This is a genomic window from Verrucomicrobium sp. BvORR034 (assembly GCF_000739635.1).
In the GTDB taxonomy this organism is placed as follows: Bacteria; Verrucomicrobiota; Verrucomicrobiia; order Verrucomicrobiales; family Verrucomicrobiaceae; genus Verrucomicrobium.
The window spans coordinates 1-56,482 of the sequence record NZ_BATQ01000041.1; the positions used below are offsets into that span (position 1 = coordinate 1).

Sequence of the window (56,482 nt, forward strand, 5' to 3'; positions counted from 1 at the left end):
TGGGTGCGGCAACCCACGCAGCACTGGGCGAAATCAAACTGGACAGGCGAGCTGCAGCCAACTCTGCCGCTCATGGTATGGGGCCAATGAAGCAGCAGGCGTTTTACCTCGTCCCTGAGAACCTGTTTGGATAAAAACATCCGGGGGTGGCAGGTTCAGTGAATGGGATGCGCGAAGAGCGGCTTCGCCGAGCCTGAGAACTGCCCCCTCCGGGTTGCGGTCCTTTTGAGCCTGGACTGCGTTGCTCATCGGTTGTGAATCTCGATTCACGCCCTCTTCGCGCCTTGTCCAGACTCAAAATGCCTCGCAACACACCCAGCGTTTTTATCCAAACAGGTTCTAAGTGAACGATGTGACCGCAGGCCAGGCTCGCTGGTTTCACAGGGGAGAAGGTGGCTTCACGCCGAACGAGCTCTGCCGGGGCGGGCTCCTAACGTCCGAAACGACTTCCAGCGGAAGCCGCGTAGAAGCTACGCGGGCCTCGCGAGGACTTCAAGTGTGGAAGCCCCTCCTCTGCGCGATCGGAGCAGGGAGGGGCTGCAGGAGCGACGACCACATCTCCGAGCCAGTCGAACGTCGCCCCCGGCATGCCAGGTGAAGCCGGGCCCGTGGGGGAGGTTCACGTCTCCATGGGCTTGGTCAAGGTGTTCGTGTCTAGAGAAAAGTTCTTGCTGTCGAAAAAACAATCTTTGCCGGGTGCGTCTCCGGATTGACGAATGGGCGATAGAGTGGACGATGGGGCATGGATTCCGTGCTCATCGAGAAACTGCCGACACGCAGGCAGACCTGGGAGGAAAGCATGGGGGAGCAGGGGCGGATTGGGGCGGCATTCCCCCGCGATGATGGCGAGAATTTTTACCAGTACGCGGAGTCGGATCAACGGATGATGCAGGGACTGCCGGTGCTGTGGCCGCCGTGCCGGGATGATGAGCTGTGAGATGAGAGGCGGGAATTTGGAATCTGGAATACGGGGTCTGCTGCGCAGGAGACAAAGACTTCAAGACAAGGTGCAAAACTTGATGCCTGGAGTGAGATGGTGTCGTGACGCAGGCTGGCAATCTGCTGTGCCGCCGATTGGCAGTCGGCAGTCCGTTCGAAGGCTCGGCATCGAGGTCAATTCCCCCTTGCTTGGAAATGGAGCTTAGCGCATCTTTTGCGCTATGGCAGTCCAATCTGGCACGAGCGCCGCCATCTACACCGGCAACAACTCCACGGTCACGCCTTACCCGGTGCCGTTTCCCTACCTGCTACCGTCGGACATCTACGTGGCGGTGCAGGTCGGGGAGGGGGATCCGGCGATCCTGGCTCAAGGCGCGGACTACACGCTGACGCCGACCAAAGACAGCAGCGGGAACATCGTGGGTGGCCAGGTGGTGACGAAGGTGGCGTACAACAACACCCGGACGCTCACGATCTTCCGCCAGGTGTCGCTCACCCAGCTCACGGAGCTGCCGGAGGCGGGGCCGATCTCCTCCCGCACGCTGGAAAAGGCGTACGACAAGGCGACGATGGCGCTGCAACAGATCCACCGTCGGGTGCTGGCGCTGGAGGGCATCGATGACGGCGGCAGCGTGATCGTCATTCCCGAGGGCTCTACGGGCGATGTGCTGCAGGATGTGCAGACCTTTGCGGATGCCACGACGCGTGGCAACGCCATTCCCAAGCGAGTGGGGCAGCTGGGCGTGCAGATCGACAACGGCAGCCTGTGGCGGTCCACCAGCACGGGGGCCGGCTCCTGGGCCCGGCAGACGGCGGAGGCGGTGGAGCAGGCGACGGCGATCGCGACGAGCACAGTTGCCTCCTATCTCCCGCCTGGGTGCATTGTGCCCTATGGGGGCACTGCCGCGCCTGCGGGGTGGCTCTTCTGCTACGGGCAGGCGGTGAGCCGCAGCACCTACGCGGCGCTGTATGCTGCCCTGGGGACGACGTACGGTGTGGGGGATGGGACGAGTACGTTCAATCTGCCGGACATGCGCGGTCGCGTGGCTGCAGGCCGGGATGACATGGGGGGCAGCGCCGCCAGCCGCCTGACCAACGCCGGTACCGGGAATCCCGGAGTGAATGGCACCGTGCTCGGTGCCGCTGGCGGGGTCGACCGGCACGTGCTGACGGTGGGGCAGATGCCGAGCCATACGCACAATATTACGAATGGCTTTAGCGTCTATCGGAACGTGGCGCCTCTGGCATTCGCCCCAGGCAGTTCCTTGTGGGGGCAGACAGCGAACTTGGCGATTGAGGCCACCGGGGGAGGTGAATCCCACCCGAACGTCCAGCCGATGATGGTGCTCAACTATATTGTGAGATGCTGATGTGCGGGTGGAAGCGAGCCCTAGCGAGGTTGCAGTGAGCAAAATGAACGCCTCCAAAGTGGAAGAGAGGGTAGCTTGCGGTAGGGTGGACAATGACTTTTGGGAAAAGGAAGGTGTTCGATGTTCTCTCACTTCTGGCGGCGGTTTGTGCGCTGGCGCTTATGGCGGCGGGTGTTTTTGCCAAGAGAGTGGGGGAAATTGCCCTTCGAACGGATCATTTTAAAGCCAGCAAGACTGAATCTGTGAGATTTGCACGGCTTCCGAAAGACCTTCGGGAAGCCTCTGCAAGAGGGCTTCCGGTCAGGCTGTGGCTTGATGGCGTGTTGGTCAAGGAAGCGGCATCGGTGGATGTTTTGACCTCGGTGGAGGATCCCCAGTATCGCGTCAAAGCCGGAACGATGATCTACGTTAACGGGCTGCTCTACGAAAAGGTGGCAACTGAGCGAGTCGTATTGGCGGCGGATCTACCGGGGAAACTTTCGGACTGGAGCAAATTGGCGGTCGCCCTGGCGTCGCTGTTCGTCATGTTCAGAATATTGGTGCCATTTCGCCCCCCGGTTGCGGTTTCCTCAGGTGCGGAAAGAAAAGGACGCTTGGTGGTGCTGGACTCCTTACGCGGTATTGCCGCAATGATCGTGGTGCTGATGCATGCTGCAGGGACATTTTTGCCGGGGCATTGGCTAACGGATGTGGAGGTCACCAAAGCGTGGGCGGAAGTGCCCGGTTGGGCGAAACTCGTTCGCAACTCGCCGCTGGCCATCTTGCTGAATGGCTCTCTCATGGTGCATTTGTTCTGGGTGATGAGCGGGCTGGTTCTGGCTGCACCGCTCTTGAAGAACCAGTCTCATCAGCAGATAGCACGGTCGGCAGTCAAAAGGTACTTCCGGCTTATGCCTTTGGCGTTCGTGACGACCATGGCATCCTACTTTCTTCACGTGGCCTCCTGGTATTCCGTGGAGGAGTTTAATTCGGTGACGAGGTTTGGAGTACCAATGTTGGTGTTTTCAGGCGGCTCTGAATTGAGCCTGGTTACGGCGGTAAGAGACGCATTTTTTTTGGGCAGCAGTTTCAACATGCCGCTGTGGACTATCAATTTTGAGTTTCTGGGATCCCTTTTCCTTTTTGGCGTTGTGGCGTGTACTCTTACTTTGGAGCGTCGTCGACTGGTGTGGTGTGTGGTTTTCGTCGTGCTAATGTTTGTGCCTGGGTGCCTCTATCTGGCAGATTTCATTGCCGGTCTGATCTTGGCAGATTCGTTGGTCGTAGGGATCCGGGCGGGAGCGTGTCCTCTGCGCAGAGTGCAGAGTGTCGCGATTGGCGTCGTCGCGGTGGCTCTTGGGGCTGTCAGTCCTGCGTGGGTGGCGTCACTGTTGGGCCCGGTTTCTGAACTGGAAAGTGTCCTGACAAAGTTTGTGCCAGCAGTGTTGTTCGTGTTTTTAGCCCTCAGATCCCAAGGCTTCGGAGCGGTCTTGAAAAGGGGTCCTTTGGTGTGGTTGGGAGAGAGATCGTTCGCTCTCTACGTGGTGCACTCGCTGACGGTCCACTTGTTTGGTCAGTGGGTGGCCGTGGCCTGTGTAAGGCAGGGATTGGGAGCGTTGACCAGCACCTTGCTCGGCTTCGTAGTATTTATCATCACAACTCTGGTGCTGTCTGACTGGCTGACGAAGTGGGTGGACATTCCAAGTACGAACTTTGCCAACTTCGTGGGACGTTGGCTTGCGGGCGTGTCACCGGGCGAGCCTGCAAAAGTTTCCGTGATTGAGCCAATACCTGACACGCCTGAGACATCTGAAGAAGTCGCGATGCCAAGGGAAACCGCTTAAACGTATGAAATGTGAAGCGGGCACATGCAAGTGGGGGATCCGGCGAATCTGGATCAAGTAGGGCAGTCTATACGCTGACGAAGTCGAAAGAAAACAGCAGGAACATCGTGGGTGGGCGGGTGACGAAGGTGATGTGCAAAATCATCACCTAGATGCTGACGATCTTCCGCCAGGTATCTGTCACGCAGCTCACAGAAATGCCAAGGGAGGGAAGTAGTTCCTCCAGAGTTCTAGAGAAGGCGACGATGGTGTATTTTGACGGATTGTCGGGGGGATCGCCTCGCACTTTGCAGAATGCAGGTGGGTGTGGTAGCGGATGTTCCTCGCCAATGACTTTTCGTCGAATTTCCCCCCTGCTTTCGTTTCCTCTAGTTGCGGTACTGGGCTTTGCTGGCGGGGCTGTCTGGAAGGTCGGCTCGAATGGTGCCTCTTCAGCATCGCCAAATACCCCGGTCGAGACCCGAGACAAGGAAGCTGATGCAGCGCAAAAGCGGGCGATGAAGGATAAAAAGCGCGTGATGCTGGCCTTTCCCACGGTGGTGCAAGTGGTTTCGAACCCGCGCAATATCCTGACCTCGCCCTACCAGGAGGGGCTCATGAAGGTGCGGTGCAAAGGCATGGAAGGGGATTTCTCGCGAGAGTTCATCGCAGTGTTCCGGTGCAAGGAAAAAGGGGCGCCCACGACTGCGGCCCAGTTGCAGAGGGGAATGCGCCTCAACATGAAGATGACAGAGTCGGACACGGTCCCTCCCGAACTGAAAGGGATGGCGACTGTCGATGAGGTGGATGATTTTACACTGCCCGTGTATTGGGTGCATTCTTACACGCACGACGAGGACCGGCTGCGGATTGCTGACAATCCTGGCAGGCTGAAGTTTGCGGACCAGTTGTCAGATTCAGTGGTGAAGGCACCCGTCCCCGTCGTGGCGGGTGATCAGGAGGTTCCGTTCTATTTTTTTGGGGGGGATTGGGCGATCTACTCGCCTGGTGTCGAAGCAAAGTTCGCCGCCAGCCAGGAGGGCGGCGTGAGATCGTCGGTGCTGAAGATCGACAAGCTTGTTCGCAAGAACGGAGGAAGGCTCATCTTTGTGCCTGTGCCCCAGTCGGCCAGTCTCTACCCAGATCTGGCGTTGGGAAGAAACGATGGCCGGGTGCTCAATGGGCCTCCGGGAAATACCGCGGTGCGGGAGTTGCTGCGTTTGCTTAAAGAGGATGGGGTGTCTGTGGTGGATCTGACAGAACACTTCAGGTCCAACCGGACGTACGACTGCGAGGGGAAGGGGTATCCTGCCTGGCTGCCCAATGACACCCACTGGAGCTCATGGGCCGCGGCTGAATCTGCCAGGCTTGTGAAAGCGGAAGTGACCCGGGTCCTGAAGGAACCGGCAAGCTTCCTGGGATCGGACGGCAATCTTGCTGCTTCCGTGAAAGAGGTGCCGATAGGGCATCAGGGAGATGTGGGAAATCTTACGGTGGTGGAATCACTCGGAGTGCAAGTGGCTCCGGTGCCCACGGTTCTTTACCAATGCAATGCAATTGCTGGAGGCCGGACGGAGGCTGACGTTTCAGCGCCTGTGCACGTGATCGGAGATTCATACGCAATCATCTGGGAGAATAAGGGAGCTGGCTTCAGTTCGCACCTGGGCAACTTGCTCAACCAGCCCGTGTACACGATGGCAGTGAGCGGTAGTGGCAACAGAGGGGCTCCGCATCAATGGCTGAAGCATGCCAGTAGCAACTCTCCACAAGTCTTGATCTGGCTCGTGGCGGAGCGAACCCTGGCGCAGTCAGACTGGTTTGAGCTGCCTTAGATTTGCAGTACGGGACTCTTGCCAGAGGGCCGGCCTCAAGGCTTGGCTTCTGGTCCTGGCGTAGGTGTCCAGCTGAACCCGCCCCAGATGGCGCGGTCCTGGTAGTCGGTCGGGCCGGTCTCGGTGCGAAGGATGAGCCAGGGGGCCTCATTGGGAGGAAGGGTGACGGAGAAGGTCTTCTTCTCGCGGTCGGACTCCAGTTTCCCGGGATCGAGGAAATGATCGAGCAGCTTCTTTTCCTCGCCCTGGTGGCCTGCGGTGGCGATGACGAAGCGGACGCCATCGGTGGGCTTCTTCCGCTTCCAGCTGGCGCTCGGTACCCTGTAGGAGATCTGCAGGGTGCCGCCCCGCGGGTCATTGCGCAGGATGATGGTGCTGGGCGCATCCAGGCGCAGGGCGGGGCGCCCGTTGATCTCTGTGTTGATCAGGGACTTGAGCGAGACCTGCATCATGTCGCCGGTCAGAGGCCCGCCCAGGAGTTCCTGCGCCCGACCGGGAAAGGGGATGCGGGATTGCAGGAGGAGGTCGCGGGACTTCTGCAGGGTGGGCTGGTCCCGTGCTGGCACTTCGGCAGTCTCCCACGTGTAGCTGTAGGTGGAGGCGAACTCCTTGTGACGCCCGTGCTCCGCGCGCAGGGTGATGCTGGAGGGTGTGCGCTGGAGGGTCTTGTCGTCCGCGTAGTAGGCGAGCAGGTCCACATTGGTGTGCAGGAAGGGTGCGAGGAGAATACCGGCCTCGATGGCACCCGGTACGATGCGGGTCGTCTCGGTGGTTCCGTCTGACATCCTGGTCACCATTTGCAATGCGTCTGGTTGGAAACCGGCTTTGGCCAGCTTGCCAAGGAACGATCTATGGAGCGTGGTGCGAAGTCGCAGGAACTTGCCGGGCGGTTGTGTGGGAAGGGGCAACGCTGCGCCGAACTCTGCCTGGCCTGTGCCCAGGGTGGACCACCGGGGCGTGTGTGTCTGTCGTCCGGAAGGGCTCAGGAGAATGAAATCCTTCTCGAGGGCTGCGGGCTTCAGGTTCGTCAGCCAGTGAGGCCAGCAGGCTGAATCATCGCTGGAGCTCAGCCGCCAGTCCACGGACTCCATTCTGCAAATGAGATGCTGGGTGGCGGTACGTGTCTGCCAGTAGGTCTCATTCAGACGCATGAGTTCCTCGTTGCAGGCCTGATAGCTCTGGTAGACTGGGCGGGGCTGGTAGTTCAGGCCATTGGCGAAGGCCACAGACTGGAGGAAATTGAAGACGTCCACAGGCTGTTCCTTCACGAGGGCCTTGATGGCAGGAAGGCGGGACTGATCCAATTCGGGGGCTGTGGCCAGATTGAGAGGCAGGGCGCTGCCCGTTGGGGTCAGGATATGCAATGCAGGTTGTTTCCTGGAAGACATTCCGAGGGTGTGAGAGAGAACGGATTCCGTGACGGTGGATCCCGAAATGGCAAATCGATCAGCCATGGCTCCGACCATGAGGGTAACCACGGTGATGAGGCCAGCAATACGAGCCCACCGCGACAGATCGCCGATACGCAGAGGCGAGAGGGCGAGGCAGCAGAGGAGAGGGGCCAGACTGCCGATCATGGTGAGGTGACCATCTGCGCGAGTGACGCTGTGCTTCCAGACAATGGCCAACAAACCCAAGCAGACCAGTGCAAGGAAGAGGTCCGAAGTGCGGCGCCTTTGTGTCTGCCACAGGGCCAGGGTGATCAGCAGCAGCAGGGCAAGGATGACGGTGCCGCCCGCGAGCCAGAGCGCGGCGGGACTGACAACGATCAGCTGCATCGCATCCGCATAGGCTGAGGAAACGATCAATCCCCGGTGCAGCCACTGGGGGACCGCCGCCAGCGGTTGGCCGGCCGCAGTCCACAGGAAAGCAAACGTCGCGGTGGCGGCCAGCAGCGGGATGAGCGCCTGTTTCCAGGAGCGCTGGAAGACGACTGCGTGCCCCACCCATGCGGCCATGACGGCCATGGCGGCCACGGTGTAGGTGAACTTGACGGTGCCCAGCACTGCCAGCCCGGCGGGGGCGACCAGAAGACTGAGGATGGTCCCGGTCAGTGGTGCCTTCTCCTGCCCGTGCTCGCGTTCCGGGGGCTTCATCGCCCACGCCAGCAGGGCAAGGGCTGCGTAGGGCGCGGCGTCGCCAGGCAGGAGGGCAAGCCAGAGCCAGCTGAGCACGGCCAGCAGACGGGGGAGATGCTGTGAGAGCCTCCACCACAGGACGATGAAGACGGAGGCCAGCCAGAGGACATAAGCCAGCCGCTCACTGTGGAAGTAGCCCGCGCCATTGTGCAAGTCTGTGCTCACCGGGGCCAGCGGGCCGAAGGTGAAGACGATGTCCTGCCCGTACACCAGCTTGTGGAGGGTGGCGTGCTCCAGGACCATCTGCCAGGATGGGTCCAGCCCATCGTTGACCGCCGCAGGCTGCGCCGCCCCGGCCATGAAAAGGCCCAGAAGCAATGCACCAAGGGCGCGGAAGATCTCCGCCGTGCGGGAGAGCGTGCGCGGCCCCGCGGGGTCGAGATCTGCCGCACTGCGGGGGGCAAATCGCTGCCGCAAGAGCAGCAGCCATAGGGCGAGATTGAGGGCGAAGAGCGCGAGCAGACCGTAGTGGAGTGCGGGAATCATTGGAGAAATGTCGGGGGTCGGACGGACGAAAATGGCAGGCTGGATTTCGCCCGAATCAGTGAAGTTGCAAGAACCAAGGGGAACTGCAGAAGCGCAGGCAGGAACTGTTCCGTCCCTTTTCGTAATCGACGGCAGGCCGAAGCGAAAAAACACCCCAGGACGGATTCCCCCTTGTCAGGAAATGGAGCTTAGCGCACATTTCCACATGGCTGTCCAATCTGGCACGAGCGCTGCCATCTACACGGGTAACAACTCCACGGTCACACCCTACCCGGTGCCGTTCCCGTACCTTCTGGCCTCAGACATCTATGTCGCGGTGCAGCAGGGTGAGGGGGATGTGGCGATCCTGGCTCAAGGCGTGGATTACACGCTGACTCCGGTCACCGACAGCAATGACAACGTCACGGGCGGCGAGGTATTGACGGTGGAGGAGTACGACAACACCTGGACAGTGACGATCTTCCGCCAGGTCTCGCTCACCCAGCTCACGGAACTGCCCGAGGCTGGCCCCATCTCTTCGCGTTCGCTGGAAAAGGCGTATGACAAGACGACGATGGCCCTCCAGCAGATTCACCGCCGCGTGCTGGCGCTGGAGGGCATCGATGATGGCGGGAGTGTGGTGGTCATACCGGAAGGGTCCACCGGTGAAGCACTGCAGGACGTGCAGACCTTTGCCGATGCCACGGTGCGAGGCAACGCCATCCCCAAGCGCGTGGGGCAGCTCGGTGTGCAGCTCGACAGCGGCAGCCTGTGGCGGTCGAACGGTTCAGGGTCTGGGGCGTGGGCCCGGGCGATCACGCTGGCCCAACTGCAGGCTTCCGCCTCCCCGCGGCTCTTTGGGCGGAAGACGGGTGGTGCGGGAGAGGGTGAGGAAATTACGGTGGCGGAGCTGGTGGCCCTCTTCGGGCGGCCCATGAGCAAGACCGTGGCGCTGTTCCGCCCTGCGAACAACGAGCCGCCGACGACCAACTACGCGACGCTGGACACTCGCAACAGCCACTTGGTGCTGGACTTCGACACGGCCACGCAGGAGACGGCCATCTTCAAAAGCCGAATTCCTGAAGGGGTCAGTCTAGCCAGTGGCGTGGTGGTTTTCATCCAATGGGCTGCCTCTACGGCCACCTCTGGCACCATCGGCTGGGATGTCGCCTGGGAACGGATCGCAGACAGCGGCATGGATATCGATGCCGACAGCTTTGGCACGGTGCAAACGGTGACCGCTGCCTCCGTGCCGGTGACTAGCGGTGTGACCAAGGTCACGAGTGTGACTTTCACCCAGGCGCAGCTTCCCGCGAGCCTGGCCCCGGGCGATGCCTATCGGTTACGCGTGCGCCGGGATGTGGCGAACGACAACGCTGCCGGGGACGCGGAACTCTTACTGGTGGAGGTGCAGCTCGCGTAGCTATGGCACGGTCCTTCAACGGCGCGGAGTACATCCAGCGCACCATTCCCGCCTTGAGTCCGCCTTTCACCCTGGCCGGATGGTTCAAGGCAAATTCCCTCGGTGGGAACCGCGCCGTCGTCGGCCTCGGCATCAGCGGCACCTATCACCGGCACGATCTGACCATCGTCGGGAGTGCCGTCCGGTCCATCTCTACGGACGGTACCAACGGGCCTGCTGCCACCAGTTCCACCACGGCCACTGTTGGCACCTGGAACCATGCCGCCGGTGTCTGGACCACCTCGACATCCCGCGCAGCCTACCTCAATGGCGGCGGGAAAGGCACGAACTCAGGTTTCAGCAACACGGCCGGCGTCACCACTGCGGCCATCGGGGCCATCATCTTCTTGTCCAGTTTTGGTGAGGGCATGGATGGGGACATAGGAGAGACTGCCATCTGGACGGTGGCGCTCACTGATGAGGAAGTGGCCACCCTCGCAAGGGGCGTCTCGCCCACCTTGGTCCGCCCCCAGAGCCTGCTCTACTACGTGCCTCTTGTGCGCGATCTCAAGGATCACAAGACGCCCGGGCTCCTCACGCCTTTGGGCACGACCATCACCCCACACTCGCGCATCATTCTGCCTTAGGGAATTCCGCGTCTTTATCTTAGCATGAACTGGAACCTCTACGCCCTTGTCACCCCGGAGAACGCCCTCGCGAGCACTTCTCTGCAACAGGCTGAACTGCTCCCTGCCACCAAGCCTGGCTGGCGATGGATGCCCGTGGTAGAGGGGACGCTGCCGGATTTTCAACCTGCTACAGAGAGGCTCGTTCGCATCTTCGAAATCGGCGAGACCTTCGTCATCCATGGTTGGGAAGCAGTGCCTCTCACCAGCGGAGAGCAAAAGCACCAGGCTTTTTACCAGGGCGTCGTGTCCGGCTTCACCGTCCAGCCCGAGGGCTTCACCCTTCGCCTGGAGGACGCTGACCGGGCGGCTTTTGCCCAGATGCTGGCCCTGGTGAAGGAGGCGCTGGAGCTCGGCATGATCACCAGTGAGACCCCGCAGCTCATTGCCGGCCACACCGGCACGCGGCACGAGGTAACAACCCTGCGCTTCCGGCAGATCATGGTCGCCTACGGCCTCCACTACAAGAGCCTCTGGGACGCCCTTACCCCATGAAATCCGCCCTCGCCATTCTCTTCATCCTCACCCTGTTGGCGCACCGCTGGTGGGAGTTCCTTTGTGCCCATGCCCTGGGGGCTTTGATCCAGGGGCTTTGCAACCTTGGCTTTACCCCATGAACCTCGAAAACGCCCTGCTCACCGCCCTCACTGCCGTCACCTCCGGTCTCGTCTATGTCTGCCGCCTCATGTGGGTGAAGCAGGAGCAGTGCGAGAAGGACCGCTACGAACTCCGTGAGGAGATCGAGGAAATGAAGTCCCTGCACGGGGTCGCCACGGGCACGCTCAATGCCGTGCGACGCTGCCCGGTGCCGGGGTGCATGTTCCGGGATCCGCCGGGAAGTCTGCCTGGTCTGGTCTATACGCCCGGCCCCTCGCCTGCACCTGGTCCCGTGCCAGCGGCGACTTCCATCCTGGGAAAGGAGGCTTCTGCGTGATCATCCGCTCTTTCATCCTCCTGGCCTTTGGCCTCTTCATCGGCTGGGCCGCGGCCGTCAAGCAGGCGCACAATCCGGCGCGGAAGAAGTGCCAGCACCAGCCCGGCGCGGCGTGCACCTGTGCGGGAGTTCGAGGAGAGCACGTGTACGGCTGTGAATGCTGCGCGGCCTCTCCTTGCCGGCCTCAGGCCGATCTCCAGCTTGAAAAAATCCTCAAGGCCGAGCGCGCTGCCGCCCGGGCTGATCACGCCAAAATACCATGAAAACCCCGCCATCCTCCCCCTTCTCGCGCGGCTCCAGCCGCCTGTTCCTCGTCCTCGCGCTTGCCCTCACCGCCAGTCTGGCGGGTGTTGGTTGCCGGCAGTTGGACGGCTACAAGCGCACCTACAGCCTCAACTACGTCACCCCGCAGGGCCAGCCCGTGGGCGTGGGTGTCACGTTGGATCCCGTGAAGCGATCCGGGAAATAACCACAGCAGTCATTCAACCTGTACCCCCTTTTTTTGATGAAACCTGTCCTTCATGTGTTTGCCGGCTGGCTTCTTGGTCTCGTACTCGCTTTCCTCGTCTTCTGTCTGGGAGGGGCCGTGTGGGACTACTGCGCCGCTCCCCATCCCGTCAATGCCATGGTGGGGCATGCGCCAGGCGGCATCACCTATGGCGGCTTCGCGCTGCTGTGCTGGCTGATCCCGTGCTTCGGGCCGCTCTGCCTGCTGGCCGTGTTTGCCGTTCTGCTGGTCGCCGTCATCGCCGGCGATGCCCTCTTGCGCAGGTAGCCTGCGCGCGGTCCGGGCGGGCAGTGGCGGCCGCCCAGAGATCGCGACACCACCCATCCGCCGGATCAACTGACGCATCGGATTCGATGAAATCACTTGCACAACCCCTTCTCGTTCCCATTCGCGCCCCGGGTGACGACCCGCTCTACCGCGTGGTCCAGCCGTGGCACTACCACTGGGAGCTGCCTGGCTGGCCCCCGCAGCGCCTCACCGTGCCCCGCGACTTCGAGGTCGACGGGGCCAGCGTACCCCGCTTCTTGTGGACCCTCACCGGCATCACGCCCGATGGTCTGCATCGCGCTGCCGCGCTCGCGCATGACAGTCTCTACCGCTACGCCGGTCACCTGCCGGCCGGGGCTCACCAGATCCAGCTGGCAGACGGCTGGGCGGATAGCGGGCACCTCTGGACGAGAGAAGAGGCCGACCGGCTCTTCGCCCGCATCCTCCGCGAGTGCGGTGTCGGACGGACCCGAAGGAGGCTCATGTACCTCGGCGTCCGCCTGGGTGGCTGGCGCTCGTGGCGACGGTGAAGAGGCGAAACTTCAAGCGCCAAACTTCAAAGTTCACATCTCAAACGATGTGGCCCCGGGCCCGGAATTCCGGCTGAAAAACTTGAAACTTAATACTGAAAACTTCCCTCCCATGTCCCAAACTCTCTACGATCTCGCCCTTCGTTACCTCGGTGTTGCCGAGACTCCAGGTCCCAAGACGCATCCGCTGATTGCGGAGATGTTCAAGACCGCCCCGTCCTGGCTGGATCGGGACGACAGCAAGACCGCCTGGTGCGGCATCTTCCGCGGCTACCTGGGCCTGTGGAGCGGCACCGGCGTGCCCAAGGAGCACTACCGGGCAAAACAATGGCTCACTTGGGGCCAGGAGGTGGCGCTCAAGGTAGCGCAGCGCGGCGATACCGTCGTGACCCATCGCGAAGGCGGGCATCATGTGGCGCTGTTTGACCACGTGGAAGGCGGGCGCGTCTATCTGCTGGGCGGCAACCAGGGGAATCGGGTAAGCATTGCCCCGTTTTTGCCTGGGGTGGTGGTGGGGGTGCGGCGGTGAGTGGTGAGAGGTGCGTGGATTCGCGCGGTGTTCAATTGTGCAAGCATGGCTCCAATCTCCTGCATCCGCTGTTCGGGAACACGCCCCGGAAGGAAGCATAGGTCGCCGCTCCGACCCTCTGCTTAGGTGGAAAATAGGGGGTGATGAGCACGCTCGAGAGGAAGGCTCTCCAAAGTATATCGAATTGGTATAGTAATTTTATTGAACTCCATGAGAGCGCAATGCACTATTAGGGTATGAACATTCCTTGGCTCATCGCAGCATCCACGGCTGCCGCTGGCTCCGAGCAAGTTCGCGCATCGGCCGAAGGCTGGTGGCCATTGATGTGGGTGGCGTTATTCTTTATCGCCTCCATAGCTCTTGCTGCCTTGGTGCTGTTACCTGATTTTGTCCGATCCTTCCGGAAGTAATCGACAGAGCTCCCATCTGACAAAACTACACGGCGGACTGAGGGGACATGTTTTGGTGTGTGCTGTACGAACGCTCCACAGTAGAGGATGAGGGCGCCGAACAAAAACTGACACGAATACGTGAGCACGAATGCTACCCGGTAGGATAGCAATTTGCTTCGCCAGCCTTTTGTATTTTCACTATCTCGCCTGGATAATCGTGCAGCAACTGGCCAACCGGCGTTGACCTCAATTGCCTGTAGGCCTTCTCGAGCAACGCTTAGAAGTTGGAGATTCCGTCGTTCGATGATCAAGAACAGGACCGGAACAAGTATGTGGAATCCTCCACAGATCATGTAAGCCTGCATCTGAAACGCCCTATCGATCATCGCCATTGTCGCTGCGACTGATGCGGCCAACAGGATCGCATAAAAATTGAAAGTCTTGAGGCGCTGATCTGCAATGAAGGTGAAATGCTTCATTGCATAGTCCATTTGGTCTTTGAGAAGCAGCGGCTCGCTCACCCTGATTTTTGACGCCTCATCGAGAACCTTCCCAAAACGCTCCTCCTCCGGGTTTTGACTGACAAGAACCATGAACGCACCTGAACCAGCAACACGTCAGTTGTAAAGGGGCAACCTCAGCAAGTTGGAGAAAAAAATGTCCGAGTGTCTTTCAGGCCGAAAATCATCGCTTCACACACTCGTCACAAACACCACAAGATCAACATCGTACGAGAGACAGGGCTCGAGGTTGGTCCTCAGCTTCATCATGCAACGGAGTTGATCGCTCTGCCCAATCTTTTCCCTGATGGCATTGGCTTTTAAGCGGTACTCCAACCCTGCCGCGGAACTCGTTGGGGGTCCGGGAGCAGAGGAGCGCTGTTCGGGCGCTTAGCCCATAACCCTTAACGTCCAACCCCTAACCTTTCACCCGCTTTGCCGCCTGCTTCTTCGCGGGAGCTTTCTTCGCCGCAGCCTTTTTCGCTGTCTGCTTCTTCTTCGTCGCCTTGGTCGCTACTGCGTCCTTTGCCCCCTCTGCGGTCGCGGCAGAGGCGGCCAGTGCGGCGGCTTTTTTCCGGGCCCGGGACTTGCGCATGCGTTCGCGGTTGTACTCGCGGTATTCGTCCGGGTGGTTCTCGCGCCACTTCTTCACCCCGGCGCGGTTGCCTTTGACGCCTTCCTCGGTCTTGCGATGGGCCTGGCGGGCCTCCAGCTTGCGCTCCCGGAACTCCGCGTCCTCGGCATAACGACGACGCTGGGCGGCGTTGATGGCGGCACGTTGTTTCTCGGGGTCGGCGTAGGGCATGCCGGATCATATTGACCCTCAACGGGTCCGCAAGGAAAACGGAGGGGAGGGTGCCTGGTGCTTGAAGTTTGAAGTTTGAAGTTTGAAGATTGGTTGGTCGGCGGGCAGCTCGCGCCTCCCGAAGTCCCCATGGGGTGGGCGTTGTTTCAATAAACCCGCCAAAATTTCACACAAATCTTCAACTTCTCTCTTCTCATCCTGAAAAAATGTGTAGAATGGCGGAGTGCAAATTCGTTGCACCGCTCGGTAACACGAATGTATCTGAACTGACAAAGGTTTATCACAACTGACACACCTTGTTCATTCAGAGCGCATTCCAGATGCCGGGTGATTCCAACAGAAATCGCGCTGCCTGAAAGCGCAAAACAGCGCCTTCAAAAAATACCTGATGACGCTGTTGGGAAAAGTCCTATAATGGACCTGAGGCAAAGCCTGAAGGGCAAATTTGCCAAAGCCCGATAAATCTCCAGCCTCATGGTGAAAATGTGTCGCACCAATGTTGTAAGGTGTGTGTCATGGAGTGGAGCAAAATGAGTGCGTTAATCCTTGATGTCTAGGGGCTTTGTGAACTGGGAAATTCCTTATGATGAGCGTTTTAGGCTGCTTGATGTGTGTGTCGATACTGTAACAAGCTGTTAGTTCTAAGATTGCGATTTTAGGTAATTACAAAGCATGCCCTCACGCTTTGTAGTTATTCTTTCCATCTTGAGCCTGCTGCCAGCATCGCTTTATTCGGACACGATTGTGGCCAAAGGCAGTGGCAACTGGCATGATCCTCTCATCTGGGATCCTGAATTCAGACCGATGACGGGCACGAACGGAAGTGACAGTGTTCTGATCGGCACCGATGAGAACGGGGTGGCGCGGATCGTGACCTGGGTGGGCGGCACCGCGGGTGGAGTGGGCAACGTCACTTACACGAATGGGGCGAGCGCTGACTTCGGTGTCGATAACGGCAATACCATCACCGTGGATGGCGGGATACTGGCCCATACCAAGGGCACGAACTGGGTGCGCATCGGCAACTGGGGTGAAGGCACTCTGGACATCAAGAACGGCAAGGTTTTTTTCCCCGTGGGCGAGGTCCAGATTGGCACGCACGGAACTGCGGCGAATGGGATCGTCCGCATCGGTGACGGCACAGGAGCGGCGGGTTCCGCAGTGATGAACTTGTGGGCCACCGCGGATGGCAATTGGAGTGGCCAGACCACGGCGCTGAACCTGGGAAAGCAGCAGAACAACACCTTCTATGGCAGCGCGGGATTCATCACCATTGAGTCCGACGGCCTGCTGGAAGGCGGGGCGCATACGACAACTCCGAACGGTTCAGCCTGGAACTACAACCAGAGCGTCACCCGCATCGGTTACTACCCCTCCTTGGTGGAGAGCGTGTTGCTGATCAAGGCCGGAGGGCGGTTCAACGCCCATGGTACGGTGGAGATGGGGTCGTCCGGGATATTGAACGGGATGACGTCAAAAGGACTTCTCCACCTGGATGGGGAGGGCGCGTTGATGACGATGGACTTTGGCGAATTCAACATTGGGCGTGATGGCGTCGGGCGCATGATCATCGAGAACTCCGCCCAGTTCATCAAGAGTACCAACGCCCTGGACGCCACCAGCGGGGTGATTCCGAAGGGATTTGGAAACAACTTGGGCAGGGCCGCCTCAGGGGTGGGTACGCTCACCATCCGTACCAACGGCAAGTTCATCCGCGATACCGGCGGGAACGTGGGGGATCTCTACATCGGCGCGAGCGGGCAGGGGACCATTTACGTTGAAACCGGTGGGGAGCTCATCAACCGGTCCACCAACTGGGACTGGATCGGCGTGGCGGCAGGCAGCGTGGGCAAGGTGTATGTGAGTTCGGGCGGTCTCTACAGCGTGGTCACCACCGCCCAGATCGTAGTGGGTCGCGATGCGGCCAATGCCACGCTGGGGGCGGCCACGGGATTGATCGAAATCAACGGCGGCTCCATGGTGAGCAACGGGGATGTACACATCGGACAGGACGGGAGCGGCACCCTTCGTCTGATCTCCGGCCGTGCGGAGATGCTCAAGCTCTCCATGGGCCGCGGTGCGGGCACTGGCCTGGTGGAGGTGATGAGTGGGGAGATGCTGATCAAGGGCAACTCCTACATCGGTGGGGACACGGGCGACTACGCTGCGAACACGAGCCTGGGCACGGCCACCTTCAACCAGAGCGGAGGCATCGTCACGGCCACGAACGCGATCTCCATTGGCTTGGGCACGAACCACACCGGCACCGTGAACATCACCGGCGGCGAGTTCTATCACAAGGTGAGCGACGTGAGCGTGGGGGAGAAGGGTACCGGCTATCTCTACATCGGCAAGGATGCGAAGTTCTATGAACAAGCCACCGCCAGCGATGCCTATCTGTTCGTCGGCCGGTTGAATGGCTCCCAGGGCACCATGATTGTGGATGGCTATCTGGAGAAGCAGAATGCCAGCGTCCGCGTGGGCCACGGCAATGATGCTGCCGGCTCGGAGAACAACACCACCGGCCGCGGCACCCTGGGTGGCTCCGGCACCATCAACTCCCAGGGCGGCGTGTATGTGGGCAGCTACGGCACTCTCACCGGCGGCACCATGACCTCCGTGGGCGCACTCACCATCCAGGGCAACCTGAACCTTGTGACCAACACGGGCGCGGCCTCGCAGAGCACGCTTTTTGTGAACTTCGACCGCTCCAGCCCGCTGGGCGCAGACCGCATCATCGTCACCGGTGAGATTTATGTGGACGGTGCCCGCATCGACGGCACCTGGGGTGGCGGCGAGACTGGTCTGGAGAGCCGCTACTGGATCGTGCTCAGTGATACCGGCCTGGGTCTCTCTGACTTCTTCACGAACATGGTGTGGGACTCTGACCACTACCTCGCCTCCGACTACTGGAACATGGGCGCGGACGGTTTCGTCAACATCGGCGGCATGGACTTCGCCATGTTCTACCAGGCCGACTTTGACACCGGTGCCCTCACGGGAGGGAATGACCTCATGCTCTCCGCCATGGGGGCTGTGCCTGAGCCGGGTATCTCCTCGCTCGCCTTCCTGGGCTTCACCTGCCTCTTCATGCGCCGCCGCCGCACCCGCCGGTAAGGATCCTGAGGAGTATTTGAAATAACTTTACCCCTGCTTGATGAAGACCCCCTTCTCACATCCGGATCTCAAATGTCCGCACCCGCCGCGTGGCATCGCCCTCATCATGGTGCTGGTGGCCGTGGCCGTGGTGGCCATGCTGGTGCTCGCCTTCATGGCCGAGGTGCGCACCGAGCACCGCTCCGCCTCCGCTTATTCGAACATCACCGAGGCCCGCACCCTCTCCGAGCTGCCGGTGAACATGGCCATTGGCCAGATCCGCCGCGCCACGGAGCAGAACGGCCTGGAGAAGACCTGGGCTTCCCAGCCCGGCATGATCCGCGTGTTCGGCACCGAGTCCGATGTGCAGAACGCCAGCGTCCGGGCCAAGACGGTGGCGCTGTACAAGCTCTACTCAGACGACGCCATGGTCGTCACCCAGCCCAATGCCACCGGCACCGCCAATGGCATGGCGCTGAATGTGGTGAAGTCGGCCATCAACACCGACGTCAGCGACCTCTCCACCTGGCAGACCGTGCCCGGCCTGTATGTGGATATGAATGAACCCGCCGCCGTCATGGCCGCCGGGGCGGATCGCGTGCAGACCGTGTTTCCCATCAGCGATCCCCGCGCGGTCTTCGCCCGCAATGGCGGACTCCCCGTGGATGGCTACAAGGTGAACAGCGTCGCGGTGCCCGGCACCGTGGCTCCCACGAGTGTGGATGATGTGGGCACCCGCCTGCCCATGCCGGTGAAGTGGATGTATGTGCTGGCAGATGGCCAGGTGCTCGCGCCCACGGGCGGGAACAAGGATGACGGCCTCACCTTTGGAGCGAATGGCGCAGCCGCTCCCACGAAGCAGAACCCCATCGTCGGGCGTGTCGCCTTCTGGACGGATGATGAGAGCACCAAGATCAATGTGAACACCGCCACAGAAGGCTCCGCATGGGATGTGCCCCGCTTCTTCAATGGCTCCACGGCCAAGTTCGCCCGCTTCCAGCCTGCGCAGAATGAATACTCCCGCTACCCCGGGCATCCTGCGCAGACGGCGCTCAGCCCCGTGTTCCAGGCCTTTGGCCAGCAGCTCGTGGTCAGCCCCACGCTCAGTGATACCCAGCTCGCCACCGTGCTGCAGCGTTATCACCAGATCAGCCCGCGGGTGCCGTGGGGCGGCAGTTATGGCGGGACGAAGATGCCCGCCGTCGCACTCGTGCCGGACAAGGACGACCGCCTCTACACCACGCTGGATGAGCTTGTTTTCAACCGGAACCGCGGCATGCAGGATCCCGCGCTCACCCAGCAGGACATCGCCACCGCGCGGTTTTTCCTCACACCGCACAGCCGCGCCCCGGAGCTGAACCTCTTCAACCAGCCGCGCGTCATGCTCTGGCCCATCTCCGCAGAGCCCACCGAGCGCAACGCGAAGGACAAGCTCCTCGCCTTCGTCGGCACCGGCGGTGGCAAGCCGTGGTACTTCACCCGGCTGAAGAACTTCAAGAGCGTGGATGACGCCGGCACCGGGCAGAAGATCCGTGGCGATCTGGACCTGGACAGCTCCTCAGTGAGCGGCGCTCTGGCGCGGAACCGCCAGCTCTATGAGAACCACCTCGTCCCGCTCACCGGCGGCACCAACAGCGGCGGCCAGGCACGGGACATCCCCGGCTTCGGCGGGAACTTCGCGGCCAAGTACTCCGTGCCGCGTCGTAACCAGATCCTCACTGAGATGGTGGACTTCATGCGCTGGTCCGTGAACAGCTACAGCACCGGGCTGGCCCCCACCTACACCTACCTGCCGCCGCGCGTGGGCGACCGCCGGGGCGAGTCCTCCGCCGTGCCGCTGGTTCCAGGAAATGATACCAAGGGCTTCGGCCGATTCAACACCATCTCGGAGGTCGCCCTCGTCTTCATGGCGACCAACAAGAACCCCACCAACGGAGCCACCACGCGCATGCAGGCCTTCCTCGCGCTGGAGCCGTTCAACCCCACCAGCGGCGCCCCGGGCGTGACGTCGAACGTGCGCTACCGCATCACCGGGCTCGATTCCCTGGGCGTGAACGGCCGCTCCATGGCCTTCCCCGCGGTGGACACCATCCGCTGCAGCACCGCCGCTGGTTATCTGGACTCCGCCGGCGCCACCGCGTTCTCCGGCTTCGCCTCCCAGTTCAAGAAGGCCAACCTCAGCTCCGCCGCCGCCGACCAGTTCGCCACCGCCACGCGCCAGATGGCGCGGAACAACGAGGACAACAACTTCCCCTTCTACAGCGGCTACGTCACCACCGGCACGGCCACGGAGTTCACCTTCGATGGCGGCAGCTTCACCATCGAGGTCCTGAGTGGTTTCCCGAAACTCGAGGAGGCCGAGGTCATCCAGACCCTGCACGTCACCTTCCCGCCCGCCACGCTCAAGGTGCCCCGCCTGGTGAATGAAGACTTCAACAACCTCACGAAGCGCACCCAGGGCGACGCGAACAACTTTGTGAAGACGCTCATCCAGGACGGCGACATCACCCGCAGTGTGGAGATTGATGTGAACGGCCCGACGAAAGGGGACCTGCGCATCCTCTCCGCCATGCGGGACGTGCCTGCCTCCTGGTACACCCCGCACCCGCGCTATGCGGACAAGACCGTGGAGCGCCTCCACTTCCTGCGCCAGGGCAACCAGATGGTGTACGGCCAGTTCGGCCCGGGTGATGCTGCAGACGGTCCGCTGGGCCTCTCCCGCAACGACCTGCGCGCTGCCACCGTGAACACTGCCGGCACTTTGGTGAAAGGCGTCTGGTATGGCCGCGACTCCATCCCGGCGGTCCTGCGCGGGCAGGACGGCGTGTCCAACAGCCTCGGACGTCCCGGTGACTTTGACAACGGTGCCGGCCGCGTGGAGGACGGCCCCTACATCAACAAGGCGGATGAGAACAACGTGGTTTCCAATAACCAGGCGGCGGACGGTGATCTCGGCTACTTCAGCCGGCACGGCTTCGGCGTGGAGAACGGGCTGAGCTTCAGCCCGAACCGCCAGATCACCTCCGCCGTGGCCTTTGGCTCGCTGCCCTCCGGCATCAATGGCAGCCAGGCCACCCCGTCGGATCCGCACAAGCCCTGGCAGACGCTCCTCTTCTGCCCCAATCCGGCCTCCCGCTCGACTCCCGCGGGGATGGAGCCGGATGAGCAGGATCACGAGGGCTTCAAGGGCCCGCGGGACCACCTTTGGCTGGACCTCTTCTGGATGCCCGTGGTGGAGCCCTACGCCATCAGCGAGTCCTTTGCCACCGCCGGCAAGATCAACATGAACACCCAGATGCTGCCCTTCCGCCACATCGAGCGCAACACCGGCCTCCATGCCGTGCTCAAGCCGGTGCAGCTCAGCGCCATCTCGCCGAACTCCGTGGGCGGCACCACGCCCAACGGGTACAACAGCGCCGGCGGCACGAACTACAAGGAGGGCGCGGTGCACCGCTACGAGTTGTACTACGATGTGAACCGCAACGAGACGCTGAAGGGCTTCACCAAGCGGTTCGAGACCGGCGACGTCTTCCGCTCCGCCTCGGAGATCTGCGAGATTTTCCTCGTACCCCAGCGGCGCAACGGCGTGGTGTACAACTCGGACGCCGCCCCGCCCCCCACCACCTATGAAGACATGGTGACCTGGTGGAACGGCGCCCTGAATGCGGCAGATGCCTTTGAGCCCACTGGGGACAACAGCCGAGAGGCCCCGTACAACCAGCTCTACCCGCGTCTCACCACCCGGTCGAACACCTTCACCGTCCACTTCCGTGTGGAGACGTTGCAAAAGGCGCGCAGCACCGCTGTGGACCGCTGGGTGGAGGGTGCGGACCTTTCCACCTCCAGCCACCGCGGCTCCGCCACGCTGGAGCGTTACCTCGATCCCCAGGATCCGGAGCTGGCCGAGCTCACGAACAGCACGCCCAGCCACAGTCAGAGCTGGGACCGCTACTACCGCTTCCGCATCATCGAACGCAAGACTTTTGCCCCATGACCCCCCGCCCCCACACAGCCATCAACACTGCATCCACCCGCCACGCCCAGGGCTTCTCCCTGCCGGAAGTCGCCCTCGCCATGGGCATCGCCGCCACCGCGCTGCTCACGCTCATCTCCCTGCTGCCCTTTGGCCTGGACACTCTGCGTGACTCCAGCAACAAGCAGGCGGAGGCCCGCATCCTCCAGACCGTGATGGACCGCTACCAGACCGGCGTCTGGCTGGATGAGTCTGCCACCGGCGGCAACCGCAACGTGCAGATGCAGGACTGCACCCTCTTCTTCGACCAGACCGGCGCTGAGGTGCCAGATGCCACCGGGCTGGACTGCAACTACGCCGTGCAGGTGAAGGTCGGCACCGAGCCCTCCCTCCAGGGCGACAACGAGGCCAACCCCTACCTGCGCCAGCTCCGCGTGCGCGTGACGGACCGCCTGAACAACTACACGCAGTCCCTGGCGGACGGTTCCGGGAAATACCGGGAACGCAGCGTGTGGATCGCCCTGCTTGAACAAACCGGCCCGCTGACGGGTGCTGCCGCCGTCTCCTCCCTGTGAACGCACGATTGAAAAAGCCCTCCCCCCCGTTGTCCACCGCCTTCACCCTCGTGGAGGTGCTGGTGTCCGTCTCCGTCCTGGCCGTGATGATGACCATCATGGCGGACCTGATGGTGCGCACGCAGGACACCATCAGCCGCGCCAGCGCGCACGCCACGGAGTTTCAGGAAGCACGCCGCGTCATGGATGCCGTGGGCAACGCCCTCTCCCAGTCCACCATGGACGCGGTTTGGGCCTACCGCCGCTCCGCACAGGATGCCTCCTCCCCCACGGGCTATGAGCGCATTTCAGACCACCACTTCGTTCTGGGGCCGTCCAGTGAGCTCCTCACCAGCGGTGCCGAGGCCGGGCAGGCGGTCTTCTTCCAGGCCCCGCTGGGCCGGTCAGAGAGTGCCGACCGCCGCCGCCTGCATGATCTGGTAAACTGCTGCGGCTTCTACGTCCAGTATGGGAGCGACCTCGCCATACGCCCCGGCTTCCTTCAGAACGGCCAGCCCGCCGTGGTCAATCCGGAGCGCAACCGCTTCCGCCTCATGCAGTACGTGCAGCCGGCGGAGGACAGCATCCTCTACGGGGACTCGAGCAAGCTCGGCCTGAACAATCTCACCAGCCGCACCCAGGCCCTGCGCTGGTACCAGCAGGATTTAGGAGCCAACTCCCGCCCGCTGGCGGACAACATCCTGGCCCTGGTGCTCACCCCTCATGCCACCCAGACGGATGGCGGCCGCACCACCGTGGTGCCGGACCCCCAGTACCGCTATGACAGCCGCGACTTCCAGTGGAACGGGCTGAATGCCATCAACAAATCCCGCCGCCACCAGCTGCCCGTCATGGTCGGCGTCACCCTCGTCGCGGCGGATGAGACCAGCTACGAGGCCCTCGTGCACAAGCTGGGGGAAAAGCCCGCCGGCGAGGCCGTGCGCGCCGTGCTGGCAGGCAAGTTCGTCCGGTATGCCCAGCTCAAGGATGACATCGCCGCTGTGCAGCAGGGCCTGAGCGCCCTGCCGCTCCATCACAAGGTGCTCAGCAGCAGCGTCACCCTGCGTGGCTCCAAATGGATCTCTGAAGATGAGCTGTAGTAGTTGCAATGATCTCCTGAAACCCATGCGCCGCCCTGTCCATCCTTCCGCATCACGTGCCGGCTTCACCCTGGTGGAGATGCTCGTGGTCGTGGCCCTGCTCAGCATGCTGGTCACCATGGCCGCGATGTCCGTGCCCGCTGCCCTGGGCAGCCAGCGTCTCTCCGGTGCCGCCCGCCAGCTTTCCGCCGATCTCAACCAGGCCAGCCTCCTGGCGAGGAAGGAGGACAAGCTCGTGGAGCTGCGCTTCTTTGAACTGCTCCCCACCTCCCGCCAGGGCACCCTGGGCTACCGCGCCTACCAGTTCGGTCTGGTCACCGGCTGGTCCACCGACGGCAAACCCCAGGTCACCTTCTCCGGCGAGCTCCAGCGCCTGCCGGATGACGTGCTGCTCATGCCGGATGCCAAGTACAACACCCTGAAGAGCCAGACCGTCCACTCCGACGGCACCGCCGGTGCGGAGCTGAATGTGAGCTACGTGAGTTATTTCCTGCACGTCAACGGCTCCACCACCCTCCCGGCCGGCCAGCCCGCCGTCCTCACCCTGGTGCGCGAGACCCCCAAAGGTGTGCCCTCCGATCTGCCTGCCGACTTCCGCTCCATCGTGATCGATCCCGAGACGCATCAGACGAGGGTGTACTAGGGAGAGGGAAAAGGGGAAAGGGAAGAGGGATAAGGGGGTGAGTGGGTAGAGGTAAATGGTAAATGGTGAGCAGCGGGGTGGGATGCTCTTCAGTCGATGGAGGTCCGCGGCAGGGTTGGAGCGGCACGAGGAAACAAAAAACGGGAAGCCGTCAACCAGCCTCCCGTCTTCCAAGTCACCCTCCACTGACGTGCTGACGCACTGCCCACTGACGCACCGGCTCAATGTCCCAGCACCTCCGTGCTCGGCGCGGCATTGCGCACGGCGGCGTGATCCGTCACGATGACGGTCGTGCCAGGGGCGATGGTGTCATACAGCTTGGTGGCGAATTCCGGGTTCACGGTCAGTCGCTTGCCGAGGTCGTCCACATCCATCTTCGGGCCGCTGCTGGTCACGCGCATCCACGGGCGGGCGGTGCGGCCGGGGGCCCAGAAGCTGGGCTTGTCGGTCGTGCCCTCCAGCAGGGTGAAGACGTGGTTGCCCAGTTCTTTGCGCGTGCCAAAGAGGCCGCCATCGCTGATCTGGACGGAGGCGCGGCCGATGGGGTTGCCATTGCGAAAGACGTAGAGGGCCTTGTCCGCCGCGCTCACCACGATCGTGATGGGGCCGCTGGCGCTGCGCTCCGGCAGCCAGGTGTAGTCGTTTGCGCCCTGGGGTTTCAGCATCTCGGGGTTGAAGTCCTTCGGGGCCAGCATCAGCCCGGGGTTGGCGGCCAGATGCGGCGTGGGTGTCTTGCCATCGCCGATCACCACCGTGCCGCCCTTGGCCGTGAGCTTGAAGAGCGCCAGGGAAAAGTCATACGGCAGCCGGATGCAGCCGTGGCTGGCGGGATGACCAGGAAGGTTCCCGGAGTGCATGGCGATGCCGTCCCACGTGAGGCGCTGCATATTCGGCATGGGCGCGTTGTTGTAAGTCTTGGAGCGGTGCGTCTGCCGCTTCTCCAGGATGGTGAAGACCCCGCCCGGCGTGGCATGGCCCTTCGTGCCCGTGCTCACCGTGGAGCGGCCAATGAGGACGCCGTTGCGGTACACATGCAGGATCTGGTTGGGCACACTCACCAGCACCATGATGGGGCCACTGGGGGAAATCTCCGGGTGCCACCAGTACTCACCCGGCTGCAAGGGGCCATCTGGAGTGCCCGTGGGCGTGCCCTTCGTGTGGAAGGAGGGCATCTCCATGGCGGAGGTGGTAGCGGTGGGGGTGGCAACGGCGAGCAACAAGAGGGCGAGGGCTGGCAGGAGTCGCATGGTGAGCAGGGGAAAGTTAGATGTTATGTGTTAGACGTTAGATGAAAAGCAGAGAACAGCGAGAGGGATTTGTGTCGATGAAAAGTCGTTCGCGGCAGGGTTGGAGTACCGTCCCGCATGCGGGACGGAATCAGTCGCAGGTCTCCCGACGTCTCTCCACGCCTCGACCGCCCCTTTTACCCGGCGCGCAAGGTTTGTCCATTGGATCATCCGTGGAGGTTGCAAATTATCCGGAGGATCGATCAGGTCGCCACTCCCGCCCCAGCGCCGCCACCGCCGCGTCCTGCTCAGCAGAAGGCTGTGATGTGCCGCAAGCGGTACGTTGAGACGCTGCGCTGGTTGAGGAGGGGAGCCGCGGAATGCCGCTGCTCTTATCACATACCACGTTCGCACCGGAGTTGGAGTACCGACTTTAGTCGGCTCAGAGAAGTTGTTCGTAGTTCAAACTTTAGTTTGCTGTATTCCGCTTGGCATCGAGTAAAGGTCGCAACAGACTTTCCTCGATCCCTCGCCTGACCTGACCCGTCCCGCATGCGGGACGGAACTCCAACCCTGCTGCGAACGATCAGGTGGGGGAAATACGCACCGTCCCGCTGCTCCCGTTCCTTCTCCATGACCAGCGGCGGAGTACTTCCCAATTCCCATACGCATCCGCGCCGACGTTGGAGTTCCGCCTTTAGGCGGTCACCTTACAAACGTCCCAAGACACCCTTATTCTCGACGAGTTCCCGTATGTCCGCGGAATTACCGTCTGCACGTCTCTGTCGGCGGGAGAATGCCGTCACGGTCTTCAGCGTGGTGGGACTGGCTTCCTCGGCTAAATCAGGGCAGCCCATCGACGTTAGAGGGGGGCTTGAGCCTGCGTTGCAGGTGCGATAAAGAGCTTCCTCCACCGGTAGGTCATTTGCCGGATGCCGGATTTCGAGGAAGAGGGCCCTGGCTGGAGGATCAAAGTCTGTCCGGCGGAGTGGAAATCCTGAAAATTCCTGCACGTAAACCGCCGCCATGCTCCGTAGATGAAAACATGAAACCGGCCGTCCTTCCCGTCGTCGTGTCCCTCGCAGTGTTTCAGATGGTTTCCGCAGCGCCGGATGCCGCGGCCCCGCCTTCGCAGCCGCAGCCCTCCTCACCGGCCCCGCATGCCAAGGCCGTGCAGGCCGCTCTGGTGAAGGTGGACAAGGAGATCAAACCCGAGCACTACGACCTGGTGGAAGTAGATCTGGATGAAGACGGGCGGAAGGACGTGCTGGCCCTCATGAACAGCCAGAGCACCTACAGCGGAACCGGTGGCAGCACCTTGTTCCTCCTGCGTGCGTGCAAGGAGGACGGGAAGTACACCAAAGTAGGATCAGTGAGCGTGGTGCACGCGCCCATCTACCTGCGCGCCAGCCGCCACCACGGCCTGCGGGATCTCCTCGTCAGCGTGCGCGGCGGCGGGGCCGAGCCCGGGACTGCCGTGCTCGCCTTTGACGGCAAGTGCTACCCCAAGAGCCCCGGCGAAGCGACCGCCAAGGTGGAGGAAAAGGACAAGGTGCTCTTCGCCGATGCGCGGGAGGGTCAGGGGCGGTTGGAGGCTGGATCGCGGTGAGGCATGGTGGGGAGGTATTGCGTCAGGGGCTTCGGATCCCAGTGCGTCAGTGGGCAGTGCGTCAGTGCGTCAAGGTCTTGAGGATCGAGTTGTACGGCGTCCAGGCTTCGGCCTACGGATACTGGCAGGCGACAGGACGGACGCAGTCATGGGTGGTGCTTGCGGCGCGGTGCGTCGGTAGGCAGTGCGTCAAGTATCAGGGGCGTTGCGGATGCTGGTGTCCCCTCCCTGCGATGGCGCTCATCGAAGCTCATCCCAGAATGGGATGTCTACCACAGCCCAGCGGTTGGACGAGCCCTAAGCGAGTCAACCCTGGGTACCCGTCCCGCAAGGGATCAGGTGTGGAGGGTGATGATGTTTCCTTGAACTATTCCGCCCTCATCGAAGCCCAAGATCATCTCGCTTCGTGGGGTCCAGGCAATGTCTCAACTCCGCCTGCGCTCGCCAACCTTAGGCTTGTGGCCGAATCCGCTTCGCAGAAGAGGTTCGACTGGACGGAGGCAAAGACTAGATGGTTCCTAGGTGACCGCTTCGACAGCCAGTCATTAAAGGGAGGGAGGGACATTCTTGTCCCGGTCCTGTGCAAGCGTCCCATGACGCCGCCCTGCCGCCTCGTGCCCAATGGATTTGGGCCATCCGGGTTTTGATGAGCGCCTCGGGTGGCACAAATGAAAAATGCGGCCACGGGATTGCCTATCCGAATTCCGAAAAAATCAGTCTGCGCCAGCACCTCGCGCAGGCGTCAGCGCACCCGGAATCGATGCGATGAACCGGTTCAACGCCTTGTTTGATCTGCCTGAAATGCCGCGCTGTTTTCCAGTCGCCGGCAGCCTCGCCGAGCACTTCTTGAAACTTGCGTGTGAGGTCGTCCACAAGCTGCGTGCCCTGTTGATTCTCAGGCATTTCTAAAACCGATCAAAATCGCTGCTGCAGAGCCGTTGTGGTCGGTGCAGTGGTTTTAGGGGATAATAGATCCCTCCATTTGCAACCCGGCTCAGGCAGGCTTAATCCCGGGAGGATGTTGTCGGAAATTTGGTCTACAGGGGAGTGAAGGCAGGGCGGTGAATAGCATTGACCACCCGGGCGGCTGAGGTGTAAAACCTGCTTATGAACCGTAGAAACTCCATAATCGCGGGACTGTCAGCCATTGGTGCCGTCGCCGCGCTCAAGTCCACGGTCCAGGCCGCGGAGACCCCGTCCACCAACCCGGAGCTGGAAAAGATCCGGGCCGTGCTCAAGGCCCATGATGACGCCATGACTTCTCATGATCTCCCGGGCGTGCTCGCGGTGCTCTCGCCCAAGGCGATGATCCTCGGTACCGGCCCGGGCGAGGTCTGGTCCGGCACGGAGGAGATCAAGGATGCCTACACCCATTTCTTTGAGGGGTTCGACAAGGGGCAGCAGGACTTCACCTACTATGTGAAGCACGGCGAGCTGTCTGCGGAGATGGGCTGGCTGCTGGCGTCGGGCGAGGTGAAGGGGAAGAAGGATGGAAAGGACATCGCCTTCCCGCTGAACCTCTCGCTTACCGTCTCGAAAGCCTCTGGCAACTGGCTGATTGCCGCCATGCACTTCTCCACCCTGACCGGCGACCAGGCCGGCAAGTAACCCCTGCACCCCCACCATTTTCAGACCATGAGCGACTCACTGCCCGAAGATATGCCGCCCCATGCTGAGGGCGAAGATCAACAAGATCGCCGGCTCTTCCTCCAGGGAATGGGCAAGTGGTCCGGCGCGGCCATCGCTGCGGCGGTGGCAGGCAGCTGGATCGGCACCTCAAGGGAAGCCAGGGCTGGCTGGCTCAACCGCCGCATTGGCGGCGGCGGCTGGGTCAATCGCGTTGGCGGAGGAGGGGCCTGGGTCAATCGTGTCGGTGGCGGAGGCTGGATCAACCGCGTGGGCGGTGGCGGCTGGATCAACCGGCGCGTTGGCGGAGGTTCGTGGATCAACCGCTACTAGGCCGGGAGCTTTTGCTTGCATCCTGTGTCTGAGGACCCCGCTGCCACTCTCGTCTTCCTGCGGGCCGGGCTCGCAGAGGAGTGTCGAGAGCACGCCTACATCGTCATCGTGCGCACCCGGGAGGAGCTCGCCCGCTGGTTGAGCGATCCCAAGCCCGGGGCGGAGGGGCTGCAGGTGGAGGGACTCATTGGCGATCCCGACGCGTGGGCGCTCGCCGCCCAGGGATCGAAGGCCATCCCGCTCGATGTGGTGCTGCAGGATCCGGCTTCAGAGTTCTCTGCCCTCTATAGGCTGGCAGATGTGCGCGCCGTGCGGGTCACCCTGCCGGTGAAACCCGGGTTCATGAAGGCCCTGCGACTGGCCGCTTCCCTCCAGCTTCCCGTGCGCCTGCTCCCAGGTCAGCCGGAGCCCGCGGTGCTGCCAGAGCTGCGAGAGGCCGCGCGCTTCTACCTGCATGATCCCATGGTGGAGGCCCCGGTGGAGTTCTTCCACTCGGTGTTTGCCGCCTTCCGCGGCTCCCCCCAGGGCACCCTCTGGGAAATCCTCGAGCAGGATCCCGCCATCTTCTCCCACCGCGATGACGAAGGCCGCGCGCTGCATCCTCCGGATTTTGTCGAAAGGCATCTCTCGGCCCTCATCCAGGATGGCACCGCGTGTGCCACCTGCCGCTGGCAGCCGCTCTGTGCAGGTTATTTCAAGTACCCCGACCCCCGGTATGATTGCACGGGGGTGAAGCAGCTCTTTGCCGCCCTGGAGTCCGCCGCCGACGATATCAGCCGTGATCTCGCCAGCCAGGAGGAGGAGAACCCCGCTGCCTGGTCCACCCTTTCCACCCGATGAGCCAGCGCGTCTTCAGCGTCATCCTTCTGCCCACTGCAGAGTGCAACGTGGCGTGCACCTACTGCTTCGAGCACAAGGAGCCGCACCGGCTGCCCCTCCTGCTGGTGCCCCTGCTGACCCGCCAGCTCCTGGATCACATCGAGCACGAAGGGATCGAGGAATGTGAGATCTACTGGCAGGGTGGGGAGGCCATGATCATGGGCCCTGCCTGGTTCGAGGAAGCAGGCCGCATCATGAATGAGGCCGCCGCCGCGCGCGGGCGGCGCTTCACCCACTATCTCCAGACCAATCTCATCAGCTACTCGCCCGCCTGGGATGAAGTGCTGCGCAACCTGTTCGGTGGATCGCTTGGCACCTCCATGGATTTCCCCAACCTGCATCGCAAGCTCTTCAAGGGCGGCGCGGAGGCCTACAGCGCCCTCTGGACCAAGCGGCTCCGGGAGGCGCAGGCCGCGGGCCACGAGATCGGCGTCATCGCCGTGCTGCACCAGGGCAGTCTGGATGCCGGGCCCGAGGCCTTCTACCGCTACTACACGGAGGAGCTGGGGCTCACCAGCTTCCAGGTGAATACGCCCTTCCCCGGAGGCCCCGCCAAGGCGGTCGAGGCCGAGTTCGATCTGGACAAGACCGAGCTCGCCGAATTCCTCGCAGGCCTTTTCGATATCTGGATGGAGCGCGGCCATGCCAGCGGAGTCTCCCTGGGGCCGTTCGATTCGCTCATCCATCACTTCACCGGTGCTCCCGCGCGCCTCCCCTGCATCTGGAAGGAGAACTGCTCCAGCCAGTTCATCTCTGTCGATTCGAAGGGCACCGTCGCGCAGTGCGACTGCTGGGTCACGAGTTATCCCGAGACTTTTTTTGGCAATGTCTTCCGCGACATCGATCTCACCCAGATGCTCCGCACCAGCCCGGCGCGTCGCGAGTTCATTGAGCGGCCGAAGCACCTCGTCGAGCATGAGGACTGCCTCGAGTGCCGCTTCCTCTCCCTCTGCCACGGCGGGTGTCCCGTCCGCACCTACAGCGCCCTCGGCACCATGCTCGCCAAGGACCCGTATTGCGAAGTGTACAAGGCCGTCTTCGGCCGCGCAGAGACCCACAGCCGCGCCCTCCTGCGCCGTCGTGTTCCGGTGGGCAGTAGGCAGTAGGCAGTAGGCAGTAGGCAGTAGGCAGTAGGCAGTGCCTTCGGCCCAGTGCGTCAGTGGGCAGTGCGTCAGTGCGTCAAGGTGTTGGGGGTGGAGTTGTACGGAGTCCAGGCTTTAGCCTGCCGGGTCGTGGAGTGATGGAGTGATCGGGCGTATGTTATGTCATGAACCACGAGTGCAGAGAGCTTGGCGAGCGAAACCCGTGGCATGGTGCCCCGGCGAATCCACCAAGGCACGCCGCCCCGAGTCAGTCGTAGCTGCGTTCGTGAGAACGCGGAAGGGTCCATGCGTTCTTCAGAGACCAGTAGCACCCACGGCGGTGACCGTTTGGAGCCGTATGCTGCAGCCCTTGATCAGCCCTTGCGGTCACGGCCTTCCATTCTCACCGCCAGAAGCGAGGGGACTACAGGCAGACTCCTGTCTCAGGGGTGCGAACCAACTTGAATTGAGTGGATCCTGTCACTTCGATTGCGGTGGAGGAGGCCAGGTCCATATTCAGAAAATTAGCTCCCTGCTGCCGGCGGATTGTCGTTTCCTCCATCCGGTCCGTCATCCACCAACTGCCTTGATCGTGACCGTGCATTTCTGAAATCCACTCCCATCCGCCAGAGGCAACTCAAAGGTCATGGACTTGGGGACCTTGAAGAACCTGGCCTCGCCGATTCTGTAGAACTTGCCGGCCTCGTCTTTCAAGTCTTCAGCCGCAGACAGTGAGAGGGTGCAATGCAGCGCCCCATTTTTGGGATAAATCACCCCGGCAATGACTCCCATGGTGTACCCTTCCTTCAAAGGTGCGTCATCCAGGAAAAGGTGGAAATCCTCTCTGAAGCCAACCGTCCGGTTCCATTTGTACAACAACTCCTTTTTGCCCTCCTTGTAACCTGTTTGCTCAAAGAGCAGGCTTATCTTGTATTTCGAAGCGAACTGTCCCTGCGCCATCGAAGTGACGGACAGACACAGGAGGAGGAGAGTGAGCTGGATCAGGCGGTTCATGTTGGGGCTCCTGCGCTTTGTTCGGCCTTCATGACATCATCGGCTTCATGTGGTCCATTCTACAGATAACAGGTGAGCTTCAGGGCTGCAAGACGCCATCGGCCAAATGCTGTACCCGTCCCAATCCAGTTCCGGGTCAAAAAAGAGCTCGACCACGCCAGTGGACTCAAATCTGACTTCGCGCAGTATGAGGCGGTTCGGGAGGGGGTGCCGTGGTGACCCATTGGGCGGGGTCAGCATCGCGAGGGCAGATCCCGTGAGTGAAACAAGCTTTGGGAAAAACACATCGAGGAGCTTCTTCTGCTCCTCGGTCGGCGCAGCCGACCTGCCGCAAATTTGAATTTCTCTGCCCTGTAGTCTCCGGATCGCCGTCCAAAGACCCGTGCCTGAATAGTAGGTGTATTCGCCAATATCGGCGTCGGAATGCGTCGTCATCGTAGGGGGCACATAGCCGCTCTGAATTCTGAAGACATGCTGGATGAAACTGCGGAGGCTCATGGCGCTGCGAAGTCGGCAGGAAAAGTTGGCCGATCAGCGAGCGGGACGCAACATAGCCGTTTGCTTTCGCGCATGATCAGGCATGAATGTGCAGGAGAGACCTTGTGCGAGCGCGTCAGTTGCGGTGCGGTCCACTCTGACCGTGCTCGCGGAAATCGGCGCGCCAAATCTGCCGGGCCTCCGCGATAGAAACTCCATTCCATCGCTCTGCGAGCCATGCGGGAAGGATGCGACAGCAGTCGGCGCAAACTATCCGTGACAACGCTCTGCTCCACCGGGTGGTATCGGTCGGGGAAGGGCTGATCTGCATCCGATCGGCTGGCGTTATGCCACCGCACTCGGGACAGATGAAACTCTGTGATTGCGTTTCATCATTCATCATTCGTTCTCGGGAGTGGCGTGGGTGGGGTTCTTCTGTTGTTTTGTGTTTGATCCCCAGGTGCGGACCACACCACGAGGCTCCAAAGTCAGGACTGCTCGTGTTCGTAAAAGCAGGCGTAGGCCTCAGGGAGCTTCTCCTTAATCCATGCATGCAACTCAGGAAGAGACGAAATGAAACGATCTCCTTCGATTTCAATGCGCTTGCCTGCGCTCAACGGTTTGTCGAGATCGCCAAGCCAACTCTTAAGGACGCACATGGATGAAACATTCCCATAGCATTCTGCATCGAAGAGGCGTTGAAAAGCCTCCTTGCTGACGTAGCCCGCACGAAGCTGCTCGTTCATTTCGCGTGGCGATAGCTCCATATTTGTCCAAAAGTGGTTGCCCCGCCGCGGCCTCTTGCCAGGCGGAGCGACTATTGCTACTTCCAAATCTGCCACCACGCCTTCGGCTTTGGCTGCTGCTGTGCATGCTCGTCGCTGATCTCGTTGAACTGAAGCGCCTGCACGCCGCCGCAAAGGGGACAAAAGCTCGTGAACGCTTCCATCACCGCACCCTCCGGGAGGTTTGGGAACACGACTCGCATCAAATCCGAAGGCGCGTCAAACAACTCCGTGAGGCCGCACTTATGGCAGGGATGAATGGTCCACGCCGACCTCTCGTGTAAATACTTGTCGGTCACGAGAATCGGATGCTCGCTGTCCGCTGGCAGGAGGAATCGAATCTGCTGGCCCTGCTGAACCGTGCGGAGCTGCGACGGCTGATTGAGGGCACACCCAGTGAAGATATCGCCATCACAACCGGTGACGGTAACCCACACTGCCTCTGGTCGCTTGTCGGTAGTACGTGGTCCTCCGTCATGGACAATGACCTGAAGATCGTCAGGATGCTCCGGAAGGAATCGTCCTTTTAGCTTTGGATGAGTGCGCCAGTGCATGTGATCTATAGCAAGCTGCCCGACGTTACAACCCAGCAACCCAGTCAGCAAGAGCGTTCGATGTGCAATGGCTGCCTGCGATTGCTTGATTCGCTTCCCGCGCAAGTTCAGTCGGTGAGGGCATGATCATGGACGAAATCGAGCCCGGAAAAAGCATTGATACAAGCCGGTGCACAATGCCTCCAGGCCCTCCTGCGGGAAGTCACCAGGAGAGCCCGTCACCTCAAGTCCCGGAGGGACATCGGACTGTAGCCGGTGGTGACAACCACCGGGCTGGTGGCCCCCGACGTTCTTGCGTCCCGGAGGGATGCCGGAAAGCCTGCGCGAGGAGGTGTCTTCCCGCCCCAACCGCAACTGAACCGGCGGGACGCCGGTACCGCGCACGCACCGGCTGGAAGCCCGTGTCACTTGGACCGCAAACCCGCATGGATCAATGCTTGTCCTGATCTTCCAGAGAGCTGGACCAAATGAAAAATCAAAAGATGTTTCGACACCAACGCGTCGTACAAATTGTCCCAAGGTTGAGCGCCCACCCCGTTCTGCCGCACCCCCTTCCGCGATGGTGGATCACGGTGCGGGATCCTCACCTCTGATGCCTAGTCGTTTCTCGAGCTCCCGCTCCCACTCCTGATTTTCGCGGATCATCTCGACGTAGGCTGCCTCATCGTGGATCACCCACTCGCCACCATACAGCCCGTGCATCCAACTCAAGTACGGGTAAAAACTATCGCTCCAGTCCTTATTGCCGTGAAGCGCAAAGAATCCGGGATCCTCTGTGAACTTCACCAAATGAACTCTCTCGGGTGGCGGTACGAGGCAGTCCCTGTTGGTACAAGAGTTGGGGCCGATGATTTCTGCGACAACCCGGGGCACGCGGTGGGCATGCTCCTCCAGCAGCTCAAAGAAGCGGTCAAAGGCATCCTCTTCAGATTTGGTGGTGGCGACAATCATGTTGCACCAGCCTGTCGTCGACTCTTGAAAGTGCGTGCGATAGGCAACCCAATCGTGGAAGTCAGGTGGAATCCTAAGCCCAAGGCGATCGTCCTCAATCTGATGAAAACCGCAGGCCATTTGATATCCATTGAGGAATTGGTGGAGCGCCGTGAGCGACTTCACTCCCAAGTACATCCCCGGGCGGCGTCTAATGACATCAATCACTGTGGTGGTGTCGCTCATCGCATTTGATTCAGAGAACTTCAAGTGGGGCGTTTGGGATTGGCACTTCGCTATGACTCATACGCTGTCTCGTCCTCACCCACCACCTCCGCCCGCAGAAGCCGGGCCAGCGCTTGCGCGGCAGCCCACACTGGGTGGGACTCGCCTGACAGTGTCTCGGGGACACTCTCAAAAGTGACGACGCCAAGGTCCGGTTCCGGTCGTTGGTGCCAGTAGAAGGCGCGTCTCCAACAGCCTTCATCAGGGAGATACACCTCGGCGTCTTCTACGCGATCCGGCAGGTCGTGGAACTGCTGCCCGGGCTCGCCGGCGGGATTTACCCAATAACCCATCCAGTCCCCGAGGTCGTGTTGCGCTGCTGGAGCCAACCGCACTCCCGGCACCGCCGCGACCGCGGCCCGCCACTCTGCCAGGGTCAGGTGGGAGCGTGCGCCATCGCGCTCAAAGTAGAAGGCATGGATCATAGTGCGAATTCACCTGCCAGCTTGTCTAAAGTTCTGAGCTTCTCCTCTTCGGTCCCAACCGATCCGCGGGCTTCATCCGTCATCGGGTTTAACTCGGTGGCATTCAACCTGCTGGCCAGTTCACGTGCCGGGTTTTGGCCTTCCCGGTGACAACGGTGTCGGAGTTGCTCGATGATTGCTCGACAGAGGCTGGCAGCATCACGCACAGGAAGCTGGATATCGATCTTGGCAGCCTCCAGCTGGCGTTCGAAGGCATCCCGAAGCCAGACCACCTCCCAACCAGGCCACGCACTGGCCACGCGCTCTTCAGCGGCGGTGGTAGGACGGGCAGACCAGAATTCGAGCTTCTTCTCGTCGGCGTCCACGTGCACGCCGAAAGTGGGCATCTCGCCTGTCCAGGTGAGCGCCGGTGTCATCTCGAACTCGAAGATTCTATGCAATTGGGAACTTCCCATCTGCAGCGCCTCCTCGTCTCCGCACATGCGACTCACCAGGGTGATGCCATTCCGCCGGACGGTGATGAGCGCGTTGTTGTCATCCGGGTAAGCGTCGTTCCACTCAAACCAAGCCTCAGGGGTTTTTGCCACCAGGAACATGGATGCCGGGGCGCCTACCTTCGCCCCCAGCTCCAATATGCCACCGTGAGCCCAGTCAATCTGCCAGTCACCCCACTGAGTTCGCATCAGTTCGAGGTGAGCCCGGCGAAGCGGGATGTCATACTCGATGTCCTCGCCACCAAACCAAGTCAGCGTGCGAGTGTTCGCGTCCAGTATCGCACCTCCCTCACACCAAACCTCGTCAAGCCAGCCCTCTGGCCCCACCGGCCTGAGCTGTTGAATGAAAGCCTCTGCCTTGTTTGGACCCCAGAACAACTCCACGTCGAGCCGGTTTGCGCACCAGTGGTCGTAATAGACGCGTGCATCCGAACCTCTGATGATGATCAAGTTTGCACGTTGTCCCATGGCTTCGCTGAAGCTGTTCGTTTAACGATTGATGTAACTTAATTCTACTGGTCGAGACGCGGGTTGCAAGCAGGGTGTTTCGGCGCCAAGAGCGTCACCCATGATAGTCCCGCGACTGCGCCCACGCGTCAGGCTGAGAGCCCAACGCGCCCAGTTACCGATTCAACATCGTGACACCACAAGATCCAAGGAGCGGCGGTTTGTGCTTGCACAACCGCCGGTGGTTACCGGAGGAAGGGCACTTTCAAGCATGTCGGCCATGGCTAGACATCATAGGGTGGAGGATGTTTGACGATCGAGCGCTCCGCTTCCCCTCGGCGGTTGTGCGAGCACAAACCGCCGCTCCTTGAGAGCACTCGCTCCGCTGTTCACCATTCGGCCTCATCCACGGGAATAAGCCGGAAGTTTGCGAGGAGAGGACGAAGCGCCTCGGTAGCCGCACCCATCTCCACGACCATCTCCACGACCATCTCAATAAGATCTTCCCCCTCGTAGTGAACCATCACGATGCTGCCGTCTTCTCGAGATTCCCACGCGGAACTGCCGGCGGTGAGGTTGAGGTAGTGCCAGTCGGATGCCGGGAACTGATGCCAAAGGGCCGCCGTCAGCGCTGGACTGTCTTTGAACACAGCCCAACCGCCAACAGGTGTAAAGTGCCGGCACTCTGGATCAGGTAACTTCCACTCCATATTCGTCGTTAAGATTGAGCAGACGGTGGCCAAACACAGATCGCTTTCGCAGATCGAGAACGATCACCATGAAGATATTCTTGTCGTCAGTGTCGACGAGAACGTGCTGAAAGCGCCCTGTTGCGTCGGTCCATGCATGGCTGACACTGCCCACAGAGCTATCATGTCCAGCAAACTGATCCGTAGGAATGGCATCGAAGTAGTCCCAAAACGGAACGGGCGGTTCAGTGTCCAGCGCGACCCGCTGCATCGGGCCCGCGAAGGTCGCGCGGAATTCAGATTCGGTAAGATGCTTCATTCAGTGGGCGGGGACTGAAGTTGGAGAGTTGGATGCCATGCTCCCCATGAAGAGCAGGGCGCATGCTAGCGGCATTTCAGTTGGTTTTGCTAGTCGAAGATGGCCCCCGGATTCAATTCAGTCGGTGAGTACCAAGTGATGCCCTTCGCAGCAAGCCGGTCCTTCATGTGCCGCCACATCAGATGACAGGTTCCAAGTGGCCAGTCTCTCAGGTGCGTATCCTGCCCGGCTGCCCTGCGCTCTTCGTTCTCGAGAGCGAGCTCTTCTCTCACTTCTTTCTCGATCGTCTCCCGAAGTGCTTCGATCATCTCTTTGTAGTCGGGATGATCCTCGATTGGGTCATGAAGCGTGTCCGCTCCGGGTTGCTTTTCACCTGCTTCCAAGATGCGCTCGCACAGTTCAGGACTCTCGGTTGTGAGAAAGTGCTTCGATGCCATCCAGCCCATTCTTGTGGCCTTCCGGAACCGCTTCACGACGTCTGCTTTGGGTGCGGGCATGGTTTGTTGGCCAGTTTAATGTTTCAAGCTCATCGACCCTGCCTAGCCGTTATTGGTTTGTGGTCGAAGCAGGCCCCACATGAGGGACTCGAGAAGGATACAAATAGCCTGATTCTAGCAAGCGGATTCTGCTATGGGGGGGCTCATCGTGCTTAACGGAGTTGGCGTACGAAAATCCAGGGGTCCCGGCCAGGACGACATGTCGCCTCATCTTCTTGGCCCGCTCGACGGTCATTTGGAGAAGCCAGAAGAAATGACGGGCGTGGATGTTCTCAAATTCAATGTCACTCGCTGTGATTCGCCGGTTGAAGGATGCGAGCACTTTACCGGTGTCATCCATCAGGTTATTCTCGCCGACCGATGCAAGCTCGGGGTGCCAAATCGCAAAGGCCGAGTTGTGAAATTCACCTTCCAGCCGTTTGTGCTGCACACATCGGGGCAAAACAGAAAACGCAATAGGAAAGGGTGTCCATGCAGGTGCCATCGTGAGAGGCGCGGAAGGCAGAATGTAGCGTTTGATCAGCGGGCATCGCTTTTGCGTCTGCCTGACGGTGTCAGATTGTTCCTCCACGTTCAGGAGCCACTCAAACTCGTCAGTGAAGAAGTCCGGGCGAAGGTCGGATTCCTTTGGCACCTTTTTCAGGACTCCAAGCAGGTAGCAGAATGAGTAACCTGTTTCATTACAAAGCTCGTGGAAAGCATACATGGCGGCTATCGGGCGAACATACAGGTTGTTTGCAAAAGTGCAGTACAAAACGCCCGCAGGGGCTGCGCCGGAACCGGCGGTACGCCGATACCACGCACCGCCTGGAAGCCGATGTCACTTGGATTCGGAGCTGCCGCTTGCATCTCGACGCCAACGGCGTCATACAAAAAAGCCCAGGGTCAGGCGAGGCACGAGCCGCCACCCTGGGTACACGGGCATTCGGACCAGAACTCCCTTGGAGTTCCAGCGCGTTCCCATCGATACCCGGGGTGGCGACCGCTTCGCGGTCTGATCCCGCGACTGCGGGACTGTTTTGTATCACGCCGTTGGCGTGGGGGACGCAATCGTGAACGTGGAGGTGAGCACGTAGTGTCTCCCAGTGGCAACATCCCAGCCGCCCCCAAATCTAATAAAACTCTCTCTGCTCCTTGGGAGTCAGTCCAGTGATTTTGAGCAGGTAGGTTCCGAGTCTCTTGTACGCATCAAAGTCCCGAATGTTGGGGACGCTCATGCCGTTCTTCCGGATCATTGAATTCAGATCGGGTGCGCAGATCAGGTTCAATGAAACACGTTTCCCTGCGGCCAGACGCTCGAAGAACCATTGGGAGCCGTCTCTCACCAAGGGGATGGCCTGCTTCTCTGCCTGAGTGAGGGGAGTCCAGAATACCTTTCCTCCCATCAAGCGGGACACCTCAGTCCATTCTTCGGGCTTGAGATCCCGCGTCGTGTCTTCAGCGATCGGGCCCGGTCCGTACTCGATTGGCTTCTTCATGCGCACGGCCCTCATCTTGTAGCTCGAACCCGTGCGCCAGATCCGGATGGAGATGGGATCGTGAAACGATCTCAACCAGAAGAACCGGAGCGCAAACTCCTCTGAATTGCCCTTGGTGGGAACCAATGAGGGCTCGGCCATGGCGGCCAGCCATTGGTCAGCGGATGTGTCGTATTCGCGACCTGCCGGATCTTTCGGCGGATGGTAAGTGTCATCCTCTTCAGCCTGGGCGTGGGCGATTCCCGTGACCGCCAGCAACAGCACAACAAGCGCGAACGCCAGCCATGGGGACCTTCTTGGGTGATCCTTCATCATCGTACGGGTTGGTCGTTGTTCTTGGGCAATCACTTCCGTCTCGGCTCATATCGCATGGCCACCGCCCCGGAGCGGAACTCCACCCGGTCCACGAGCTTCAAGTCGATCGGCTTCGACAAGCCGGCGAACAACGTGGGGCCGTAGCCTGCCAGTTTGGGGTGCACGATGAACTCGTATTCGTCGATGAGACCTAGCTCTGCCAAGGCCAGCGGGAGCTTCACGCCCCCCACGAGCAGGCCCTTGCCCGGCTGCTGCTTGAGCTGCTGCACGGCCTCCTCCAAGTCACCGCGCAGGAGCTCCGCGTTCCAATCCACCTGGTCCAAGGTGCTGGAGACGACGTACTTCTTTGCCGAGTCGATCGTGTTGCGGAAGGATTCCATCCAGTCGGGCATCGCACCCGTCCACGCCGGTCGAAACGCCACCTCCATCATCTCATAGATCACCCGCCCAAAGAGGAGGGCATCGGCCCGGTTGAGGTTCGCCACCGCGTGACGGTGCAATTCCTCGTCCGGCGCAATGCCGGCGTTATGATCGCAGCACCCGTCCAGGGTGACGTTGATGGTGTAGCGGAGGGGTCGCATGGTGTATTGTGAGTGAGTGTGCCAGTGAAGGCTGGGGGGGGCGGCGGCCAGTGCCGCCTCTGGGCTAAGCCCTGCTCAAAGCCATGGGCTGTAGCGTCTAGTTGGCGTGTCGTGCGAATTGGTCAGTAACGTCATCGATGGATTTGGCAATGACGAATCCTGCAAACCCGATGGAGGAACTGATCTCCCAGGCACATAGCCCTTGTGACTCAAGCTTGCGCTGATAGCTGGCAGGATCGGCGTAACCCCAGTGCTGTATTCCAAACTGGTTGGCCCAGACTTGAATGCGGTCCCCAAATTCTTGGAAGACTTGTGACAGCGGAATCTCAGCGATGTCGAGGATGATGGCGCCGCCGGTATGGACAAAGTGGTAAAGCTCCACGCTCTGAAACCGGATGTGAGACTCCTCGCGCGGACACGACGGATAGTCATAGAGGAGATGCAGCACGATCTCGCTCCCGGACTTGCGCACATCATAGCCAGTTAGATGGAAGTCATGGTAACGCAACGCGCTCATTCGTCTGGTGTCAGAGTATTTTGACAGAACCAGCCCAACGTATGACTGCGGGAGACCTGGCCCACGAGACGCACTGATACAGATTGCAATCGGGACATGATGGTCGCCCCGTCACCCTTCCGGCCTCAGCCCGCTGCCCTCACACTCTTGCGGTACCCGGCCCAAGCTGAGCCATAAGCGACGCCGCCGGAAACCACGGCCGCGAAGATGATGGCCACGAGGAGGTCAGGCCGGGACATGCCTGCCAGATGGCAACCCAGGCCGGTCAGGGTCGTGCTGATGACGAACGGGAAAGTCGGGGCGATGAGGTGTTTCATAGGCGCGTAGCGGCAATTGGCCTGACGATCCCTAGGATCGACCACCGCTTAGGGAGTGGCAAGTGTGAAATTTGGGGCGGAGGATTATGGGAGCGGTTCATGCGCCAGAGTGATTCATGAAAGCTGCCGGAATAGGTTGCATGGCATTGTCAGATCCTTTCTCGTTGTCTTCATGCTCTGTTCTCTCGAAATATCGACGTAGCGATGCCCCAAACGTCTTGTCTCGGCTTCAAAATGGAAGATTCGCCTTAAAGTGAAGTGGCAGCATGACGCAAAAAACTGAGCCTGCTGCCGTTCATCGGTGAATCTTCAGTGCTCCCGTCGTCAGTGCTCGCCACTCTGCCAGAAGTGAATCCGTAGCGGAAGCATCAATGGCCGCGATGAGTGCCTGAGCACGCTCGATGCACACCGGAGCCCAATGGTCGGCAGTGGGATGCTGTGCGCGGAATGAAGCGAGGATACTCTCGAACTCAGAAAGTGCCCGCATTGCGTGAAGTCTGGCAGCGTGGAAGTCACCAGCGGAAACGTGGCCGCAAGCGAGAGTCATGGCGGTGTGACCGTTGTGGACGAGAGCGGGAGGTTGCGCAGAACAATGAGTGGAGAAAGTGCCGAGGAATCCCGGAAGAGTCTCAGATGCTCGAAACCAATCCACGAGGGCGGGAATGGCGGCGCGAACCTGCGTCATGGATTGCTCTAACTTCTCAGACGTATCGGCTCGATACCATGTGCCATGCGAGCCGACCGGAAAGCGTCCGCCATGCTCCAAGCTGTAGTGAGTGTGCGGCACGCTTATCAGAAACGCACAATACTCGATCATGAACTCTCGCCGAATGCGTGACTCAACGTGGAGGAAGATGACCTGAATAATGTCTCCGACCAAGCGCCTGAACTGCTTGGTTCCATTCGGAGTAAATCCAAGCGCGATCAGATCTGGTGCGACGAGCTGGCTAAATTGTTTTGTTACGGATGGAGGAGACACGGGATGCGTGCGGGGTCGCAATTGTACCAATAAGTATCCACCCTCCGCTGCCATTTCGCGTAGCGCAGACAGAGGTGCAATATCCGCGATGCAGGAGTGGGTCCGGTTGAAATCTTGCGCATGGGCTCAATCTTGTCACGGGATTTTGCCAGGCTCGATTGAATGGTTGCCGAGGGCCCTGGGCTTGGTCGCTACGTGTCGTCTGTTGCTTTCTGACGATCGTTGTTCCAGCATTTGCCCATGGCGAGTGAAGTCCGCACTGGGCGACAGGCGGCAACTAGTTGGCCTGACGTCAAAGATCAGGCGCCGGCGCAACACGATTTCGCCCTCCCCTTTTTGTTCGGGCTTGTTAGGAGGTCGGGTGCTTGTTTGTGGATCATCTTTGTACGCTGCTTGGCGGGGCATTTAGCTCACGGAGCGTCTGCGTCCCATGCTTTGGCACTTTGAACATCGACGATATTCTCAGGTTCATCTTCAATCTCTTCGTCGAGGGGGCATTCGTCGATGCCGTATCCATACTTGTAACCTGTCTCGGTCGACACCCTCCTCGCGGCTATCTTGGCTTGTTTCAACGTCGAAAACACGCCAATGACATAGGAGTGATTCTGGCGACTGGAAAGCCGATAGGCAGTAGCGACGTAGAATTTGGCTTGGCCTGACATAGTAATTCGCCGCCAACGGGCGCTTCAAGCTGATGTGCAGATTTCCAATGACAATCTCATGCGGAGCGAGTCGCTCCAGCGCAGATATCACGAATGGGGTGGTGCGAGTACAGTGATGGACGCGCGCTCGGACATTGTCCGACCTTCGCCACCATCACTCAGAGACGGCCTCACCTCAAGGGTGTCAACTTTGAGTCACCCTCCGGCCTCAGCCCGCAGCCCTCACACTCTTGCGGTACCCCGCCCAGGCGGTGCCATAAGCGACGCCGCCGGAAACCACGGCCGCGAAGATGATGGCCACGACCAGATCGGGCCGGGACATGCCTGCCAGATGGCAACCCAGGCCGGTCAAGGTCGTGCTGATGACGAACGGGAAAGTCGGGGCGACGAGGTGTTTCATGGGCGTGTAGGGGCAATTGGCCTGACGATCCCTATGATCGACCACCGCTTAGGGAGTGGCAAGTGTGAAATTTTCGTGCAGATCACTATGGGGGGCGGGTGCCGTTAGCGGTGGCGCTCGGTCAGGCACGCGCAGTTCATTGGTCTTGAAGTCAGTGGATAACCCACGAGGCAATCCAGCCTGCGATGGCGCGCAGTCCGTGAACCAAGGAATCAATGGAGGGCATCGTTGACATGGTCAGGCGGCTGGTTGCTCATGCAATCTCTCGGTCTTAGTCTCGGACGCCAACTGCTCATAGAACCAATACGGCTCAAACTGGCGCGGCGCATTCGTCTCCACGACGTAAACAAACTCGTAGCGGTGACGATGCCACTCCGTCCTAACCACGCGACGCAACCTGTCCGGCTTGCCGCGCAACCTGACGAGTGCTCCGCAAGAGAGACTCGGGTGCTCTCCCGGAGTGGGCTCCCGCGGTTTTCGTGACTCAATCTTTGGGAACTGCATCCACCATTTGTTCATGACGTGTGGAGTTCCCATCGAGATGGGTGGTTTGAGGTTGTTCGTCCGGCCAGTCTGCTCCTAGGCAGCGCGCGGTCCAGTCCCAGTATAGCTGCGTGTCGAATGGCTCAACGGGCAACTCAATTCCGTTCTGAACAAGGCGAAGACCGTCGATGCAGATTTGGTCATGCAGGTGAACAAGCGCGTCGTGAATACCTCCGTCCCGAGCCTGCGCCGCAATGTCAGCGACGACTTCGCGTTGCTCGGGCGTTAGCTGCGCCAATAGTTCGTTGAACTTTTGGTTTTCGGGGAGCTCGGGCCAGCCTCGATCTCGAATCCACATGCCAAGAACATCTGTTCGAATCGAAACTAGCCCGTCCAGAAGCTTCTTATAGAGTTGCAGGGGTGTGCTCATTGGCTTTGAGAGTGGCGTTCGTTCACGTGTGGCGCGAGGAAATGCCAATGAAAGGTCGATCTGTGCTTGGGGGTAAAGCTAAAAGCATTGTCCGCCGTCGCCCTTTCGCTGTTGTTCGCTCTACACTCAGGATTCATTCGGGTCGACTTTGGACATTTTGTCCGTGATGAGTCCGATTCTGTGGGCGAAGCTTCCTTGGCAGGCAGATTCTGCAATCTGTATGAGTCGCTCAAAAGTATTCTCCATCACGGATCTACGGCCCTCCGGGGGCTCATTTCCCGCGCTGCGGTGGTAGGCAGCCCAGCGCTCCGTGAAAGGGCCAAACAAGGGGCGAATCTCATCGGGCTCAGGGGAGGAATTGACCAAGCCGCGTTCATGCATGGCTGAGAGAACCTCGCAGAGGACAAAAAGTTCGTCATGGGCGTACTCGTCATACTCGTGACCGTTCTCGCTCTGCAACGTGTCTGTGATGCGACGAAAGTAATCGTCGGAAAGATCCGCGAGCATGTCCTGTGCGGTGTCATTCTCGGTGTTTCCGTGTCCCCAAGCTCCCATGGTGTTTGTTGGTTTGGATTGTAGTCAGCGGCCGCGTGCCGCGTTCGTTGTAGACTTCTGGTTAGCTCCAGTCATCAAGTCCTGTCGTGTTATACAAGCTCGTCCATCCGGACTCCACAACTTCAATATGGTCTTCCAAGCGTCTGATCTCGCCGCACATCCGGAAGCCATGAAAACCGGTCGGTTCGTGTTTCGGGATGAGTGCTTGAACGCGGAAAACATCCCTCGCAGGGGCAAACGTGTGACGCACGATCAACCTGACCATCCAATAGCCATCTGTGGCTCCAAATGTCTCCACGTCTTGGCCCCGAACTCGGATGACCCCACGAAATGACTGCGGACGTCCGGTCTCTTTGGCGCTCGCAGCAACCCGTGGCAGCACGGCCTTCAAGATAATCTCGTCTCTCACGCTGTGCGGCGGAACGTGCTCGTCACTGGCTGGCATGGGCGAAAGGGGGGACGCTCATGGTCAGGCGGCTTCTGGTTGCGTCTCATCGAGGAATGCTGAAAACGATGAGAACTGCTCCCGAAACACGTAGCCCTCCATGTAATGGATCTGTCCAAGTTTGCCGTCAGAAACATCCGTGTAAAGGTAACCGCCCAACAGATTCTCACCGATATGCATCAGCGACTTTTCCGGAATGCCAATCCGCTTCTGATCGTCATTCTGCAAAATGTCATCAGCGGTCAGAAGGGAATCGACGACACCTGAGCGGGGCGGGAGGAAAAGCCGGGCGTGATCGAGGAAGCTATCGGTATGAACCGCCAGAAAACTCCGATAGTCCTCTGGCAGACGAATGCCCAGTCGCTTTTCAAGTTCCAGAACAGAGTTACTCATGAGTTGGCAGTGGCGCAGGGGCAGGTGTGTTTCGTACTGGGAGATGCATGAAAAACTTGAATCGTCTCGAATGCCAGTCCCTCAAGGAGGATCGCCGCAATGGGTAGCAAGCGTTCCCATCCATCTACAATTTCTATGTTGCCAGAATCCGAGACCTCGACCAAGGGCCGTTCGTCGTTGCGGATAACGTCCCGAAGCCCTTTCTTCTTCCAATTTCGGTAGTGCCGAATCTGCCGATCATCTCGTTGGGACGTAAAATATCCGCGATCAAGACAGATTCTCGCAAGCGTCCCGAGTCGTTGGGTGAATGGGGACGGCACCAGCTCGCGCTCTTGCATCCACTTGTCGTTGGGCATGTATTCATGGACGAGAAGGTTCTCGATCTCTTCCCGGCTCGTGAATGCCGCGATACACACGTGCGAGTTCCTGGGGCGTGGTAGCTTGTAGGAGTGCTTCACGCGAAGTGCTTCCACTGGGTCTGCGCCGCGCTCGATGTCTGCAAAGGTGTGAATGCCATCCTGGTTGCCTTTCTCGCTTTCCCGACGCCAGAACTGCCTTGCATACTCCTGTACTGTGGAATGATCCAAGATGGTCATGGGTTCATTCTTTGTGGTCAATCGACGCGTAGATGGTTGAGAGTTTGGCGCATGAGCCTCTTTTGTCACGGGTTTTTGCCGACGGTTCACCGCTAGGGCATTGGCATTTCATCCTTCTGGAAAGGGGAACTCCTGCCTTTGCTGGCAGTACTCCTGTCTGACGTCATCGCGCAGGGGATTGCTGGCGACTGCTAGCGCATGTGCTGCCTCCCGGCAACCCAGTCCTGACCGCGTTTTTATAAACGCAGTTCAACCTCCCGTCGCCAAACATCCGCAGGCTGAAGCCTGGACTGCGTACAACTCCCGGCCCAACACCTTGACGCACTGCCCACCGACGCACTGAAGCACTGGCCCGAAGTGGCCGCTCACCTGTTTGTGTCATTGGAGCCAAGCAACTCAAACCGCAGCTTCAAGTTGTCTTCCACTCGCTGGAGACGCTCCTCTGTCGTCTTGAACCGGTGCTCCAGCGTCTGGACCCGGCCAGTCGTGTAGATGCTGTAGCACAGCAGCGCCACGGCCACCATGGTTATGCCGGGAAGAACAAGTGTGCGCAAGGTTTTCATTTTGGGTGGTTGGACGTTCTTGTTATGGCGTTGGCTCGGAGGCAGTCGCCAGCAGGATGACGATGGGGAGACATTGCTCACGACGTGCGAGAGCGCCGAGCGAGCATTATTCCAACATTTTTCAAGCTCGTCTCCCGTCTGGCCGATCGGAACGAGGGGGCACTACGGCGAGCTTGAAATCGACCCCCGCGGTTGACAGTGTCGCCAGGAAATCGGGACCGCGTTTTGCAAACGCAGCTACGCATGCTCCTCCTGCGCTAGGCAGGTACAGGCGGCAGAAAGGGGCTGCCCCAAAAACACAAGCCGGGCTAGTTCAACCAAGGTTGCTGTTGCTGGCTCGCAATCTCGCAGGACGGCACCTTCTATTGATTGGCTGAGCCGTCATTTGAGTTCGTCGAATGCCACGTTTTGACAAGGAATTCCACGAATGCCGAAAGCGAGATCGTTCGGTCGTCATGCACTTTCAGTATGGCAAAGGCCTCTTCCGTGACTCTCTCGTCGGCGTGCATCAATGCCTTTTCAGCGCGTCGATCATGCAGGGGAAGTAGCGGCGGAAACTGGGCACGTTCATCGTCGAGGTGCATAAAGGCCTCTCGACATCGTGCGCATTTCAAAAACAACGCCCAGTAGGTTGGAAATGTGCGGACGGTTTCCAGCGAATTGCCGCAATTGGGGCAGTGCATCGTTTGATAACGTTTGAGGATTTTCGCCGACTGCCGGGAGTGCGCGCTCGATGTGAGATGGAGGATGGGTCAAGGGGGAGTCGATTGAATTCCGGGCCGGGCAGCCGTAGGTCTCCATGCGCTTGTCATCCCGTTGTTGGTCGTTCGATCGCGATGACGTGGTCGGGGTGAAAGCACAGCTCTGCCCCGCTTGAAACGGTCTTGTGAAACTGCGGGTCGTTGTCAAGAGTGCCCTTCCAGTGCCCATTGCAAGCCTCCTTCGCGATCACCCACATGCGTTCGCAATCGTAGTCCTTTGGTTCCTGCCCCTCGGGAATGAATGAGAACATCAGCTTAACCCAATCGCCTTCCTTGATTGCCAACCGTTCGTCCTCCGGCGGGATCAAAAATGTGTCTGGGAATAACCTTTCCCGCTCAGCGGCATTATCTAGATAGTATCCGTGCTCCGTGAATGTGGGATACGGGTGATTCAGCGAGCGCCTCCATGTGCCGCTTGAATTGGCGCGGAGGGCTCGCCATCCATACTCGAGGTCGTGCAACTCGCCAATGGATGGGTCGCGTCGATAGATCTCTTCGAGTGCCACAAGAGCGGGTTCTCCAGTGTCTGCGGCATGGAACTGCCAACCACCATCCTCGTAGTCGTGGTAAACCTCCAGAATCGGCGATCCGCCCAGCACTGCGTGCGTCGTGAAGCAGACAACGTTGCGCGGCTCGTCGAATGGCCAGTCGTTAAGCATCGGTTCGCTGCGGTGCATGGCTATGCCTTGCGGTCATTTGGGAATGGGGTCGATGAGGTGAGCGAAGTTCCGGTCGGCAACCATCCGGGCGAACTCCTCGGGTGTGAGAGCAACTCCTGCCTGCTGTGCTAGCTGCTGGTTGGTGGCCCACATTTGGCGAAGAGACTCGTCCAGAGAGTCGCCGAGATGCAATGTGCTTCGGAGCGTAGAACGCCAATCGCCATCGCCGCCGAAGACGCGCTGAGTAAGTGATGCCGCCAACTGCTCTTTGTCTGGAGCGAGGGTGCCGATGGCGCTCATAACGTAGTTCTCAAGCAGGATGAGCAATGGGCGACCGTAGTATCGGTCGGTCGTCGAGGAGGGGCCGACTGACTTGCTGCGTCTGGAAAAGAAATCGAAAAGACCCATGACTCAAGAACGGCGAGCGACATCTGACGGGTGACTTACATCAACAAATCCCCATCCATCTCGGCCGTCGGACGTTGCGCGGGCAGAGGTGCAATGCCAGTGATGCCCGGAGTGGATCCGGTTGAGAATCTTGCACATGAACTCGTTTTTTGAATTGGACTGACGACCCGGACTCATCGAACCGGCCTGCGGGCCATGATGACAAAACACGGCATCGTCCCGGGTTCTCCGCAGCGTTTGGTTGGCGCAACGGCGAGTTCAATGCTGAGCGCGTCCTTGCATTTGGAGGATGACCAGTGCGACGTAAAAGCCGACCACCGTACCGATGATCCGGCCCCACGACCACACCTGCTTGTCTTTGTAGCACCAAATAGCCGTGGCCACTGTTGCCACCAAGCATGACATGAGGGTGTAAGTTGCGCGATAAGCTATGTTCTGCGATCCACTGATGAAGATCATACCAAGGATGGCAGCATAGAGAACTCCACCGCCGGTGAACGCTTTGAGAAAGGGTCTTTCGGTTTTAGCAGCTTTGCCTGTCTCTCGTCCTGGCAGCGGTGGGGGGGAGCTTTGGGAATCTGCAGGTGGTAATTCCATAGATGTGAGATTAGTCGCCCAACGAACCCAAGCTCAACGATCCCGTCAAGCCGGGATTTGCTACAGTGCATGGTAGGGCAGCGTGTGTTGTAATCTGGTTGCTGAATACCTCAAACTGTGTCTCTCCGCTCTTGGCCTCAACACCCCAGGGACGCTCCGTGCTGATGATGCAACGTCCGTGGCCAAGCTCGTCAGTCCACTCGCGCACAATCTCACACGCGACAACGCCGAGCTGAGGATAACTGCTGGCCTCATCCAAAGATGCATTGGTGAAAATCGAGACCTTGTCGACAAGCAGCCACTCCCGCCCCGATGCATCTCTGAGCACGCTCTCAACCCAACCGGGCTGTGATGTGTCGGTGAATCGAACAATCTGGACGCTGATGGTATGCATGACACTGAGCCGCCTAACAGGTGCTTATTCCAACACATTCCCGGCCATTCCGGCAACCGGAAGTTGCGCAGGCAGGGGAGCTTGCCTGTGACCCTCGACGTGGATACGGTCGATAGGTTGGCACAAGGGTCCGTTTCGTCTCGATTTTTTTCACCTGTTGCCGGCATGAACACGGGGGTGAATAATGTCCGATTCGAGGATGTTATACCTATGGTTGACTTCCGTCTCCCGTCTGATTGGCCGGTCGGACCGAGTGAACGCAAGGAGGGAGGCTGCCCAATTGCACCGGCAACAGGCGATGCCCCGACTGAACCGGCGGGACGCCGGTAACACGCACCGGCTGGAAGCCGGTGTCACTGCCGAACAGTTCGGACCGCGCCTTTACAAGCGCAGCTATGAAGCACCAATTCGCTGCGGTGGGGCGGGAGCATTTCGCGAAAAGCCTCCGCAGGCTGAAGCCTGTACTCCGAACAGCTCCAGGTCCAACACCATGACACACTTCCTACTGACGCACTGACGCACTGGGCCGCAGGCTGTATCGAGAGCGTGTCAACGAATGTAGAAGGTGAAGCACTGCAAGGCAATGACCGCCACCGCAGTGGCAGTGCCAAAAATGGGTGAAATCAAAAACAGGGCGGTGAAGTCCATGCTCGCCCTCCTGGTCTTCAAGAACGCAGCCACATCCGCCACCAAATAGAGAAGCGTCATCAGGATCGCGAGGGTAATCGCCACTCGATGAAATGGCAGTCGCAGTATCACCCACGACAACAATACGATACTCTCAAGCAGGAAGCCACCCGCCACAAAAGTCATTGCTCGCGCTGACGTCGGCATGTACGCCTCCGCGAGCTTGACAAAGCGTTCGGTCTCAAGCGGACTCACCCAATCGTGACCGTCTCGCAAAGCGACATGCTGGGGAAAGCACCAAAGTCGAATGCGCATGTTGCGGCGCGGAACCCCGATGAGAAGTCCCGCGAGGTAGTGACCCAGTTCGTGGACTGTGACAATGGAGAAGTAGGCACCACTCCACACCGCGATCAACGTAGCCCACTCAATGATATCAGGCATAGGCGACGGAAGTTTTTTGCTGCTCACTCGTTTGCCCCATACCGTTTTACCTCCTCTGAAAGCTTTTTCGCCTCCTTCTTCTGAAGTGCCACCTGCACAACAGCTGTTCCCTCATAGCCGCTGTCACCTGCTTTTCCCGCGTGTGGCCCACTGATCTTCAGGTGCAAGGTGTGGTTCGCCTTCCAATCAATCGGATAGATCCAGGGATTGTCTTCTTCTCTGGCAATCTCGGGCATCGGGATCTGTTGAAAGCCTTTGCCGTCCCAAGCGAAAAGGTAAGTCCGGAACAACTTTGAATATCCGGCCGAAATCGCGAGAATACGCGAGTCCGGGCTCCATCGAAGGTGCTCAGGATAGAATTCAAGAAGGTCGGTTCCGTCGATATTTGGTGGGGAGGAGAAAAGGATCTTCCCGTCCTTGCCTCTGATCTCCAGTCGCCCCGTGTTCGTGTCGCCCAACTTGGCGACGATCACCTGGAATTCACCATCTGGAGATGCGGTGCGCACATTTTTTGGCCCTTCTCCTGCGAAGAGCGATCCTGTCAGAGCAAGGATGGTGAGCGTCGTTTTCATTGTTTGACCATACGGTAAGGGGTAGGCGTAGGGAACGTCAGCTGCCTTGATCCACTTGTTCGGGCGCTGCTTGATAGTCTGGTTGGGGGTTCCGATAATTGTCTTTGGGTGGGGATGAAGCCCGACAAGGCGCTTCATGGCAGACGACAGAATAAAAATACTGCTGAAAAAATCAATGTGCTCAAAATGGCTTGCTCAAATGCTCATTCAAAAGCTGCGAAGGAGAGGCTGACCATTTGCTCCGGCGATTGGCGACGCCCCAACTGAACCGGCTGGAAGCCGGTGTCACTGCCGAACAATCCGGACCGCGTTTTTACAAACGCAGCTACGAACTACCCCTCCGGGCCCGCCCAGAGCCCCCGCAGGCTGAAGCCTGTACTCCTTACAGCTCCGGCCCCCAACACCTTGACGCACTGCCCACTGCCCACTGACGTACTGGGCCGCAGGCACTGACGCACCGCGCCGACCGAGGGCGAGAACAGGTAGCAATGGTCGAAAAATAGCCGCTTTTGGTCTAAATATCACAAATTCTTGTCCAATATGCACAAGAAAAACTATCCATTTGGGTAGATGATTCGTTGTACGGTGCGGTGGGGCATGAGGCGAATCCTTATGTCTTGCCCGCCTCCACTGAGACTCATGCCCTGATGCTTTCGTCATGACTTCTGCGCCCCGCTCCCTCCGGCTGACCCCCCACCAACGCCAGACCATGGCCGCTCTGGCGGAGAAGCTGGACCCCGTGCCGCAGAGCGGTAGCACCGTCCTGACCGAGACAGAGGAGACCCTCTCCAAACGGGCCAAGGCCATCCTCATGATGGAATCCGGGCGGGATCGCGCCGAGATCTGCCGCGAGCTCAATCTGGGCCACACAGAGCTCACCCGCGTGCGGCACCGCTTTCTGCTTCTGGGGCTCTCCGGGCTGCACGATGTCAGCTCCCTGCCGCCGTATCGCCCGCTTGTGACAGGGACGATCAGCCGGACGGCTGCCCCTGTTTTGACGCCTCCCCGGTCCATCGCCGGGCTCAACGTGGGCACGCCGGGGCCACTTTCAGCATCGGTACCGGTCCCAGTAACCGTGCCCGCGTCCGCAACGTCATCTGCTCACGGCCCTGCCTCCCCCCGCGGCCCTCGTCCCATCCAAGCTCTTCCAGCCACCATCATGCCGCACCTCCGCTCCGATAAAATGAATGCCGCCAACGCGGCCGGGCGCTTCCAGGCCCTGCGGGCGTGTCTGGGCATCAGCCGTCCGCAGCTTGCCCAGTGGTTGGGGGTTACGCGACAGTACATCACCAAGATCGAAGGCGGCATGCCCCCCTCCAAGCCCGTGATGCTGTTGGTGGAGCGGCTCGAGCAAGAGGCCAGCCAGAACTCCGAGCTCAATGGCAAACCCCGCGACGTGGAGCCCGTCTCCCACGGCTTCGCCCTCGCCGGCGCTGCCCTGGAAAACCTCTCCCGCGCGCAAGTTGCCGCGCGTCAAAAATCCAGCGGTGCCCATGCCGCTCCGCCCTCGGCCCCGCCATCCCGCGCCAACGGCGTCCACCTGGAGGCGCCCGTCTTTGCGGCCCGCTCCGTGCCGCTGCTCGCCATGCATGAGGCCGCCGATCTGCCTTCCCCAGAAGAAGCCGCCCATCGCGGGCGTCAGCACCTCGCCTTTGTGGTGGAGGACGAGCAGGCCTTCGCCGTTCGCATCACCGGCGAGGCCATGGCCCCGCATTATCCCGAGGGCAGCATTGCCATCGTCTGCCCCGGCCTCGCCAGTCGCAACGGGGATCTCGTCCTCGCCCGGCTTAAAGACGAGCGCGGCGGCGGCACCATGCTCCGCCTCGTCCACTTCATCCAGGATGGCGAAAGCCTCGTGCTCACCAGCACCCATGCGGCGTATCCTCCGCTCACCGTGCAGAAGGAGGATCTGCTCTGGCTGGCACCGGTGACGGTGAGTTTGCGGCATTTGAGATAAGGGGAGCGGTTCGGTAAGGGGTAAGTGGTTAGAGGTAAGTGGTGGACTTAGCCGGCTTGTCTGGTGTTGGTTGAGGATCTAGGAAATGTGTTTGCGCTGGGTTCCTGCGACTGATTCCGTCCCGCATGCGGGACGGAATCAGTCGCAGGAGTTGAAGATCCGCTCCAATCCCATCCGCGCTCTCCCCACCCTTCGCGCCCTCCGTAGCAGCTGCTTGTAGTTCAAACTTTTGCTCAGTTGATCTGCCGTGACGCGAACTGAGCAAGAGTTTGAACTACAAGCAAAGACTTGCAGCCTTGGGCATCTCTTCATTGAAACCCACTGCCCGGTATCTTGGCAACTGATGCCGATTGCCAATCTGCGCTACCTCTTCTCCCCGACTGGCCCAATCAAGTTCCTCATCTCAGCTTCGCAGCAGGGTTGGAGTACCGCTTTTAAGCGGAATCACGCTCCACACGTCCCATGACGTCCATCCCCACCCGCTTGGGTACGTGCCACCGAGAGCAAAGCCAAGCTCCCCACACCTCCTGATTCCATCGCAGGCTACTTTTACGCGGACTTCACCAGCCGCCACGTCCATGGCGACATCCGTCACCTTCCAAGGCTGGCTCAAGCCCAGCAACCGCTCATAAAACTCTGTGTCCTGCATGAGGTGCAATCTACTCAGCTCAACGAAAAATCCCACGCTCGATTACGAAGAGCCGACTTTTCACGGCCCATTCACCCCATCCCTGACCTCAGGTCTGGCGTCTTGATCCCCCCTTACGCACCCCACCCAACCCTGGATTCCTTCTATTAGCGTTCCATCAGTGTTCATAAGTGGTTTCTCCCCGCTGCTTGACAACTTATCCATTCATGTTATCCATTCCCATCCACGTATGAAACCCCGTGTCCTGAAAATAATTCAGTCAGCCCTGCTTCGGCAAGGGCTCGGGATGACGTGGTCATTCTCCTGAGAGAGAATTCGGACACTGTCAGATTAGGTTGCTTACCCCCGGGAGCCCTGCCGCAAGACGCGTCAGGGCCTTTTTATTTCCCCACCTAAACCGTGCTTTCGGGATCCTGTAGGATCCTGCCGGGGGAGCAGCGCCAACTGTCAGTGAACTCTCTTCAGTTATGAGTGCCCGATTCAAAGATCAACTCAGTGCCCAAAACACGAGCCCGAACGCAACTCAGGCGATGGAAAACCTGCGCAACATCGGCATTGCCGCCCACATCGATGCCGGCAAGACCACGCTGACCGAGCGCATCCTCCTTCACTCCGGAGCGATTCACTCGGCTGGCGAGGTGCATGATGGCAACACGACGACCGACTTCTCCGACATCGAACGCGACAAGGGAATCACCATTTCCTCTGCGGCGGTGCCCGTTCACTGGACGCCGCAGGCAGAGGGGGGCGTGAACCCGCTTCATGCGGGTGAGCGTCTTCGTCTCAACGTCATCGACACCCCGGGCCATGTGGACTTCACCGCGGAGGTGGAGCGCTCCCTGCGTGTGCTGGACGGCATGATCGCCGTCTTCTGCAGCGTGGGTGGCGTGCAGCCCCAGAGTGAAACCGTGTGGCGACAGGCCGACCGCTACGGCGTGCCCCGTCTCGCGTTCATCAACAAGATGGACCGTGCCGGAGCCAGCTTCGAGCGCGTGGTGCAGGAGCTTCGTGAGAAGCTCGGTGCCAACGCCTGGCCCATCGTGCTGCCCGACGGCAGCGAGTCCGCACTTCGAGGCCAGCTCGACGTGATCCATGAACGTGCCCTCGTGACGCAACCGGGATCGCCTCCCACTCAAACGGTGGAAGCGCTCACGGAAGCTCAGCAGGCGCTCGTTCAGATCGCCCGGGCGAATCTCGTCGAGGCCCTTGCGAGCCTGGATGATGAGGTGGCTGCCCTGTGGCTGGAAGGCCATGCGGTACCCGCTCTCGTCCTGCAGCAGGCCGTGCGTCGTCAGACCCTGGCCGGGCGCTTCCTGCCCGTTCTGGGCGGCAGTGCCTACCGTCATGTGGGGGTCACTTCCTTGCTGAACGCCGTGGTGGACTATCTGCCCTCTCCGGCGGACATGGCCGTGTTGCGTCCGGTGCCTGCAGAGGTGCCGGTGGCGGCGTTGGCGTTCAAGGTCGTGCGTCATCCCCAGGCAGGTCGCCTCGTTTACGTTCGCGTTTACAACGGCAGCCTGCACAAGGGCATGGAGCTCTACAATCCTCGTACCCGCAAAACAGAGCGTCTCGGCCGGTTGCTGCGTTTGTTCGCTGACCGTCGTGACGAACTGGATGCCGTGGGTGCGGGCGACATCTGTGCGGTGGTGGGCCTGCAGAGCGTGGGCACAGGGGACACCCTGTGTCTGCCCGGTGCCGGTCGCGAGATCCTTCTCGAGCCCCCGCAGTTTCCTGAACCGGTGGTCAGCATGGCCATCGAGGCCGCTCATTCCAACGATCAAACCCGGCTGGCGACGGCGCTGGCCCGACTTAGCGATGAAGATCCTACCTTCCAGGTTCGCACTCATGAAGAAACCGGCCAATGTCTCATTGCCGGCATGGGTGAGCTGCACCTTGAGATCATCCGGGAGAAACTGTCCCGTGAGCACGGCGTGGAAACCCGCGCCGGCGCTCCCGAGATTGCGTGTCGCGAGACAATCCGGCAGACGGCCGTGGCCGACCATGAGCTCAAAAAGCAAAATGGTGGCTCCGGCATGTATGCCCGCGTCAAACTGGCTGTCCAGCCCGTGGAGCGCGGCGTTGGGTTGTCGGTGGAAGACGCCGTCTCGGGCGGCACCATCCCGACCAAGTTCCTCACGGCTGTCCATCGGGGAATCGCCGAGGCCGCCCGCAATGGCGTCCTCAACGGCAGCCCTGTGGTGGACGTGCAGGTGCGGATCCTGGACGGCGCTGCGCATGTGAAAGACTCCAACGAGCAGGCCTTCCGGCTTGCCGCGGCGGAAGCCTTCCGTGCAGCCCTGCGGGAAGCCAGCCCGGTACTCCTCGAACCCGTCATGCGGGTCCAGGTCACCGTGCCGGAAGCCCACCAGGGCGACATCCTGGGTGATTTGAACCGCCGCCGCGCCCGCATCACGGGCATGGAAGGTGGCACCGATGCCCAGGCTCTGGCCGTCGTTACTGCCGAAGTTCCCTTGGCAGAGATGTTCGGCTACGCCGGTGCCATCCGCAGCCTTTCCAAAGGCCGCGCTTCGTACTCCATGACCCCGTCAGGATACGAACCCGCCCCG

General features: G+C 60.2%; 58 protein-coding genes (1 of these 58 cut by a window edge). 26 read left to right on the plus strand and 32 right to left on the minus strand.

The genetic code is table 11. The features are described 5' to 3' along the window. The first annotated feature begins 742 nt into the window (after positions 1-742). The 4 genes from BV034_RS06190 to BV034_RS06205 all read left to right on the plus strand — a co-directional run bounded on the left by BV034_RS06190 (position 743) and on the right by BV034_RS06205 (position 5,943). Positions 743-937 (plus strand): hypothetical protein, encoded by a 195-nt coding sequence (locus BV034_RS06190; RefSeq protein WP_050025201.1) that lies wholly within the window; start codon positions 743-745, stop codon positions 935-937. 223 nt (positions 938-1,160) lie between these two features. Then, positions 1,161-2,309 carry a tail fiber protein gene (locus BV034_RS34530; protein WP_050025202.1) on the plus strand — a complete coding sequence of 383 codons (1,149 nt, stop codon included), beginning with the start codon at positions 1,161-1,163 and terminating at the stop codon, positions 2,307-2,309. A gap of 113 nt (positions 2,310-2,422) precedes the next feature. Further along, a complete protein-coding gene (locus BV034_RS06200) occupies positions 2,423-4,132 on the plus strand; it encodes an acyltransferase (protein ID WP_265592699.1) in 1,710 nt (569 codons plus the stop codon). Between the two features lie 497 nt (positions 4,133-4,629). Then, positions 4,630-5,943, plus strand: coding sequence for a hypothetical protein (locus BV034_RS06205; RefSeq protein WP_050025206.1), 1,314 nt, complete (start codon positions 4,630-4,632; stop codon positions 5,941-5,943). Between the two features lie 35 nt (positions 5,944-5,978). Here BV034_RS06205 and BV034_RS06210 read toward each other — a convergent pair whose 3' ends face one another. Then, positions 5,979-8,567, minus strand: coding sequence for a hypothetical protein (locus BV034_RS06210; RefSeq protein ID WP_050025208.1), 2,589 nt, complete (start codon positions 8,565-8,567; stop codon positions 5,979-5,981). A 205-nt stretch (positions 8,568-8,772) separates the two neighbouring features. Between BV034_RS06210 and BV034_RS06215 the strand changes: the two genes are divergently transcribed. From BV034_RS06215 to BV034_RS06255, 10 genes are all read left to right on the plus strand, one after another. Beyond that, the gene (locus tag BV034_RS06215) at positions 8,773-9,969 is read left to right on the plus strand and encodes a hypothetical protein (RefSeq protein ID WP_050025210.1); all 1,197 of its coding nucleotides are present in this window, start codon (positions 8,773-8,775) and stop codon (positions 9,967-9,969) included. Between the two features lie 2 nt (positions 9,970-9,971). Continuing rightward, the gene (locus tag BV034_RS06220; protein ID WP_050025211.1) at positions 9,972-10,595 is read left to right on the plus strand and encodes a LamG-like jellyroll fold domain-containing protein; all 624 of its coding nucleotides are present in this window, start codon (positions 9,972-9,974) and stop codon (positions 10,593-10,595) included. 24 nt (positions 10,596-10,619) lie between these two features. After that, the gene (locus BV034_RS06225; RefSeq protein WP_050025213.1) at positions 10,620-11,129 is read left to right on the plus strand and encodes a hypothetical protein; all 510 of its coding nucleotides are present in this window, start codon (positions 10,620-10,622) and stop codon (positions 11,127-11,129) included. After that, positions 11,126-11,251 carry a hypothetical protein gene (locus BV034_RS35775; RefSeq protein ID WP_265592700.1) on the plus strand — a complete coding sequence of 42 codons (126 nt, stop codon included), beginning with the start codon at positions 11,126-11,128 and terminating at the stop codon, positions 11,249-11,251. Before BV034_RS06225 ends, BV034_RS35775 begins: the two co-directional genes overlap by 4 nt. Then, positions 11,248-11,568, plus strand: coding sequence for a hypothetical protein (locus BV034_RS06230; protein ID WP_050025214.1), 321 nt, complete (start codon positions 11,248-11,250; stop codon positions 11,566-11,568). Before BV034_RS35775 ends, BV034_RS06230 begins: the two co-directional genes overlap by 4 nt. Beyond that, the gene (locus tag BV034_RS06235; protein ID WP_050025215.1) at positions 11,565-11,831 is read left to right on the plus strand and encodes a hypothetical protein; all 267 of its coding nucleotides are present in this window, start codon (positions 11,565-11,567) and stop codon (positions 11,829-11,831) included. Before BV034_RS06230 ends, BV034_RS06235 begins: the two co-directional genes overlap by 4 nt. Then, positions 11,828-12,037 (plus strand): hypothetical protein, encoded by a 210-nt coding sequence (locus BV034_RS06240; RefSeq protein ID WP_050025216.1) that lies wholly within the window; start codon positions 11,828-11,830, stop codon positions 12,035-12,037. The genes BV034_RS06235 and BV034_RS06240 overlap by 4 nt, the downstream gene beginning before the upstream one ends. Before the next feature lie 36 nt (positions 12,038-12,073). After that, positions 12,074-12,343 carry a hypothetical protein gene (locus tag BV034_RS06245; RefSeq protein WP_050025218.1) on the plus strand — a complete coding sequence of 90 codons (270 nt, stop codon included), beginning with the start codon at positions 12,074-12,076 and terminating at the stop codon, positions 12,341-12,343. 86 nt (positions 12,344-12,429) lie between these two features. After that, positions 12,430-12,873, plus strand: coding sequence for a DUF1353 domain-containing protein (locus BV034_RS06250; RefSeq protein ID WP_050025220.1), 444 nt, complete (start codon positions 12,430-12,432; stop codon positions 12,871-12,873). Positions 12,874-12,985: 112 nt separating this feature from the next. Beyond that, positions 12,986-13,402 carry a TIGR02594 family protein gene (locus BV034_RS06255; protein WP_081887634.1) on the plus strand — a complete coding sequence of 139 codons (417 nt, stop codon included), beginning with the start codon at positions 12,986-12,988 and terminating at the stop codon, positions 13,400-13,402. A 229-nt stretch (positions 13,403-13,631) separates the two neighbouring features. On the opposite strand, the gene BV034_RS06260 is transcribed toward BV034_RS06255, so the two are convergent. Together BV034_RS06260 and BV034_RS06265 are read right to left on the minus strand one after the other, a co-directional pair. Continuing rightward, a complete protein-coding gene (locus tag BV034_RS06260; RefSeq protein ID WP_050025224.1) occupies positions 13,632-14,387 on the minus strand; it encodes a hypothetical protein in 756 nt (251 codons plus the stop codon). Positions 14,388-14,712: 325 nt separating this feature from the next. Then, positions 14,713-15,099 carry a hypothetical protein gene (locus BV034_RS06265; RefSeq protein WP_050025226.1) on the minus strand — a complete coding sequence of 129 codons (387 nt, stop codon included), beginning with the start codon at positions 15,097-15,099 and terminating at the stop codon, positions 14,713-14,715. Between the two features lie 672 nt (positions 15,100-15,771). On the opposite strand from BV034_RS06265, the gene BV034_RS06270 reads away from it, so the two are divergent. From BV034_RS06270 to vccD, 5 genes are read left to right on the plus strand one after another with little or no spacing between them, the layout of a single operon-like run. Beyond that, positions 15,772-18,216, plus strand: a complete 2,445-nt coding sequence (locus tag BV034_RS06270; RefSeq protein ID WP_265592701.1) for a hypothetical protein — start codon at positions 15,772-15,774, stop codon at positions 18,214-18,216. Positions 18,217-18,256: 40 nt separating this feature from the next. Next, the gene (gene vccA / locus BV034_RS06275; RefSeq protein ID WP_050025231.1) at positions 18,257-22,189 is read left to right on the plus strand and encodes a Verru_Chthon cassette protein A; all 3,933 of its coding nucleotides are present in this window, start codon (positions 18,257-18,259) and stop codon (positions 22,187-22,189) included. After that, a complete protein-coding gene (gene vccB / locus BV034_RS06280) occupies positions 22,186-22,743 on the plus strand; it encodes a Verru_Chthon cassette protein B (RefSeq protein ID WP_050025233.1) in 558 nt (185 codons plus the stop codon). Before vccA ends, vccB begins: the two co-directional genes overlap by 4 nt. Before the next feature lie 8 nt (positions 22,744-22,751). Further along, positions 22,752-23,822, plus strand: coding sequence for a Verru_Chthon cassette protein C (vccC, locus tag BV034_RS06285; protein ID WP_265592702.1), 1,071 nt, complete (start codon positions 22,752-22,754; stop codon positions 23,820-23,822). Positions 23,823-23,847: 25 nt separating this feature from the next. Continuing rightward, the gene (vccD, locus tag BV034_RS06290; protein WP_050025238.1) at positions 23,848-24,465 is read left to right on the plus strand and encodes a Verru_Chthon cassette protein D; all 618 of its coding nucleotides are present in this window, start codon (positions 23,848-23,850) and stop codon (positions 24,463-24,465) included. Between the two features lie 221 nt (positions 24,466-24,686). On the opposite strand, the gene BV034_RS06295 is transcribed toward vccD, so the two are convergent. Beyond that, positions 24,687-25,712 carry a L,D-transpeptidase gene (locus BV034_RS06295; protein WP_050025240.1) on the minus strand — a complete coding sequence of 342 codons (1,026 nt, stop codon included), beginning with the start codon at positions 25,710-25,712 and terminating at the stop codon, positions 24,687-24,689. Positions 25,713-26,736: 1,024 nt separating this feature from the next. Between BV034_RS06295 and BV034_RS06300 the strand changes: the two genes are divergently transcribed. Beyond that, positions 26,737-27,300, plus strand: a complete 564-nt coding sequence (locus tag BV034_RS06300) for a hypothetical protein (protein ID WP_050025243.1) — start codon at positions 26,737-26,739, stop codon at positions 27,298-27,300. A gap of 693 nt (positions 27,301-27,993) precedes the next feature. Here the strand turns inward: BV034_RS06300 and BV034_RS06305 are convergent. Then, positions 27,994-28,203: a hypothetical protein gene (locus BV034_RS06305; RefSeq protein WP_050025245.1), complete on the minus strand. Its 210-nt coding sequence runs from the start codon at positions 28,201-28,203 to the stop codon at positions 27,994-27,996. Positions 28,204-28,407: 204 nt separating this feature from the next. On the opposite strand from BV034_RS06305, the gene BV034_RS06310 reads away from it, so the two are divergent. The 4 genes from BV034_RS06310 to BV034_RS06325 are packed head-to-tail and all read left to right on the plus strand — an operon-like array spanning position 28,408 to position 31,244. After that, positions 28,408-28,908 (plus strand): nuclear transport factor 2 family protein, encoded by a 501-nt coding sequence (locus tag BV034_RS06310; protein WP_050025247.1) that lies wholly within the window; start codon positions 28,408-28,410, stop codon positions 28,906-28,908. A gap of 27 nt (positions 28,909-28,935) precedes the next feature. Then, a complete protein-coding gene (locus BV034_RS06315) occupies positions 28,936-29,259 on the plus strand; it encodes a hypothetical protein (RefSeq protein ID WP_050025248.1) in 324 nt (107 codons plus the stop codon). 24 nt (positions 29,260-29,283) lie between these two features. Beyond that, entirely contained in the window at positions 29,284-30,099 is an 816-nt protein-coding gene (locus BV034_RS06320) for a hypothetical protein (protein WP_050025250.1), read from the plus strand. After that, positions 30,096-31,244, plus strand: coding sequence for an SPASM domain-containing protein (locus BV034_RS06325; protein ID WP_050025252.1), 1,149 nt, complete (start codon positions 30,096-30,098; stop codon positions 31,242-31,244). The genes BV034_RS06320 and BV034_RS06325 overlap by 4 nt, the downstream gene beginning before the upstream one ends. 546 nt (positions 31,245-31,790) lie before the next feature. Here BV034_RS06325 and BV034_RS06330 read toward each other — a convergent pair. The 27 genes from BV034_RS06330 to BV034_RS06480 form a co-directional block, all read right to left on the minus strand. Then, a complete protein-coding gene (locus tag BV034_RS06330) occupies positions 31,791-32,234 on the minus strand; it encodes a hypothetical protein (RefSeq protein WP_050025254.1) in 444 nt (147 codons plus the stop codon). A gap of 45 nt (positions 32,235-32,279) precedes the next feature. Further along, positions 32,280-32,732 carry a hypothetical protein gene (locus BV034_RS06335; RefSeq protein WP_050025257.1) on the minus strand — a complete coding sequence of 151 codons (453 nt, stop codon included), beginning with the start codon at positions 32,730-32,732 and terminating at the stop codon, positions 32,280-32,282. 467 nt (positions 32,733-33,199) lie between these two features. Beyond that, positions 33,200-33,457: a hypothetical protein gene (locus BV034_RS06340; RefSeq protein ID WP_050025258.1), complete on the minus strand. Its 258-nt coding sequence runs from the start codon at positions 33,455-33,457 to the stop codon at positions 33,200-33,202. Between the two features lie 77 nt (positions 33,458-33,534). Further along, positions 33,535-34,050, minus strand: coding sequence for a hypothetical protein (locus BV034_RS35780; protein WP_265592703.1), 516 nt, complete (start codon positions 34,048-34,050; stop codon positions 33,535-33,537). 567 nt (positions 34,051-34,617) lie between these two features. Next, complete coding sequence (locus tag BV034_RS06355; RefSeq protein WP_050025264.1) at positions 34,618-35,226, minus strand: hypothetical protein; 609 nt, start codon at positions 35,224-35,226, stop codon at positions 34,618-34,620. Positions 35,227-35,276: 50 nt separating this feature from the next. Continuing rightward, the gene (locus BV034_RS06360) at positions 35,277-35,690 is read right to left on the minus strand and encodes a hypothetical protein (RefSeq protein WP_050025267.1); all 414 of its coding nucleotides are present in this window, start codon (positions 35,688-35,690) and stop codon (positions 35,277-35,279) included. Next, entirely contained in the window at positions 35,687-36,652 is a 966-nt protein-coding gene (locus BV034_RS06365) for a hypothetical protein (protein ID WP_050025269.1), read from the minus strand. The genes BV034_RS06360 and BV034_RS06365 overlap by 4 nt, the downstream gene beginning before the upstream one ends. Before the next feature lie 368 nt (positions 36,653-37,020). Then, positions 37,021-37,281: a hypothetical protein gene (locus BV034_RS06370; RefSeq protein WP_050025272.1), complete on the minus strand. Its 261-nt coding sequence runs from the start codon at positions 37,279-37,281 to the stop codon at positions 37,021-37,023. Positions 37,282-37,321: 40 nt separating this feature from the next. Beyond that, positions 37,322-37,639 carry a hypothetical protein gene (locus BV034_RS06375; RefSeq protein WP_050025273.1) on the minus strand — a complete coding sequence of 106 codons (318 nt, stop codon included), beginning with the start codon at positions 37,637-37,639 and terminating at the stop codon, positions 37,322-37,324. Positions 37,640-37,728: 89 nt separating this feature from the next. After that, entirely contained in the window at positions 37,729-38,136 is a 408-nt protein-coding gene (locus BV034_RS06380) for a hypothetical protein (RefSeq protein ID WP_050025275.1), read from the minus strand. A gap of 49 nt (positions 38,137-38,185) precedes the next feature. Further along, complete coding sequence (locus BV034_RS06385; protein WP_050025277.1) at positions 38,186-38,842, minus strand: hypothetical protein; 657 nt, start codon at positions 38,840-38,842, stop codon at positions 38,186-38,188. A 406-nt stretch (positions 38,843-39,248) separates the two neighbouring features. Then, the gene (locus BV034_RS06390) at positions 39,249-39,929 is read right to left on the minus strand and encodes a hypothetical protein (protein ID WP_050025280.1); all 681 of its coding nucleotides are present in this window, start codon (positions 39,927-39,929) and stop codon (positions 39,249-39,251) included. Positions 39,930-39,958: 29 nt separating this feature from the next. After that, a complete protein-coding gene (locus BV034_RS06395) occupies positions 39,959-40,510 on the minus strand; it encodes a dihydrofolate reductase family protein (protein WP_050025281.1) in 552 nt (183 codons plus the stop codon). Between the two features lie 97 nt (positions 40,511-40,607). Further along, on the minus strand, positions 40,608-41,027 hold the full coding sequence (locus BV034_RS06400) for a hypothetical protein (RefSeq protein ID WP_050025283.1): 420 nt from the start codon (positions 41,025-41,027) through the stop codon (positions 40,608-40,610). 125 nt (positions 41,028-41,152) lie between these two features. Beyond that, positions 41,153-41,344, minus strand: coding sequence for a hypothetical protein (locus tag BV034_RS06405; RefSeq protein ID WP_038165296.1), 192 nt, complete (start codon positions 41,342-41,344; stop codon positions 41,153-41,155). Between the two features lie 295 nt (positions 41,345-41,639). Beyond that, positions 41,640-42,323 carry a hypothetical protein gene (locus BV034_RS06410; protein WP_265592704.1) on the minus strand — a complete coding sequence of 228 codons (684 nt, stop codon included), beginning with the start codon at positions 42,321-42,323 and terminating at the stop codon, positions 41,640-41,642. A gap of 410 nt (positions 42,324-42,733) precedes the next feature. Then, positions 42,734-42,985: a hypothetical protein gene (locus BV034_RS06415; protein ID WP_050025290.1), complete on the minus strand. Its 252-nt coding sequence runs from the start codon at positions 42,983-42,985 to the stop codon at positions 42,734-42,736. A 208-nt stretch (positions 42,986-43,193) separates the two neighbouring features. Further along, positions 43,194-43,385: a hypothetical protein gene (locus BV034_RS06420; protein ID WP_050025292.1), complete on the minus strand. Its 192-nt coding sequence runs from the start codon at positions 43,383-43,385 to the stop codon at positions 43,194-43,196. A gap of 484 nt (positions 43,386-43,869) precedes the next feature. Further along, on the minus strand, positions 43,870-44,298 hold the full coding sequence (locus tag BV034_RS06425) for a DUF6547 family protein (protein WP_063768694.1): 429 nt from the start codon (positions 44,296-44,298) through the stop codon (positions 43,870-43,872). Between the two features lie 126 nt (positions 44,299-44,424). Then, positions 44,425-44,853 carry a DUF4259 domain-containing protein gene (locus BV034_RS06430; protein WP_050025294.1) on the minus strand — a complete coding sequence of 143 codons (429 nt, stop codon included), beginning with the start codon at positions 44,851-44,853 and terminating at the stop codon, positions 44,425-44,427. 469 nt (positions 44,854-45,322) lie between these two features. After that, positions 45,323-45,691, minus strand: a complete 369-nt coding sequence (locus tag BV034_RS06440; protein ID WP_050025298.1) for an SMI1/KNR4 family protein — start codon at positions 45,689-45,691, stop codon at positions 45,323-45,325. Next, positions 45,688-46,287 carry a hypothetical protein gene (locus tag BV034_RS06445; protein WP_050025300.1) on the minus strand — a complete coding sequence of 200 codons (600 nt, stop codon included), beginning with the start codon at positions 46,285-46,287 and terminating at the stop codon, positions 45,688-45,690. The genes BV034_RS06440 and BV034_RS06445 overlap by 4 nt, the downstream gene beginning before the upstream one ends. A gap of 365 nt (positions 46,288-46,652) precedes the next feature. Beyond that, a complete protein-coding gene (locus BV034_RS35785) occupies positions 46,653-46,850 on the minus strand; it encodes a hypothetical protein (protein WP_265592705.1) in 198 nt (65 codons plus the stop codon). A gap of 808 nt (positions 46,851-47,658) precedes the next feature. Beyond that, the gene (locus tag BV034_RS34535) at positions 47,659-48,288 is read right to left on the minus strand and encodes a DUF2314 domain-containing protein (RefSeq protein WP_050025304.1); all 630 of its coding nucleotides are present in this window, start codon (positions 48,286-48,288) and stop codon (positions 47,659-47,661) included. A gap of 15 nt (positions 48,289-48,303) precedes the next feature. Continuing rightward, entirely contained in the window at positions 48,304-48,678 is a 375-nt protein-coding gene (locus tag BV034_RS06460; RefSeq protein WP_050025306.1) for a hypothetical protein, read from the minus strand. A gap of 1,540 nt (positions 48,679-50,218) precedes the next feature. Beyond that, positions 50,219-50,764 carry a hypothetical protein gene (locus BV034_RS06475; RefSeq protein ID WP_265592706.1) on the minus strand — a complete coding sequence of 182 codons (546 nt, stop codon included), beginning with the start codon at positions 50,762-50,764 and terminating at the stop codon, positions 50,219-50,221. Further along, complete coding sequence (locus BV034_RS06480; RefSeq protein WP_265592707.1) at positions 50,761-51,447, minus strand: hypothetical protein; 687 nt, start codon at positions 51,445-51,447, stop codon at positions 50,761-50,763. Before BV034_RS06480 ends, BV034_RS06475 begins: the two co-directional genes overlap by 4 nt. A gap of 520 nt (positions 51,448-51,967) precedes the next feature. Here BV034_RS06480 and BV034_RS06485 point away from each other — a divergent pair. Together BV034_RS06485 and fusA are read left to right on the plus strand one after the other, a co-directional pair. Continuing rightward, entirely contained in the window at positions 51,968-53,266 is a 1,299-nt protein-coding gene (locus BV034_RS06485; RefSeq protein ID WP_050025313.1) for a S24 family peptidase, read from the plus strand. A 1,116-nt stretch (positions 53,267-54,382) separates the two neighbouring features. Next, on the plus strand, positions 54,383-56,482 hold the 5' portion of the coding sequence (fusA, locus tag BV034_RS06495) for an elongation factor G (protein ID WP_050025316.1). It continues 18 nt past the right edge of the window; 2,100 of the gene's 2,118 nt are visible here — the first part of the coding sequence; its start codon is at positions 54,383-54,385; its stop codon lies beyond the right edge, outside the window.

Excerpts from the sequence above, each read along its gene's own strand:
- BV034_RS06420 (WP_050025292.1), bottom strand. The coding sequence starts at position 43,385 with ATGAAACACCTCGTCGCCCCGACTTTCCCGTTCGTCATCAGCACGACC.
- BV034_RS06295 (WP_050025240.1), bottom strand. The coding sequence starts at position 25,712 with ATGCGACTCCTGCCAGCCCTCGCCCTCTTGTTGCTCGCCGTTGCCACC.
- BV034_RS06440 (WP_050025298.1), bottom strand. The coding sequence starts at position 45,691 with ATGAGTAACTCTGTTCTGGAACTTGAAAAGCGACTGGGCATTCGTCTG.
- BV034_RS06430 (WP_050025294.1), bottom strand. The coding sequence starts at position 44,853 with ATGGGAGCTTGGGGACACGGAAACACCGAGAATGACACCGCACAGGAC.
- BV034_RS35775 (WP_265592700.1), top strand. The coding sequence starts at position 11,126 with ATGAAATCCGCCCTCGCCATTCTCTTCATCCTCACCCTGTTGGCGCAC.
- vccD (WP_050025238.1), top strand. The coding sequence starts at position 23,848 with ATGCGCCGCCCTGTCCATCCTTCCGCATCACGTGCCGGCTTCACCCTG.
- BV034_RS06445 (WP_050025300.1), bottom strand. The coding sequence starts at position 46,287 with ATGACCATCTTGGATCATTCCACAGTACAGGAGTATGCAAGGCAGTTC.
- BV034_RS35780 (WP_265592703.1), bottom strand. The coding sequence starts at position 34,050 with ATGCACTGGCGCACTCATCCAAAGCTAAAAGGACGATTCCTTCCGGAG.
- BV034_RS06340 (WP_050025258.1), bottom strand. The coding sequence starts at position 33,457 with ATGAACGAGCAGCTTCGTGCGGGCTACGTCAGCAAGGAGGCTTTTCAA.
- BV034_RS06305 (WP_050025245.1), bottom strand. The coding sequence starts at position 28,203 with ATGCCTGAGAATCAACAGGGCACGCAGCTTGTGGACGACCTCACACGC.
- BV034_RS06220 (WP_050025211.1), top strand. The coding sequence starts at position 9,972 with ATGGCACGGTCCTTCAACGGCGCGGAGTACATCCAGCGCACCATTCCC.
- BV034_RS06380 (WP_050025275.1), bottom strand. The coding sequence starts at position 38,136 with ATGCCCGCACCCAAAGCAGACGTCGTGAAGCGGTTCCGGAAGGCCACA.
- BV034_RS06405 (WP_038165296.1), bottom strand. The coding sequence starts at position 41,344 with ATGAAACACCTCATCGCCCCGACTTTCCCGTTCGTCATCAGCACGACC.
- BV034_RS06425 (WP_063768694.1), bottom strand. The coding sequence starts at position 44,298 with ATGAGCACACCCCTGCAACTCTATAAGAAGCTTCTGGACGGGCTAGTT.
- BV034_RS06355 (WP_050025264.1), bottom strand. The coding sequence starts at position 35,226 with ATGAGCGACACCACCACAGTGATTGATGTCATTAGACGCCGCCCGGGG.
- BV034_RS06315 (WP_050025248.1), top strand. The coding sequence starts at position 28,936 with ATGAGCGACTCACTGCCCGAAGATATGCCGCCCCATGCTGAGGGCGAA.
- BV034_RS06460 (WP_050025306.1), bottom strand. The coding sequence starts at position 48,678 with ATGGGTCTTTTCGATTTCTTTTCCAGACGCAGCAAGTCAGTCGGCCCC.
- BV034_RS06245 (WP_050025218.1), top strand. The coding sequence starts at position 12,074 with ATGAAACCTGTCCTTCATGTGTTTGCCGGCTGGCTTCTTGGTCTCGTA.
- BV034_RS06255 (WP_081887634.1), top strand. The coding sequence starts at position 12,986 with ATGTCCCAAACTCTCTACGATCTCGCCCTTCGTTACCTCGGTGTTGCC.
- BV034_RS06225 (WP_050025213.1), top strand. The coding sequence starts at position 10,620 with ATGAACTGGAACCTCTACGCCCTTGTCACCCCGGAGAACGCCCTCGCG.
- BV034_RS06300 (WP_050025243.1), top strand. The coding sequence starts at position 26,737 with ATGAAACCGGCCGTCCTTCCCGTCGTCGTGTCCCTCGCAGTGTTTCAG.
- BV034_RS35785 (WP_265592705.1), bottom strand. The coding sequence starts at position 46,850 with ATGAAAACCTTGCGCACACTTGTTCTTCCCGGCATAACCATGGTGGCC.
- BV034_RS06190 (WP_050025201.1), top strand. The coding sequence starts at position 743 with ATGGATTCCGTGCTCATCGAGAAACTGCCGACACGCAGGCAGACCTGG.
- BV034_RS06270 (WP_265592701.1), top strand. The coding sequence starts at position 15,772 with ATGCCCTCACGCTTTGTAGTTATTCTTTCCATCTTGAGCCTGCTGCCA.
- BV034_RS06385 (WP_050025277.1), bottom strand. The coding sequence starts at position 38,842 with ATGTATGCTTTCCACGAGCTTTGTAATGAAACAGGTTACTCATTCTGC.
- BV034_RS06365 (WP_050025269.1), bottom strand. The coding sequence starts at position 36,652 with ATGGGACAACGTGCAAACTTGATCATCATCAGAGGTTCGGATGCACGC.
- BV034_RS34530 (WP_050025202.1), top strand. The coding sequence starts at position 1,161 with ATGGCAGTCCAATCTGGCACGAGCGCCGCCATCTACACCGGCAACAAC.
- BV034_RS06260 (WP_050025224.1), bottom strand. The coding sequence starts at position 14,387 with ATGGTTCTTGTCAGTCAAAACCCGGAGGAGGAGCGTTTTGGGAAGGTT.
- BV034_RS06415 (WP_050025290.1), bottom strand. The coding sequence starts at position 42,985 with ATGTCAGGCCAAGCCAAATTCTACGTCGCTACTGCCTATCGGCTTTCC.
- BV034_RS06485 (WP_050025313.1), top strand. The coding sequence starts at position 51,968 with ATGACTTCTGCGCCCCGCTCCCTCCGGCTGACCCCCCACCAACGCCAG.
- BV034_RS06240 (WP_050025216.1), top strand. The coding sequence starts at position 11,828 with ATGAAAACCCCGCCATCCTCCCCCTTCTCGCGCGGCTCCAGCCGCCTG.
- BV034_RS06310 (WP_050025247.1), top strand. The coding sequence starts at position 28,408 with ATGAACCGTAGAAACTCCATAATCGCGGGACTGTCAGCCATTGGTGCC.
- BV034_RS06360 (WP_050025267.1), bottom strand. The coding sequence starts at position 35,690 with ATGATCCATGCCTTCTACTTTGAGCGCGATGGCGCACGCTCCCACCTG.
- BV034_RS06325 (WP_050025252.1), top strand. The coding sequence starts at position 30,096 with ATGAGCCAGCGCGTCTTCAGCGTCATCCTTCTGCCCACTGCAGAGTGC.
- BV034_RS06205 (WP_050025206.1), top strand. The coding sequence starts at position 4,630 with ATGAAGGATAAAAAGCGCGTGATGCTGGCCTTTCCCACGGTGGTGCAA.
- BV034_RS06250 (WP_050025220.1), top strand. The coding sequence starts at position 12,430 with ATGAAATCACTTGCACAACCCCTTCTCGTTCCCATTCGCGCCCCGGGT.
- BV034_RS06480 (WP_265592707.1), bottom strand. The coding sequence starts at position 51,447 with ATGAAGCGCCTTGTCGGGCTTCATCCCCACCCAAAGACAATTATCGGA.
- BV034_RS06400 (WP_050025283.1), bottom strand. The coding sequence starts at position 41,027 with ATGAGCGCGTTGCGTTACCATGACTTCCATCTAACTGGCTATGATGTG.
- BV034_RS06265 (WP_050025226.1), bottom strand. The coding sequence starts at position 15,099 with ATGCCCTACGCCGACCCCGAGAAACAACGTGCCGCCATCAACGCCGCC.
- BV034_RS06230 (WP_050025214.1), top strand. The coding sequence starts at position 11,248 with ATGAACCTCGAAAACGCCCTGCTCACCGCCCTCACTGCCGTCACCTCC.
- vccA (WP_050025231.1), top strand. The coding sequence starts at position 18,257 with ATGAAGACCCCCTTCTCACATCCGGATCTCAAATGTCCGCACCCGCCG.
- BV034_RS06215 (WP_050025210.1), top strand. The coding sequence starts at position 8,773 with ATGGCTGTCCAATCTGGCACGAGCGCTGCCATCTACACGGGTAACAAC.
- BV034_RS06390 (WP_050025280.1), bottom strand. The coding sequence starts at position 39,929 with ATGATGAAGGATCACCCAAGAAGGTCCCCATGGCTGGCGTTCGCGCTT.
- BV034_RS06210 (WP_050025208.1), bottom strand. The coding sequence starts at position 8,567 with ATGATTCCCGCACTCCACTACGGTCTGCTCGCGCTCTTCGCCCTCAAT.
- BV034_RS06330 (WP_050025254.1), bottom strand. The coding sequence starts at position 32,234 with ATGAACCGCCTGATCCAGCTCACTCTCCTCCTCCTGTGTCTGTCCGTC.
- BV034_RS06375 (WP_050025273.1), bottom strand. The coding sequence starts at position 37,639 with ATGAAGCATCTTACCGAATCTGAATTCCGCGCGACCTTCGCGGGCCCG.
- vccB (WP_050025233.1), top strand. The coding sequence starts at position 22,186 with ATGACCCCCCGCCCCCACACAGCCATCAACACTGCATCCACCCGCCAC.
- BV034_RS06395 (WP_050025281.1), bottom strand. The coding sequence starts at position 40,510 with ATGCGACCCCTCCGCTACACCATCAACGTCACCCTGGACGGGTGCTGC.
- BV034_RS06335 (WP_050025257.1), bottom strand. The coding sequence starts at position 32,732 with ATGAGCCTCCGCAGTTTCATCCAGCATGTCTTCAGAATTCAGAGCGGC.
- BV034_RS34535 (WP_050025304.1), bottom strand. The coding sequence starts at position 48,288 with ATGCACCGCAGCGAACCGATGCTTAACGACTGGCCATTCGACGAGCCG.